Annotated in this window: 56 protein-coding genes and 1 pseudogene (2 of these 57 running past the window's edge); 28 read left to right on the top strand and 29 right to left on the bottom strand. The window is 42.2% G+C overall.

Annotated elements, in window-relative coordinates; translation table 11 throughout:
* The 9 genes and pseudogenes from JWQ34_RS02200 to kbl all read right to left on the bottom strand — a co-directional run.
* Positions 1-1,282, bottom strand: a pseudogene (locus JWQ34_RS02200) (TonB-dependent receptor) (its annotated part extends 105 nt beyond the left edge of the window); the annotation flags it as partial.
* 243 nt (positions 1,283-1,525) lie between these two features.
* On the bottom strand, positions 1,526-2,305 hold the full coding sequence (locus JWQ34_RS02195; RefSeq protein WP_299353261.1) for a hypothetical protein: 780 nt from the start codon (positions 2,303-2,305) through the stop codon (positions 1,526-1,528).
* Positions 2,306-2,646: 341 nt separating this feature from the next.
* Entirely contained in the window at positions 2,647-3,039 is a 393-nt protein-coding gene (locus JWQ34_RS02190; protein WP_299353259.1) for a protease inhibitor I42 family protein, read from the bottom strand.
* 72 nt (positions 3,040-3,111) lie between these two features.
* The gene (locus JWQ34_RS02185) at positions 3,112-3,693 is read right to left on the bottom strand and encodes a TetR/AcrR family transcriptional regulator (RefSeq protein ID WP_299353256.1); all 582 of its coding nucleotides are present in this window, start codon (positions 3,691-3,693) and stop codon (positions 3,112-3,114) included.
* A 3-nt stretch (positions 3,694-3,696) separates the two neighbouring features.
* On the bottom strand, positions 3,697-4,110 hold the full coding sequence (locus JWQ34_RS02180; RefSeq protein WP_299353254.1) for a hypothetical protein: 414 nt from the start codon (positions 4,108-4,110) through the stop codon (positions 3,697-3,699).
* A gap of 4 nt (positions 4,111-4,114) precedes the next feature.
* A complete protein-coding gene (pheS, locus tag JWQ34_RS02175; protein ID WP_299353251.1) occupies positions 4,115-5,149 on the bottom strand; it encodes a phenylalanine--tRNA ligase subunit alpha in 1,035 nt (344 codons plus the stop codon).
* Positions 5,149-5,556: a PIN domain-containing protein gene (locus tag JWQ34_RS02170; protein WP_299353249.1), complete on the bottom strand. Its 408-nt coding sequence runs from the start codon at positions 5,554-5,556 to the stop codon at positions 5,149-5,151. Before JWQ34_RS02170 ends, pheS begins: the two co-directional genes overlap by 1 nt.
* Positions 5,553-5,813 (bottom strand): DUF6364 family protein, encoded by a 261-nt coding sequence (locus tag JWQ34_RS02165; RefSeq protein ID WP_299353246.1) that lies wholly within the window; start codon positions 5,811-5,813, stop codon positions 5,553-5,555. The genes JWQ34_RS02170 and JWQ34_RS02165 overlap by 4 nt, the downstream gene beginning before the upstream one ends.
* Before the next feature lie 43 nt (positions 5,814-5,856).
* The gene (gene kbl, locus JWQ34_RS02160) at positions 5,857-7,047 is read right to left on the bottom strand and encodes a glycine C-acetyltransferase (RefSeq protein WP_299353243.1); all 1,191 of its coding nucleotides are present in this window, start codon (positions 7,045-7,047) and stop codon (positions 5,857-5,859) included.
* Between the two features lie 123 nt (positions 7,048-7,170).
* On the opposite strand from kbl, the gene JWQ34_RS02155 reads away from it, so the two are divergent.
* Together JWQ34_RS02155 and JWQ34_RS02150 are read left to right on the top strand one after the other, a co-directional pair.
* On the top strand, positions 7,171-9,660 hold the full coding sequence (locus JWQ34_RS02155; protein ID WP_299353241.1) for a DUF5686 and carboxypeptidase regulatory-like domain-containing protein: 2,490 nt from the start codon (positions 7,171-7,173) through the stop codon (positions 9,658-9,660).
* A 125-nt stretch (positions 9,661-9,785) separates the two neighbouring features.
* Positions 9,786-10,757, top strand: coding sequence for a rhodanese-related sulfurtransferase (locus JWQ34_RS02150; RefSeq protein ID WP_299353238.1), 972 nt, complete (start codon positions 9,786-9,788; stop codon positions 10,755-10,757).
* Between the two features lie 52 nt (positions 10,758-10,809).
* Here JWQ34_RS02150 and JWQ34_RS02145 read toward each other — a convergent pair whose 3' ends face one another.
* The 6 genes from JWQ34_RS02145 to JWQ34_RS02120 all read right to left on the bottom strand — a co-directional run bounded on the left by JWQ34_RS02145 (position 10,810) and on the right by JWQ34_RS02120 (position 16,862).
* Complete coding sequence (locus JWQ34_RS02145; RefSeq protein ID WP_299353236.1) at positions 10,810-12,573, bottom strand: DUF885 domain-containing protein; 1,764 nt, start codon at positions 12,571-12,573, stop codon at positions 10,810-10,812.
* Positions 12,574-12,731: 158 nt separating this feature from the next.
* Positions 12,732-14,201, bottom strand: a complete 1,470-nt coding sequence (crtD, locus tag JWQ34_RS02140) for a 1-hydroxycarotenoid 3,4-desaturase CrtD (protein ID WP_299353233.1) — start codon at positions 14,199-14,201, stop codon at positions 12,732-12,734.
* Position 14,202: 1 nt separating this feature from the next.
* A complete protein-coding gene (locus JWQ34_RS02135; RefSeq protein ID WP_299353230.1) occupies positions 14,203-14,634 on the bottom strand; it encodes a type II toxin-antitoxin system VapC family toxin in 432 nt (143 codons plus the stop codon).
* Positions 14,631-14,861, bottom strand: a complete 231-nt coding sequence (locus tag JWQ34_RS02130; RefSeq protein ID WP_299353227.1) for a hypothetical protein — start codon at positions 14,859-14,861, stop codon at positions 14,631-14,633. Before JWQ34_RS02130 ends, JWQ34_RS02135 begins: the two co-directional genes overlap by 4 nt.
* A 161-nt stretch (positions 14,862-15,022) precedes the next feature.
* Positions 15,023-15,577 carry a type 1 glutamine amidotransferase domain-containing protein gene (locus JWQ34_RS02125; protein WP_299353224.1) on the bottom strand — a complete coding sequence of 185 codons (555 nt, stop codon included), beginning with the start codon at positions 15,575-15,577 and terminating at the stop codon, positions 15,023-15,025.
* Positions 15,578-15,854: 277 nt separating this feature from the next.
* A complete protein-coding gene (locus JWQ34_RS02120; RefSeq protein ID WP_299353221.1) occupies positions 15,855-16,862 on the bottom strand; it encodes an aspartate-semialdehyde dehydrogenase in 1,008 nt (335 codons plus the stop codon).
* A gap of 584 nt (positions 16,863-17,446) precedes the next feature.
* Between JWQ34_RS02120 and JWQ34_RS02115 the strand changes: the two genes are divergently transcribed.
* From JWQ34_RS02115 to lepB, 7 genes are all read left to right on the top strand, one after another.
* Entirely contained in the window at positions 17,447-18,391 is a 945-nt protein-coding gene (locus tag JWQ34_RS02115; protein ID WP_299353218.1) for an NAD-dependent epimerase/dehydratase family protein, read from the top strand.
* A gap of 69 nt (positions 18,392-18,460) precedes the next feature.
* Positions 18,461-19,186, top strand: coding sequence for a YebC/PmpR family DNA-binding transcriptional regulator (locus tag JWQ34_RS02110; RefSeq protein WP_299353215.1), 726 nt, complete (start codon positions 18,461-18,463; stop codon positions 19,184-19,186).
* A gap of 89 nt (positions 19,187-19,275) precedes the next feature.
* The gene (locus JWQ34_RS02105; protein ID WP_299353212.1) at positions 19,276-19,494 is read left to right on the top strand and encodes a DUF2442 domain-containing protein; all 219 of its coding nucleotides are present in this window, start codon (positions 19,276-19,278) and stop codon (positions 19,492-19,494) included.
* An 80-nt stretch (positions 19,495-19,574) separates the two neighbouring features.
* Positions 19,575-20,216 (top strand): hypothetical protein, encoded by a 642-nt coding sequence (locus JWQ34_RS02100; protein WP_299353209.1) that lies wholly within the window; start codon positions 19,575-19,577, stop codon positions 20,214-20,216.
* Between the two features lie 59 nt (positions 20,217-20,275).
* Complete coding sequence (locus JWQ34_RS02095) at positions 20,276-20,452, top strand: hypothetical protein (RefSeq protein ID WP_299353207.1); 177 nt, start codon at positions 20,276-20,278, stop codon at positions 20,450-20,452.
* A gap of 46 nt (positions 20,453-20,498) precedes the next feature.
* Positions 20,499-21,245, top strand: a complete 747-nt coding sequence (locus tag JWQ34_RS02090) for an AAA family ATPase (protein WP_299353204.1) — start codon at positions 20,499-20,501, stop codon at positions 21,243-21,245.
* A 61-nt stretch (positions 21,246-21,306) separates the two neighbouring features.
* Positions 21,307-22,410 carry a signal peptidase I gene (gene lepB / locus JWQ34_RS02085; RefSeq protein ID WP_299353201.1) on the top strand — a complete coding sequence of 368 codons (1,104 nt, stop codon included), beginning with the start codon at positions 21,307-21,309 and terminating at the stop codon, positions 22,408-22,410.
* A gap of 50 nt (positions 22,411-22,460) precedes the next feature.
* Here lepB and JWQ34_RS02080 read toward each other — a convergent pair whose 3' ends face one another.
* The gene (locus JWQ34_RS02080) at positions 22,461-24,008 is read right to left on the bottom strand and encodes a M20/M25/M40 family metallo-hydrolase (RefSeq protein WP_299353198.1); all 1,548 of its coding nucleotides are present in this window, start codon (positions 24,006-24,008) and stop codon (positions 22,461-22,463) included.
* A 188-nt stretch (positions 24,009-24,196) separates the two neighbouring features.
* On the opposite strand from JWQ34_RS02080, the gene JWQ34_RS02075 reads away from it, so the two are divergent.
* From JWQ34_RS02075 to JWQ34_RS02065, 3 genes are read left to right on the top strand one after another with little or no spacing between them, the layout of a single operon-like run.
* Positions 24,197-24,403 (top strand): hypothetical protein, encoded by a 207-nt coding sequence (locus JWQ34_RS02075; RefSeq protein WP_299353196.1) that lies wholly within the window; start codon positions 24,197-24,199, stop codon positions 24,401-24,403.
* A gap of 1 nt (position 24,404) precedes the next feature.
* A complete protein-coding gene (locus JWQ34_RS02070) occupies positions 24,405-24,863 on the top strand; it encodes a DUF6036 family nucleotidyltransferase (RefSeq protein WP_299353193.1) in 459 nt (152 codons plus the stop codon).
* 1 nt (position 24,864) lies between these two features.
* Positions 24,865-25,218 (top strand): VOC family protein, encoded by a 354-nt coding sequence (locus JWQ34_RS02065; protein WP_299353190.1) that lies wholly within the window; start codon positions 24,865-24,867, stop codon positions 25,216-25,218.
* Here JWQ34_RS02065 and JWQ34_RS02060 read toward each other — a convergent pair.
* The 3 genes from JWQ34_RS02060 to JWQ34_RS02050 all read right to left on the bottom strand — a co-directional run bounded on the left by JWQ34_RS02060 (position 25,215) and on the right by JWQ34_RS02050 (position 28,467).
* Entirely contained in the window at positions 25,215-25,907 is a 693-nt protein-coding gene (locus JWQ34_RS02060) for a response regulator transcription factor (protein WP_299353188.1), read from the bottom strand. The two genes, JWQ34_RS02065 and JWQ34_RS02060, sit on opposite strands and share 4 nt — an antisense overlap.
* 63 nt (positions 25,908-25,970) lie before the next feature.
* Positions 25,971-27,770: a HAMP domain-containing sensor histidine kinase gene (locus JWQ34_RS02055; protein ID WP_299353185.1), complete on the bottom strand. Its 1,800-nt coding sequence runs from the start codon at positions 27,768-27,770 to the stop codon at positions 25,971-25,973.
* Positions 27,771-28,101: 331 nt separating this feature from the next.
* A complete protein-coding gene (locus tag JWQ34_RS02050) occupies positions 28,102-28,467 on the bottom strand; it encodes a DUF3127 domain-containing protein (protein WP_299353182.1) in 366 nt (121 codons plus the stop codon).
* A 208-nt stretch (positions 28,468-28,675) separates the two neighbouring features.
* Here JWQ34_RS02050 and JWQ34_RS02045 point away from each other — a divergent pair, with 208 nt between their 5' ends.
* The 10 genes from JWQ34_RS02045 to JWQ34_RS02000 all read left to right on the top strand — a co-directional run bounded on the left by JWQ34_RS02045 (position 28,676) and on the right by JWQ34_RS02000 (position 37,522).
* Entirely contained in the window at positions 28,676-29,851 is a 1,176-nt protein-coding gene (locus tag JWQ34_RS02045; protein WP_299353179.1) for a class I SAM-dependent RNA methyltransferase, read from the top strand.
* Positions 29,852-29,928: 77 nt separating this feature from the next.
* Positions 29,929-30,426, top strand: a complete 498-nt coding sequence (locus JWQ34_RS02040; RefSeq protein ID WP_299353176.1) for a hypothetical protein — start codon at positions 29,929-29,931, stop codon at positions 30,424-30,426.
* Positions 30,427-30,510: 84 nt separating this feature from the next.
* Positions 30,511-30,777, top strand: a complete 267-nt coding sequence (locus tag JWQ34_RS02035; RefSeq protein WP_299353173.1) for a helix-turn-helix transcriptional regulator — start codon at positions 30,511-30,513, stop codon at positions 30,775-30,777.
* A gap of 33 nt (positions 30,778-30,810) precedes the next feature.
* Positions 30,811-31,455, top strand: coding sequence for an HD domain-containing protein (locus JWQ34_RS02030; RefSeq protein WP_299353170.1), 645 nt, complete (start codon positions 30,811-30,813; stop codon positions 31,453-31,455).
* A 71-nt stretch (positions 31,456-31,526) separates the two neighbouring features.
* Positions 31,527-32,834: a carbohydrate porin gene (locus tag JWQ34_RS02025; protein WP_299353167.1), complete on the top strand. Its 1,308-nt coding sequence runs from the start codon at positions 31,527-31,529 to the stop codon at positions 32,832-32,834.
* 65 nt (positions 32,835-32,899) lie between these two features.
* Positions 32,900-33,433: a YceI family protein gene (locus tag JWQ34_RS02020; RefSeq protein ID WP_299353164.1), complete on the top strand. Its 534-nt coding sequence runs from the start codon at positions 32,900-32,902 to the stop codon at positions 33,431-33,433.
* A gap of 564 nt (positions 33,434-33,997) precedes the next feature.
* Complete coding sequence (locus tag JWQ34_RS02015; protein ID WP_299353161.1) at positions 33,998-35,062, top strand: ATP-binding protein; 1,065 nt, start codon at positions 33,998-34,000, stop codon at positions 35,060-35,062.
* A gap of 47 nt (positions 35,063-35,109) precedes the next feature.
* Positions 35,110-35,760, top strand: coding sequence for a DUF47 domain-containing protein (locus JWQ34_RS02010; protein ID WP_299353159.1), 651 nt, complete (start codon positions 35,110-35,112; stop codon positions 35,758-35,760).
* A gap of 19 nt (positions 35,761-35,779) precedes the next feature.
* Positions 35,780-36,793, top strand: a complete 1,014-nt coding sequence (locus JWQ34_RS02005; RefSeq protein ID WP_299353157.1) for an inorganic phosphate transporter — start codon at positions 35,780-35,782, stop codon at positions 36,791-36,793.
* A gap of 30 nt (positions 36,794-36,823) precedes the next feature.
* A complete protein-coding gene (locus JWQ34_RS02000) occupies positions 36,824-37,522 on the top strand; it encodes a DUF4197 domain-containing protein (RefSeq protein ID WP_299353155.1) in 699 nt (232 codons plus the stop codon).
* A 2-nt stretch (positions 37,523-37,524) separates the two neighbouring features.
* Here the strand turns inward: JWQ34_RS02000 and JWQ34_RS01995 are convergent, their stop codons facing one another.
* The 5 genes from JWQ34_RS01995 to JWQ34_RS01975 form a co-directional block, all read right to left on the bottom strand.
* Positions 37,525-38,097, bottom strand: a complete 573-nt coding sequence (locus tag JWQ34_RS01995) for a pentapeptide repeat-containing protein (protein WP_299353153.1) — start codon at positions 38,095-38,097, stop codon at positions 37,525-37,527.
* Between the two features lie 9 nt (positions 38,098-38,106).
* Positions 38,107-38,931, bottom strand: coding sequence for an indole-3-glycerol phosphate synthase TrpC (gene trpC / locus JWQ34_RS01990; protein WP_299353151.1), 825 nt, complete (start codon positions 38,929-38,931; stop codon positions 38,107-38,109).
* 32 nt (positions 38,932-38,963) lie between these two features.
* Complete coding sequence (locus JWQ34_RS01985; protein ID WP_299353148.1) at positions 38,964-39,611, bottom strand: aminodeoxychorismate/anthranilate synthase component II; 648 nt, start codon at positions 39,609-39,611, stop codon at positions 38,964-38,966.
* A 43-nt stretch (positions 39,612-39,654) separates the two neighbouring features.
* Positions 39,655-41,064 (bottom strand): anthranilate synthase component I family protein, encoded by a 1,410-nt coding sequence (locus JWQ34_RS01980; RefSeq protein ID WP_299353145.1) that lies wholly within the window; start codon positions 41,062-41,064, stop codon positions 39,655-39,657.
* A gap of 224 nt (positions 41,065-41,288) precedes the next feature.
* The gene (locus tag JWQ34_RS01975) at positions 41,289-41,726 is read right to left on the bottom strand and encodes a cytochrome B (RefSeq protein ID WP_299353142.1); all 438 of its coding nucleotides are present in this window, start codon (positions 41,724-41,726) and stop codon (positions 41,289-41,291) included.
* Positions 41,727-41,938: 212 nt separating this feature from the next.
* Between JWQ34_RS01975 and JWQ34_RS01970 the strand changes: the two genes are divergently transcribed.
* Entirely contained in the window at positions 41,939-42,118 is a 180-nt protein-coding gene (locus JWQ34_RS01970) for a hypothetical protein (protein ID WP_299353140.1), read from the top strand.
* Between the two features lie 775 nt (positions 42,119-42,893).
* On the opposite strand, the gene JWQ34_RS01965 is transcribed toward JWQ34_RS01970, so the two are convergent.
* The 3 genes from JWQ34_RS01965 to JWQ34_RS01955 all read right to left on the bottom strand — a co-directional run bounded on the left by JWQ34_RS01965 (position 42,894) and on the right by JWQ34_RS01955 (position 46,740).
* Positions 42,894-43,931, bottom strand: a complete 1,038-nt coding sequence (locus tag JWQ34_RS01965) for a hypothetical protein (RefSeq protein ID WP_299353137.1) — start codon at positions 43,929-43,931, stop codon at positions 42,894-42,896.
* A gap of 414 nt (positions 43,932-44,345) precedes the next feature.
* Positions 44,346-45,536, bottom strand: a complete 1,191-nt coding sequence (locus tag JWQ34_RS01960; RefSeq protein WP_299353133.1) for an anhydro-N-acetylmuramic acid kinase — start codon at positions 45,534-45,536, stop codon at positions 44,346-44,348.
* A gap of 172 nt (positions 45,537-45,708) precedes the next feature.
* Entirely contained in the window at positions 45,709-46,740 is a 1,032-nt protein-coding gene (locus JWQ34_RS01955; protein ID WP_299353130.1) for a glycoside hydrolase family 43 protein, read from the bottom strand.
* Between the two features lie 323 nt (positions 46,741-47,063).
* Between JWQ34_RS01955 and nagB the strand changes: the two genes are divergently transcribed.
* The 5 genes from nagB to JWQ34_RS01930 all read left to right on the top strand — a co-directional run bounded on the left by nagB (position 47,064) and on the right by JWQ34_RS01930 (position 56,132).
* On the top strand, positions 47,064-48,983 hold the full coding sequence (nagB, locus tag JWQ34_RS01950; RefSeq protein WP_299353127.1) for a glucosamine-6-phosphate deaminase: 1,920 nt from the start codon (positions 47,064-47,066) through the stop codon (positions 48,981-48,983).
* A gap of 49 nt (positions 48,984-49,032) precedes the next feature.
* Complete coding sequence (locus JWQ34_RS01945; protein ID WP_299353124.1) at positions 49,033-49,392, top strand: four helix bundle protein; 360 nt, start codon at positions 49,033-49,035, stop codon at positions 49,390-49,392.
* 12 nt (positions 49,393-49,404) lie between these two features.
* Complete coding sequence (locus JWQ34_RS01940) at positions 49,405-50,520, top strand: acyltransferase family protein (protein WP_299353121.1); 1,116 nt, start codon at positions 49,405-49,407, stop codon at positions 50,518-50,520.
* 90 nt (positions 50,521-50,610) lie between these two features.
* Positions 50,611-53,463 carry a pitrilysin family protein gene (locus JWQ34_RS01935; RefSeq protein WP_299353118.1) on the top strand — a complete coding sequence of 951 codons (2,853 nt, stop codon included), beginning with the start codon at positions 50,611-50,613 and terminating at the stop codon, positions 53,461-53,463.
* A 98-nt stretch (positions 53,464-53,561) separates the two neighbouring features.
* A complete protein-coding gene (locus JWQ34_RS01930; protein WP_299353270.1) occupies positions 53,562-56,132 on the top strand; it encodes a ligase-associated DNA damage response DEXH box helicase in 2,571 nt (856 codons plus the stop codon).
* A 75-nt stretch (positions 56,133-56,207) separates the two neighbouring features.
* On the opposite strand, the gene JWQ34_RS01925 is transcribed toward JWQ34_RS01930, so the two are convergent.
* Both JWQ34_RS01925 and JWQ34_RS01920 read right to left on the bottom strand, forming a co-directional pair.
* Positions 56,208-56,774 carry a hypothetical protein gene (locus JWQ34_RS01925; RefSeq protein ID WP_299353115.1) on the bottom strand — a complete coding sequence of 189 codons (567 nt, stop codon included), beginning with the start codon at positions 56,772-56,774 and terminating at the stop codon, positions 56,208-56,210.
* A gap of 62 nt (positions 56,775-56,836) precedes the next feature.
* Positions 56,837-57,671: the 3' portion of an SPFH domain-containing protein gene (locus JWQ34_RS01920; RefSeq protein ID WP_299353112.1), read on the bottom strand. The gene runs 110 nt beyond the window's last position; 835 of the gene's 945 nt are visible here — the last part of the coding sequence; the start codon falls outside the window, past its right edge; its stop codon occupies positions 56,837-56,839.

The following is a 57,671-nucleotide window of genomic DNA, read 5'->3' as shown; positions in this document are numbered from 1 at the left end:
CATCAAGTTTCATCAAGTCATTGCCGCGGATAAAAGCAATACGCTCATTCAGCGGCTCGCCATTATTATTGAAGATGGTAAATTGCGCTATGCCTGTTGGGAATGCTTTCTTATCCAGCCAAACAGATGTAATAGCCTTTTCTATTTTTATAGGCGATGCAAATATGGTTTCGCCGCTGGTATGGGCGACTAAGTTCAGGAATACTTTTTGCAAACCAGCCGAAGCGCCTATCCTCACCAAAACACTGTCATTATTTGGCTGATAAACGCTTAGTACATAACCTTCGCTGGCTGCTTTTGGCAAGACTATGGTTTTTGTTGTACCATCGGCAAAAACGATGTTGGCATTGTAAGTTTTACCTGCCTCGGGTCTTAATAAAAAACTACCCATGCCTGCATGCAGGGTTTCTATTTCGGCTACTTCCTTATTTTCATTATCTGTTATCTTTCCTTTTATGGCGATACCTGCGCCATCTATGCCCACGGCTTTAAAAGCCACCCTTGAGGCTATACCGTTAACTAAACTACCACTCTCGGGGAAAAACTGCACATCGCTTTGCGATAGCGCAGCTTTTATGGGGAAATCGCGGGTTATGGTGTTTTTGTTGCTGCCATCAAGCGTAGTAGTGATGTAGGCGCCGCTCAAATCCACATGGTTTTCATTAGTGATCTTTACCTGTATATTCCCTTGCGTATTTGTTTTTGTGGATGTTGACCAGGCCACTTTTTTATTGATGATGATCTGGTAATGCACATCCTTGCCGGCAAGGGGCTTGCCTTCGTCATTAGTGTAATTCAGGGTGGCGGTCAGAACGGGTTTGCCGTCTATGTCTTTATATTGGTAATCGGCTTTGGTGATGATGTTGTGGCTTACAATGTTGCCCACGGTAAAAGTTCGATCGAAAAAATAATCTTCGCCCGCGTTACGCATCCATTGGGTATAGGCGCGTATGCGGTAGCTGCCCTCTTTAAATTCATCGCCTAAAGTAAAATCGCCTATTACCATGCCGGTAGTTATGGGTAATTTTAAGGCACGGATAACAGAATCTTTCTCGGTTATCAGATCGACATATAACGAGCCGCTTAGTTTGGATAGCTGGTGCCTGCTGCCGATGGTTACATAGCCTTTAAACCAAATGGTATCGCCTAAGGCATAATACGGTTTATCCAGGTGCAGGTACACTTTTTCCTGTGGGATGGTGTCTGTCCAGCGCTGTAGCGAGGCAACAATTTTAACCAGAGGATCTTCATCGCGGGGTATAAAAGCTAATAACAGCAACATCGAACAAAATAGCCCGAATTTAACTGGAAGCCGGGAGAATATCCGCAATAAATGGCTGATATACATTAGATGGGTGATTAGGTATTATTGGTTAGAATAAATATATAGATATTATTCTGACAAAGTATTATCCGTTGACAATAAATGACTTATAAGTATGTGCCAACACATAGCCACGACCTTTAAAAACAAAAAAGCGCCCCGACAAATAGGCGGGGCGCTTATAGCTGAGTATATTATTACTTATTGTTTAACATACGTACCGGTAAGCAGGTTGATGATGTAAACAGTTGTACCTACGGTTAAAGCAGCGCTATTATTGCCGCTAAATACCATGGTACCGGTATAGCTAAAAGTGCCTTTGGCTGATGAGCCTGATATAGTAACGGTAGCCGTACCGCTAACAATATTACGTGCTGGTTTTGATAGTAATACATTGGTGGCGGTAATTTCCACATTGCTGCTGCCGGTTGCTTTGCCACCTACTTTAGAGGTGAAAGCGCCCTTGCGGCTGTATTTGCCATTAACAACAAAGTTGGTAGCATTGGTGGTTAAACCGCCAATAGTAACATTTGCTGTGCCGGCATCAACCGAGGTAATGCGCGGGCCGTCAATGCTGCCTTTAAAGGTAATGGCGTTGGCCACATTATCAGGCTGACTGTTGGCATTACAGTTTAGCGTACGCATAAACTTGTAGAAGTAGCTAAACGTAACATCATTGGTTTTACCCGATGCCGAAATACTATCGGCAACGGTAGTTCCGCAGGTCTGGCGGGTGGTATTGGTTGTAAGCGAGTTAACAGATTGCCCGCCCACACTACCTACCGAAGTAAGTGTTTGCGCATTTACGCCAACATTATCGGCAACGGTAGCAAAGCCGAATGTGTTTGACGATACCGAGCTTGCAGCCATGTCGGCGGCTTCATCGATGGTTACGGCGGTACTGGTGCTGGTGTCTGATTTTTTACACGAAATGGCAAACGCCACTAACACTGCAATTAAAGTGAATTTTAACGCTTTCATAATTTTAAGGGGGTTATAGTTAAAAAATGTATGGTTATGTACGACTTTACTTAATTGTAATAATTTAGTTACAAAGATTGTTTTTATTATTTTAATATACAATACTTTATACGAAGGAGTTGCGTGGTTTGTTATGGGAAAGTTTTCGGTTCTACGTCTCCTGATAGCTATCGGACCACGGCGTGTTTTGTTTCACGAAATAGCCGTCCGAAGTCAGCGGAATTCGTACAGCGCGGTTTGTTGGTGCGGCGCTTCTCTCCACGCGTCATTGCTGTAAGGACGTGGTGGGAAGAAAAGCAATGACGTAGTGGGAGGTGGGACTATTGATGAGCTGGACGCGCTTACTCAACCTTAATTGTACTATTAAACAAAATCTTACTACTTCCGCCGAATCCTGAGTTTCTTAACTTAATTGTTGTTGTACCGGTTGTTAATGTGTTAAACGTCCAGGTATCTGTACCTGCACTTCCAATTAATCCAGCGGGCGGATTTATATGTCCGTGGGTAACTACGTTTAATACACTTGTGTCAAACTCCCAGCTACCCGGTTCATAGTATGGACTGTTACCAAATTCAAGCGTTACGTAAATAACCTTGCCTTTTTGCACGGTAGTAATTTTGGCGGTATCTGCATTAGATAGTTTAACAATATCAGAGTAATCCTTTTTACAGGAAACTAACGCGAAAAGCGCGGCGAAAAATAATAGAGCGAGTGTTATTGAAGTCTTTTTCATGGTTTAGATGATTTGCTTTTTTATGATAATACGCAGATGCATCACCAAACGCTACAATAAAACTAAAAAAACTTAAATAGTAATAGCTGCCTTTACCAAATAAGGCAAAATTTCTTTCTGGAAGGATACAAAGTTTTTTCGCACATCACTATCGCTTACTGATGTAAAGGCAAAACTAAACACAATGCTTTTGCTGCATTTGATCAGGAAACGCATGCGTTGCTGATAGTTATCCGTTTTGCGGATAGCGGTTATACGGGTGAAGGACGCCATGAGCAGGTCCTCCAGCTCATTACTCAGGTTCTTTAAAAAATCCTGCGAGTTCGCGCTTTCACGGATGAAGTCCCAACCGATAAACTCGTTACACACGGTATAGCTCAATCGGCAGGTTTTCATGATCAGGTTGCCCAGGTGAGTTTCCTCGTCCATTTCGGGATGGTTCGACAGGATCAGGTCGTCAACACTTACGCGAATATAATCCATCAGCAAGGTATGCAGCACGTGCTCCTTACTGTCAAAATATTTGTAAATAGTAGCTTTAGCAATCTTGGCCCGTTTGGCAATTTCGTTCACACTGGTTTTGTGGTATCCAAACTTGCGAAACAGATCTTGCGCGGCGCGTTTAATGCTATCTTTTATTTTATCGGCTTCCATGTATCAGTTCTGTACAAATATCTCAAAAGCGCTGACATTTACAGCATACTCCTTCAATGATTTTATAGCCGGGGCCTTAACTGGCGTACCATCCTGTAACAACCACTTGGACGTACTGCACGGGTCTGAGCAGGTTAACGTGGGATTATCAAGCGTTACGGCGCATTTATTTTGCGGCAGATAGGCGCTGCAACGGTCGTAAGCGGCATAGCTCCCATCGGCCCGGCGAAATAATATCAGCCCGGCCACGCCATAACCGTTAATAATTACCGCGCCATTGGTATTGTGCAGGGCATTCAGTCGCGGGTCGGTCAATGCCATCTGGAAATTAACCGAAACATTAGGGACGTAATCGGTTGATTTGCCGCAGGCAAAGCAGCTTAAAATAAACACGGTTAGTATCCCTAATTTCCTCATCCTACTATATAATCTCTGTCTGGAACTGCTTTAAAAAGCGTTCATCATTCTCACTAAATAAACGCAGATCGCGTATAACATATTTTAAGTTGGCAATACGTTCCATACCCATGCCAAAAGCAAAGCCGGTATATTTTTTACTGTCGATACCGCAATTCTCTAACACGTTAGGGTCCACCATGCCGCAGCCCAATATCTCCACCCAGCCGCTGTATTTACACATATTACAGCCCGCACCCTTACAAATGGTGCATGATATATCCATTTCGGCCGAAGGCTCGGTAAACGGAAAATACGATGGACGGAAACGCACCTGCGTACCTTCGCCATACAGTTCCTGCACGAAATGATAAAGAGTTTGTTTCAGATCGGCAAAAGATACATTCTCATCAATATATAACCCTTCAACCTGGTGAAAGAAGCAATGCGCCCGGGCAGATATAGCCTCATTACGGTAAACACGCCCCGGCATAATAGCGCGGAACGGTGGTTTACCATTCTCCATCATCCTAACTTGTACAGACGAGGTATGGGTACGCAAAGCGATATCATCTTTACCGGCATTTTTCTTGATGAAGAAGGTATCCTGCATATCACGCGCCGGGTGTTCCTCCGGGAAATTAAGGGCCGAGAAATTGTGCCAATCGTCCTCGATCTCCGGGCCTTCAGCAACAACGAAACCTAAACGTTTAAATATATCAATGATCTCATTGCGCACCAACGACAACGGATGACGCGAGCCAACCTGGAAACCATCACCGGGCAGAGTAAGATCAATATCCGAGTTTTGAGTTGTGGGTTCTGAGTTATGAGTTTCTTTTAACTCATTGTATTTAGCTTCGGCCAGTTGTTTAAACTGGTTCAATACTTTACCAAACGTGCGTTTCTCCTCAGGGCCAACGTTTTTAAATTGCTCAAAAAGATCTTTTATCAATCCCTTGGTACCTAAAAATTTTATACGAAACGTTTCCAGCTCATCCGCATTAGCGGGTGCGAAGGCGTTGATCTCGGCAGTGTATTGATCTATTTGGTCTTGCATTATAATGTTCTTAAAAATTGTTCAGGAGTTAAAACCGGGATAGTTGATTCTTTATAGTCTTTTATGTTTCTTGTGATGATAACATCTGCTTTCGCATTTTTAGCAGCATAATATTGAACGGCGTCCTCAAAATCATTTATTCCACTTTTTAAAGCCAGGTCTATTATCTCTTCGCTAACGTTTATTATTGATAGAATTGACCTTAGTTCTTTCAATAATGTAAATTTGTTAGACCTGTCATATCTGTCTAAAAAATAATGAACATTCACAAATACGACCGATGAGGTTACTGCCTTGACTTGTCTGTTTTGGATTAAATTTATAATATTCAATGCAGGCAAAATAAATCCGGGTCTTTTTAGTGTTGCATCTAATAAGATATCACTGTCTAAAAATATAACCCTCACGATCCGTATTTTTCTTCAAGGTGCTTATGATATTCGGCCTTATGGTCAAAATCAAGCACCGGATCGCCTGCAATAGTAAAATGTTTAACTATATCTGCCAATTCATCTAAGCTTTTCATCCTGAAAGGCTCGCGTTCCATTTCAACTTCTTTCTTAAAAAAGGTCTCGGCTAATTTTGAAATACTTGTATTTCTTTTTTTAGCAACCCGTTTCATTTGCTCTATTATTCCTGGTTCAATATTTAACGTTAATTTCATAACAATTGAATTTATACGTACAAATATAAAAAATCTATACGTATTATTTTATTACTTCTAATTCCTTACCCACTTTGGTAAACGCGGCAATGGCTTTATCTAAATGCGCCTTATCATGCGCGGCAGAGATCTGTACCCTGATACGTGCTTTACCTTGTGGTACTACCGGGTAATAAAAGCCTATCACATAAATACCTTCTTCTAACATCCTGGCGGCAAACTGCTGCGCTAGTTTAGCATCATACAGCATAACCGGCACTATTGGGTGTACACCAGCTTTTATATCAAACCCCGCATCAGTCATCGCTTTGCGGAAATATTGGGTATTACTTTCCAGCTTATCGCGCAGTTGGGTGGTTTCGCTCAGCATATCCAATACTGCTATTGATGCGCCGGTGATTGCCGGAGCCAAAGTGTTCGAGAACAAGTACGGCCTTGAGCGTTGGCGCAGCATATCAATTATTTCTTTCCTGCCTGATGTAAATCCACCCGATGCCCCACCTAAAGCTTTACCTAGCGTACCGGTAATAATATCTATCTTACCCATTACATTATGATGCTCGTGCGTTCCCCTGCCGGTTTTACCCATAAAGCCCGAGCAATGGCTCTCGTCTATCATCACCAACGCATTATATTTTTCGGCCAGGGCGCAAATTTTATCTAGTTGAGCAATTGTACCATCCATAGAGAACGCGCCATCAGTAACAATAATACGGTGACGCAAGCCAGCGGTTTCCTGCAACTTAGCTTCCAGGTCGGCCATATCATCATGCTTGTAGCGCTGGCGCTGGGCCTTGCATAAGCGCACACCGTCAATAATAGATGCATGGTTCAATTCATCAGATATAATGGCATCCTGGGCATCAAACAAAGGCTCAAACACACCACCGTTAGCATCAAATGCAGCGGCGTAAAGTATGGTATCTTCGGTACCTAAAAACTCGGCTATCTTTTTCTCCAGTTCCTTATGGATATCCTGCGTACCGCAAATAAAACGTACCGATGATAAACCGTAACCATGGGTATCCATCGCTTGCTTGGCAGCTTCAATAACACGCGCATCGCCGCTTAGACCCAGGTAATTATTGGCGCAAAAATTTATTACTTCTTGTCCGCCCTGTACGGTAATATCAGCACCCTGCGCCGATGTTATGATACGTTCTTTTTTATATAAGCCTGCCTCTTCTATTGCTGCAAGTTCCTGTTGCAAAACCGGTTGTAGTGTGTTATACATGATAAAAGTTAATTTTTTCAAAATTAAGCATAAACTGGCATTTAGCTTCAAAACCGCGTGTTTAAAATAATAATAGTTGCCGGCGCAAACAATTAAGCCTTTAAAACCTTAATTGTGTACTGTATGAATAGATTTTTACTATCGTTTTTTATGCTGATGAGTGGTTTAGTTTTTAAAGCATCAGCGCAGCAATTTATTCTATCAGGCCGCATAACCGATACTAAAGGCACACCAATATCCTTTGTTTCTGTCTACATCCGCAATTCTACCTATGGCACTACTACCAATGAGGATGGCATATATAGGTTTAAACTAGAGCCGGGTACTTATGATGTGGTTTACCGCTATGTTGGTTATAAAGAACGAATAGACAAGGTAACCATAACAGATCATAACGAACAGCATAATGTACAAATGGAGACTGATGTATATCAGCTTAAACAAGTATCGATTGCTGCTAAAGGCGGCCGCGATACGGGTGCAATGAGTATAATGCACAAGGTGATTGCTAAAAGAAATTATTATTTAAATGAGATCAACTCCTACTCGTGCGTTATTTATGTAAAAGGGGTGCAAAGACTAACCAGCGCACCAAAATCACTTTTAAGGCAGGGCGTAGCCAAAGTTTTAGACCTGGATACCAATGGCAGGGGAATATTATACCAATCAGAATCACTATCAAATTTTGATTATGAGCGGCCCAATAAAGTAAAAGAAGTTACCATATCTACCCGCATGGCGGGTATTACACCTACATTTAGCTACAACAAGGCATCCGACCTTCAGGGCAATTTTTATAAAAACATTTTCACCATTAATGGTTTAAGCAGCCGTGGATTTATATCGCCGGTAGCTGGTAACGCGTTCCATTACTATAACTATAAACTAGCCGGAATAGCTAATGAAAATGGTAAAACAATTTATAAAATTGAACTTGTTCCGCGCCGAAAATATGACCCGGTATTTAGGGGCAACATTTATATAGTGGAGGGCGATTGGCGCATTTACAGTGTCGACCTGCAATTAACCAGCAAGGATAACGCGCTTAACCTGGTTGATACCATGCAAATAAGCCAGCAATATGTGCCTATAAAAGATAGCACCTGGATGCCGGCATCTATACAATATGCTTACAAAGGCAAAGTATTAGGTTTTAATTTTGAGGGATATTATATTGGCATTTACAATAACTATAAGTTTAATATTACCCATCCGCCCGGCTATTTTACCGGCGAAATACTAAAAATTGACACCGCGTCCAATTCTCAAACGGCAGGCTATTGGGATAAAAACCGGCCGGTGCCGTTGACTGCGCAGGAAACCCGTGACTATCAAAAAAAGGATAGTATAGCTGTGATACAAAAAACAAAACCCTACCTGGATTCTTTACAAAAAAGCAAGAACCGCGTTTTACTTATACCCTATACTGTATTTGGTTTTACAGCTACCAGTCGTGACAATAAGGACTCGCTTTACGTATATCCATTTTTGCAAACGTTGTTTTACAACACGGTTGAAGGTTACGGGCTTAACTTAAAAGTACGGTACTCCAAAACGTCTGATGATTTTAAAACGTTTAGCATTTCGCCGGCTGTGCGATATGGTTTTGCCAACAAAATGTTTAGCGCCAATATACACTCATCTTATACCTATGATCCTTTTCATGCCGGCGAGTTTTTTGTCAACTTTGGCACCGACGTGCTCGATCTGAATAATGTGGGTACGCGCTCATTGTACTTTAACACCTTGAGTACCTTATTGAGCGAAAACAATTATGTTAAATATTACCGTACCGAATTTGGCTCGGTTGGATATAAGCGAGAACTGGCTAATGGGGTATTATGGTCGGCTAGCTTATCTTATGCCAATCGTACCCAATTGTACAACAACTCCTACAATCATATTTTCACCAATTCAAAAACAGATTATACTTCAAATAATCCGTTAGCTCCGGCAGGTACATCGGCTGACGACCGCTCATTCCTGTTTCCGCAAAACCAGGCATTTACTTTTAATACATCCGTTAAGTTTACGTTTAACCAGCAATATATTACCCGGCCAACAGGCATAGTTTACCTGGAACCACGTTACCCTACGGTTACGTTAAATTACCGCAAAGCTATTCCCGGCGTTTTCGCATCAGATGCTGATTATGATTTTGCTTCGGTTGATGTTTCTAAAGATCATATCCGGATAGGTTTATTGGGATATTCTTCTTTCAAATTATCAGCCGGCGATTTTTTTAATCGAAACGCGCTTTATTATATGGATTATAACCACTTTTTAGGTAACCAGGGTACAACGTTCGACCCTACCTATGTAGGCAGTTTCCATTTTTTACCCTTTTATATTTACAGTGCAAATAGCGCCTATGCCGAGGCTCATTACCAACATAATTTCTCGGGATTTATATTAAAACAGGTTCCGTTTTTAAGGAAACTGAAATTGGAAGAAGTAGTAGGTGCCAATTACTTAACCGAAAAGAACAACCCCAATTATTCGGAATTTTATGTGGGCCTGCAACGCCTTATTTTCAGGGTTGATTATGGCGTATCTTATGCCGGCAATAAAAAGTATTTGCAGGGGATAAGGATATTCTATGGAATACGTTAAGCTGAAAGGCAAAAGCTAAAAGCAGAAAGCTTTATCAACTTCTATGCTTTAGCCTTTTAGCTTTCAGCTCAAAACATTATCTTTGCCCTTCATTTAACGCCGTTTGCAGCGGCATCAATGATTTTATGGGAAAATATAATACACTACTTTACTATTGTTATTCGACAATAGCGGATGCGGAGCAATTTGCTGCCGATCATTTAAAATTTTGCAAAGAGCTTAACCTTACCGGGCGTATTATTGTTGCCGAAGAGGGATTAAATGGCACCGTTTCGGGTTCTGCCGAATCATGTAAAACTTACATGGATACCTTGCATGCTGACCCGCGTTTTGCGGCTATAGACTTTAAAGTTGACGAGGTGGATACGCCATCATTTGTAAAAATGCATGTGCGTTATAAATCAGAGATTGTACACTCAGGCCTGCGCGATCCAAACATTATCAATCCGCAGCAAAAAACCGGCAAGCATTTAGAGCCCAAAGAGTTTTTGGAACTGAAGAACAGCGAGGATGTTATTATACTTGACGTACGCTCCAACTACGAGCATAACCTGGGCAAATTTAAAAATGCTATAACGTTGGATATCGAGAATTTTCGTGATTTTCCGGATAAGATCAATGAGCTTGCCCAATACAAGGATAAAAAAATAGTTACCTATTGCACCGGCGGCATAAAATGCGAAAAAGCATCGGCCCTGCTATTACACGAGGGTTTTACTGATGTTTACCAACTACACGGCGGTATTATTAAATACGGCAAAGAAGCAGGCGGCGAGGATTTTGAAGGTAAATGTTATGTGTTTGATAATCGTTTATCGATTGAGGTAAATAGCGTTAACCCGGTGGTGATATCAACCTGCTACAACTGCGGCAAAACCACCGGGAAAATGATAAACTGCGCCAACCCCGAGTGCAACGAACACTTTACCCAATGCGATGACTGCGGCACCACCATGGAAGGCTGCTGCAGCGATACCTGTAAAGAGCACCCGCGCAAACGTATTTATGATGGCACCGGGTATTATGTAAAAGTACCGCAGCCGGTTAATTTGAAGAAACAAGAGTCAAGAGATAAGAATCAAGACTTGGTGGTTTAGTATTGTTAACCAGTTTCTTGATTCTTGTCTCTTGATTCCTGACTCTAAAACCCTATTTCTCTTTCGGTACAAAATCGTTCATTACCGCTTCACGCAATAGCGCCGGTGGCAATATGCCCTGTGCCAATACAAAGTCATGAAATTTTTGCTGATTGAATTTCGCGCCTAACGCGGCCTCTGTATCCTTACGTAGCCTTACCATTTTGGTGTAGCCATAAAAATAACTGTTAGCCTGTCCGGGCGAGTTTAGCGTATAACGCTCCACCTCTTCCTGCGCAAAGGCATGCGACTGTACCACATCGTTCATCAATACGGCATAGGCCTGTTTTTGGGTGGTGATTCCGGCCTGTAGCTCGGGATCCAAAAAGGCGCGGGCGCAACGCAGCAGGCGATAATCCAACGAGATCAGCTTACCTTCAATCGGCATATATGGCAAGGTTATCGACTCAGAATACAATCCCCAGCCCTCAACATTGGTCGAGTTGAAAGCATACAACGCACGTGCTTGCGATACACCTTCTTCAACCATCTTATCAAACTGTAATTCGTGGCCGGGGCGCGCTTCGTGAGCTATCAATGTCCATGAAGCCGCATCGAAGGTAAAGTCGTCATACTTGTCTTCTTTAACACCTGCAGCAGCCGGCATATTTAAAGGCAATACAAAAACGCCGCGCTGGCCGGTGTTATTTAAAAATGGTGGCGGCACCATGTGCGGGGCAGGTTGCTGCGCAGTCTCGGCAGCAGACGCCAGCCTAATAATTGCCGGCCTGTTAGGCAATGTAACCAAATGATGCTCACGGATGATGGCTTCTATATCTGCCAAATGGCGATGATAAAGCGGCATAATAGAGTCGCCTACTATCTGGTCTTTCTTCAGATATTTGATTACATCGCGGTAATCGCTTGAAGGCAGTTTATATTTTTCGGCAATTTTTTTTGCCAAACCACCCATTTGCTTTTGCAGATCGTTAAACATAGCATGGGCCATTTTAGCCAGCTGTGCAGGCGGAATATCTATCCCATAGTTTTCTAAAGCCAGTTTATATTCTTCGGCAGGCAATCTAAAATCTGTGCGCGATTTAGGAAGTATCGTGGTGCGGATCCAGCCATCATAACTGCTTAATTGTTTTTTTATAATGGCGTAAGACTGCTCCCAGCCGGTCAGCTTGTATTTTTTAAATAACTCGCCAATACCATCCAACATGCTTACATCATGCTGTAATGATACTTCAACATCCTGTTTTGAAGGATAGATGACGCCCGGCTTGGCCATTTGTTGTTGGATGCGTTGCTTCATAATATCAACAATAGGCGTGTATCCTTTTTCTAAACCGGCGTATTTGCGCAGGCGTACCAATGCTGCCTGGCGGCGCTCGGGCGCGGTTTGGTCGTCAAGCAGGGTTTGCAGCCCGCCAAACACGCTGCCGGTAGCATTTAAAAACGGCACTCTTTTTTGCAGTCCGTATAACTCACTCCTTATCCCCAGTTCTGATTTAGTTATGAGGATATTCAGGTCCTGCTTAACAAATTCATCGGTTTCGGTTTGGCGGGCCGCTTTTAGTTTGACAATTGCAGCCAGGCGTTCTTTTCGCGCAGCAGTGCCGTTGGCCAGTGTAGGTACAGATATCTGCTCGTCATACACAGCCAGGCCCTGGCGTGAGCCAAACTCGGGCGAATATTTTTTATCAATATCCAGTAAGATCTTTGTATAGTCATTTGATTTGGACACCCAGACTTTGGTCTCGGGTGTTTGGGCGTTTACTGCAAAGGGCAGCAGCGCAAGCGCCATAATAGTTAAGCGATTGATAGTTTTCATACAGGCTAGCGGTTTTATTTTTTGTAAAAAGGGAAGATACGGAGAATGTTGTAAGAAATAAAAAAATCTGTTAAACAGATATGCCGAGGATGTAAACTGCTTACTCAGTGCGTGTAGAAGATCCTTCGCTCTAGCTACCCATGACATGTTGTAACGCGTTATAAACTTTCGCTGACAATCTTAGCTGACAACAAACATAACGGTATACCACCACCCGGATGCACACTACCGCCAACAAAATACAGGTTCTTTATTTTGGATGATTGATTAGCATGGCGCATAAAGGCGGCATATTTACCGTTGGAGCTGGTGCCGTAAATTGACCCTTGGTAGGATAAGGTTTTACTTTCAATACCGCGCGGGTCGAGCACGGTTTCACTAATAATGAGTTTGCTTATGTTTTCGTTTAACAAGCTGGATAGTTTGGCTAATATATTTTTACGGGCATCGGCTATCAGGTTGTCCCAATCCTGCCCTGTATTTGCGGGGACGTTTATCATCACAAACCAATTCTCGCATTCCGGCGGGGCATCTTTTGGTTTGAGCTTTGAAGTGATATTGAGGTAGACTGTTGGGTCGTGATAAATTGTTTTTTGCTGCCAGATATGGTCGAACTCGGCCTTATAATCGGCGCTAAAAAATATGTTATGCAGATCAAGTTTGGCAAATTTTTTATTTATCCCCCAATAAAACACCAATGCCGAACTGCTGCGCTCCTGCGCTAATATTTTTTCAGGCTGAAGTTTTGGATAACCGCTTAACAGCTTGTTATAAGTAAACCAAATATCCATGTTAGATACCACCACATCGGCATTAATAACCTCGCCTTTAACTTTTATCCCGGTCGCGGTCTTGCCCTTTAAAACAATCTCATCAACCGGCGAATTATAATTGAAATTAACGCCCAGCATCACCGCCAAATTAACCAGGCTGGTAATAATGCTATACATACCCTCTTTAGGAAAATACGCCCCAAATTCCTGCTCCAAATGCGGAATCACATTTAACGTTGCCGGTGCGGTGTACGGGTTTGAGCCATTGTAGGTAGCATACCTATCATAATACTGCACCATACGCTCATCCTTAAAAAAGCTTTGATTAGCCTGGTGCATGGTGCGGCCGGTATCTAGTTTTTTTAAGTTGAGCAGCGCCTTAAAACCCTCTTTAGTAAAGAAACTTTTTAAGCCCAGGAAAGCTCGCTGTAAAAACACGGGATTAGTTAGCTCATAGATCTGCGCGCTATTGGCCATTTGCTTTTCCAGGGCTTCGGCTGGCTCGCCAATATGAGTAGTTATTTCTTTCTCAAACTTATCCCTATCGGCATAGGCTGTTAATTTGGTACCGTCCTCATAAAAATATTTGCACGTAACGTCCAGCTTTTGGTATTGGAAATAAGCCGATGCCTCTTTACCGGCCAGTTCAAAAAGCTCGTCAATATATTGTGGCAGCGTAAGCAGGCTGGGCCCGGCATCAAACCTAAAATTATCTTTCTTAATTTCGGCCAGTTTACCGCCGGGGGTGGCGCTAGCTTCAAATACATCAACCGTATAGCCTTTAACAGCTAAACGGATAGCGGTTGCAATTCCGGCTATACCTGCACCGATTATGATGGCTTTTTTTGAAGACATACTAAACAGAAGTCTTAATATTTTCAGAAACCAAAAAAAGGTTTAGTAATTTATCATTTGTTAAAGCTATATCGATAGATTGGCTAACAATACAAGCAGTAGCAAGTTGTATTGCGTCTAGCGTTCGTAGACCTTCAATACCATGTTTTTCGATTAGGCTTTTTGCTAAATTTATAATTTCTGCTTCTATCGGTATAAAAGTATATTTTTCTTCATCAGCAATAAATGCATCTAAAATATCATGTACGTTTTGGAGTGTTAAGCTTCCTGTTCGTGCTTTTTTATAAATCGCTGAAAAGAATTCAACTTTTGAAACTTCGGAAAGGAAAATCTTAGTTATCGTATAATTGGCTAATACTTTATCCAACTCGATTGTACCTTCTTCCTTAAAATACAATTTAATTAACGTGGACGTATCTAAGAAAAGTTTCACAATGCGCTTCTTCTTTCCTCAATAACTGCATCAGAAAGACTTCCTTTAACATCTTTTAGTAATTCCCTCGATTTGGCGAACGAGAAATCATTAAATGTTAAACGCTTTTCTTTTGGATCGGCATCGATATCCATAAAAGTAACAATCACTTTAACCGACTTGTCAATATTTATAGGCTCATCCAATGTGATGTTCCCATTACGATATGTTCCGCTTAATTGTACCATAATCAAATTTACTAAAATCTGATCAAACAAAAAAATTGACCTTCATTTCAAACGGAGAAAGAAATCTTAAGACTGCCAGGTAGCTCGTATAAGATTTCTTACTCGTTCCTCGTTTCGAAATGAAAATAGCGCAATTTGTTCCCCCTTCAGGGGGTTAGGGGCTACACCTCATGATGCACACCTTCCGCAATCTCCTCGATCATCTTTTTATTAAATGCGGGCAGATCGGCAGGGCGGCGGCTGGTTATCAGTCCGTTGTCTACCACAACCTCTTCGTCAACCCATTTGGCACCGGCGTTTTTCAGGTCGGTTTGCAGGGATGGGTATGAGGTGAGTTTACGGCCCTTTAACATGCCGGTTTCTATGAGTACTTGCGGGCCATGACAGATGGCAGCCACAGGTTTACCATCTTCTAAAAAAGCAGATACAAAGGCGACCGCATCTTTATTCTGCCGCAATTTATCGGGGTTCATAACACCACCGGGCAATACCAGCGCATCATAATCATCGGGGCTAACCTCGCTTAGCTCCTTATCTACATCAACCGTAATACCCCAGTCGGTTTTATCCCATGCTTTTATTCGCCCACTTTGCGGGGATATTATATGTACCGTTGCTCCGGCATACCTTAATGCCTCTATCGGACTGGTTAACTCCACCTGCTCAAATCCTTCCTCGGTTAGAACAGCTACTATTTTATTACTTAAGACTGCCATAATAGTATAGATTTTAAATTTATCTCTATAAATATTACAGGTGGGTTGATGGATGGTTTTGGGAAAGTTGAGAAAAACACATCTGTCATTTCGAAGCGCAGCGAGAAATCTTATACGAGCGACTATACTGCCAAGCAGGGTGTTTAAGATTTCTCACTCGTTCCTCGTTTCGAAATGACAGATGTGGTGAAAGGATGATATAACAAAAAAGGGATAACCAACCGGCTATCCCTTTTTAATATTAGTTCCCCCTTCAGGGGGTTAGGGGGTTAGGGGGTTACGCTTCTACCGCCTGCCCTACCAAATGTTTAGCTACCAAATACTCGGCAATTTGTACAGCGTTGGTTGCCGCGCCTTTGCGCAGGTTGTCGCTCACTATCCAGCAATTTAAAGTGTTTGCCTGGCTCTCATCACGGCGGATACGGCCTACAAAAACCTCGTCTTTATCATGGGCGTCAAGCGGCGTTGGGTATTTTAAATTGGCTACGTCATCGGTAACAACAATGCCCGGCGCTTTGCTTAGTATATCTCTTACTTCGGCCAGGTCAAAATCGTTAGCAAACTCAATGTTTACCGACTCTGAGTGCCCACCCATAACCGGGATCCGTACCGTAGTAGCCGTAACACGGATACTGTCATCGCCCATGATCTTGTTGGTTTCTTTAACCATTTTCATTTCCTCTTTGGTGTAGCCATTCTCGGTAAATACATCAATATGAGGTAAAACGTTCAAGTCAATTTTGTATGGGTATGCCATTGGGCCGTCAATACCGGCACGCTCATTCATTAACTGGTCTACCGCCTTAACGCCGGTACCGGTTACTGATTGATAGGTTGATACAACCACACGTTTAATTTTATATCTATCGTGCAATGGTTTTAAAGCCACTACCATTTGTATGGTCGAGCAATTTGGATTGGCAAATATCTTATCTTCGGGAGTTAACACAGCGGCATTAACTTCGGGCACAACCAGTTTTTTGGTTGGGTCCATACGCCAGGCTGATGAATTATCAATAACCGTAGTACCTGCTGCTGCGAAAAGCGGAGCCTGCGCCAATGATGTGCTGCCACCTGCCGAAAATAAGGCGATGTCAGGCCTCTGTTTTATCGCATCCTCAACAGATATTACCTTTATAGCCTTACCCTTGAAAGTGATCTCTTTACCTACACTTTTTTCTGATGCGACTAATAATAGTTCTGTAATGGGGAAGTTGCGTTCTGCTAGAACCTGCAACATTTTAGTGCCAACTAATCCTGTGGCACCTACAACTGCGATTTTCATTGTGTTAAATTGTTTGTTAATTGTAATGAAGCTTCCTGCGGAGGTTTCATTGTGTTAAATTGTTTGTTAATGTTATGAAGTTGCCTCACGGCGGTTTCATTTTGTTTAAAACGTTAATTAATAATTATTTATTGAAAGGCAAATATCGGACTTTTTTTTATTGACTATGTATTATTTATGTAAATGATGCAAGAACCCTTTTAACGCCACCATTAAATTCCCCAAATTTTCGTATATTGTTAGGAGTTCTATTAAATCCGGCTCCATCGGCCATCACAAAAAAATGCACATTTGATTTGTCTCAAAATCAACCATTCGTTCTTTGATTTTAATTTAATTCATTTATTTTCAATATGTTATATAAGAAAATAACTGTCAGTATAAGCGTTCATACCCGATAAATAGTAAAAATTACTACCGGCAAAACACCTGATACCCGAAAAACGCTTAAAATTACTACCGGCATAGCCCCCGATGCCCGAAAAATGCCTGTTTTAACTACCGGTAATAATTAAGATACAGGTGTGAAATCCACGCAAATCATTTCATGCAAATTTTTACCTTTGCTGCAACTGATACTCAATATGAATGAAAAGATAATAGTGCTTGGCTCTAACGGCCAAATAGGCACTGAATTGGTTATGAACCTACGCGCTAAATATGGTAATGACCAGGTTATAGCATCCGATATCCGCAATACTGATAACCCCGTTATAAACGCCGGGCCATTCGAGCTGGCTAATGTGCTGGATAAGGACAATCTGCATAAACTGTTCGAGAAACATCGCCCTACACAGGTTTATTTACTGGCTGCCATACTATCTGCCGTAGGCGAACAAAAACCAAAACTAGCCTGGGATTTGAACATGAATGGACTCATTCATATACTGGATCTTGCGGTCGAGTTTAAAACTGCCAAGGTTTTTTGGCCAAGCTCTATCGCCGTTTTCGGGCCGCATTCGCCGAGAGAAAATACGCCGCAGTTTTGCGTGATGGATCCAAACTCGGTTTATGGATTTAGTAAACTGGCAGGCGAGCGCTGGTGCGAGTATTATTATACTAAATATGGGGTTGATGTGCGCAGTATCCGTTACCCCGGCCTGATAGGCTGGCGATCTGAACCCGGAGGCGGCACAACAGATTATGCAGTTGATATTTTTCACCAGGCTTTGGCTAATGGCAAGTATGAAAATTTTCTTTCTGCCGATACTGCTTTGCCAATGATGTATATGGAAGATGCCATTCGCGCTACTATGGAGTTGATGGAAGCACCCGCTGAAAAATTGACCATCCGTTCATCGTACAACTTAGGGGGCATTAGTTTTACACCTGCGCAATTATCCGCAGAAATAAAAAAACACCTGCCTGATTTCGAGATAAGCTACGCCGATTTTGACCCCCGCCAGGCCATTGCCGATAGCTGGCCAAAAAGCATAGACGACACTTACGCCCAAAACGATTGGGGCTGGAAACAAAAATTTGACTTGGGCAGCATGACTGCGGATATGTTGGAAAACCTGAAAAAGTAAAAGAAACCTCTTATCTTTAACCCCACATTCTATGGACTATCGACCATGGACTATTGACTAAATATTACAATGGGAAGAGCATTCGAATTCCGTAAAGAAAGAAAATTTAAGCGTTGGGCCAAAATGGCCGTACAGTTTACCCGTTTGGGTAAAGAGATAGTGATGGCTGTTAAAGCCGGTGGCGGCGATGTGAATACCAACTCGCGTTTACGTACCGCGGTACAAAACTCGAAGGCGGTTAATATGCCTAAAGATCGCGTTGAGGCTGCTATTAAAAGAGCGACCAGTCGTGATGAAAAAGATTACGAAGAACTGGTTTACGAAGGCTATGCCGCCCACGGTGTTGCCATACTAGTTGAAACCGCTACCGATAACATTAACCGTACCGTAGCTAACGTACGCAGTTATTTTACCAAATACAATGGCGCGCTGGGTAAAACCGGGTCGCTTGATTTTATATTTACACGTAAATCTGTTTTTACGTTTGTACCCGGCGACCGCGACCTGGAAGAACTGGAGTTTGAACTGATAGATGCCGGTTTAGAGGACCTTTTTGTTGAGGCTGATGAAGAAGGAAATGATATAGCTGTACTACATACCGCTTTTGAAGATTTTGGCAAAATGCAAAAAACTTTAGAGGAGATGGGTATTGAAGTACGATCGGCAAAATTGGAGCGTGTAGGGCAATCATTTAAAGATGTAACCGAAGAACAGGCTGTTGATGTATTAAAGCTGATTGACCGTTTAGAGGAAGATGATGACGTGCAAGCGGTTTATCATAATATGGCGGAGTAAAGCCCCACCCAACCCTCCCCGGTAGGGAGGGTTTTTAAAAACATAAATTAAAAAGTCTCCCCTACCGGGGGAGATTTAGAGGGGGCCACATGCCACTACTATACTCACGTAAGCAGGAAAAAAAAGTTAAAGTTATCTTTAACAATGGACTGCTTTTTGTTGAAAAGGAAGATGGCAAACAACAGGCTTTTCCGTTAGAATGGTTCCCAAAATTATTGAACGCTACTGACGAAGAGCGCGAGGATTGGGTACAAACGGATAAGGGCATACATTTTAATAAATTGGACATTGATATTGCTACGCAATAGAGTCAGGAAGTAAGAATCAAGAACCAAGACCTGTTTTTCTTGACTCTTGATTCTTACTTCTTGACTCTTAAATTAAAAACATGACTTTCGAAGAGTTTTTTAAAAAGAAGCGGATTGACCTGGCAGCCTTACAACAAGGCGAGCCGGCGCTATTTTCTGAATTTAAATTGCACTACGAGCAAATGGGCGAGAAAAGCTTTGACCATACTAAGAAGTATTGGTTCAATAAAGTCAGGCGGCAGTATAACCTGCCACCCGAGGTTAAAACCGAAAAACCAAAAATAGAAAACCAACTGGCCGAACAAACGGTAAACGAAGAATTAAGCGAAATGGCTGCGCCATCGCCAAAGGTTGGCTTTACACCCCGGTTTAAAGCCCCCGCTCCGCCCAAACCTGCCGAAGATACGCCGGAAGAAAAGAAGGAAGAAGCACCACCGGCTACTCCGCCTAAAGTTGGGTTTACACCAAGATTTAAAGCAGGGGTTACTAAACCTGTTGAAGTCCCATCCGAAGAAAAGAAAGCAGAAGAAGCTCCTGTTGAAGATAAACCTAAAGTTGGTTTTACGCCGAGGTTTAAAGCGGGCATTACTAAACCTGCTGAAACTCCATCCGAAGAAAAAAACGAAGAAGCACCTATTGAGGACAAACCTAAAATTGGTTTCATCCCGAGATTTAAAGCCGGAGTTACTAAACCTGCGCCACCAACACCGCCCGAAGAATAGGTTTACGCTGTAACAATTTTTCTGTTTGCGTATCAAATTTTATATCAAAACCTAACGGTATGAATTGGAAGTTCAATTTCAAAAAAAACACTACTGCTGTAAAGCCTAAATCTAAAGCCCGCGAGTGGCTTGATGCTATCGGTTACGCGGTGCTCTTTAGCCCGAAATTTAGAGTGGCCCCGAAATTTAAACCAGGAATTACAAAACCCGCGTCACCAACGCCTACCGAAGAATAAATTTGTTTATTCTGGCCGAACGTTTATCTTGTATCACTTTTAAAAAATGATCTCGAAGGGCCAACTAATAGATGTTTATTTCAATAAAACCGTTGCCGATCCCAACGCTTACCCATTCTCGTTACCATTTTTTAAAGAGAGGGATGGTTTTAAAATCCACCCAAAGGTCACTTATTTTGTTGGCGAGAACGGCACCGGGAAATCGACACTATTAGAAGCTATCGCCATAGCATCCGGATTTAATCCGGAGGGCGGCTCGTTTAATTTCAATTTTAATACCAGGGAAACTCATTCTGTTTTGCACAGGTATTTACGTACTTCAAGAGGCACCAATCGGCATAGCGATGGCTATTTTTTACGGAGCGAAAGCTTTTTTAATGTTGCTACAGAAATAGATAACCTCGATGCCGAACCCGGCCCGAGCCCTTCTTTATTGAAGGCATACGGCGGCAAGTCGTTACATGAGCAATCACACGGCGAGGCTTTTTGGTCATTATTCATGAACCGTTTCAAAGGTAATGGCTTTTATGTTTTGGATGAGCCCGAAGCTGCATTATCACCTACCCGACAAATGGCCATGTTAGTGCGAATGGACGAGCTCATAAAAGACGATTCGCAGTTTATTATCGCCTCGCATTCGCCCATACTTATTGCATACCCCGACTCGCTGATCTACGAGTTTAGCGATATAGGGGTGACAGTTCGCACATACGACCAAACCAATATTTTTCAAACCTATGCTAACTTTATTAAGGATCCAGCAAGGATGGTGGACCATTTGTTAAGAACTTAATTATTTTACCTTGTAACAATTTCTTGTTTTAGCTATCTAAGTTTTGAAAAAACTTAAGTTCATGAATTGGAAGTTCAATTTTAAAAAAGACCCTAAAGCGGTAAAGGTTAAAAAATCTAAAACCCGCGAGTGGGTTGATGCTATAGTTTTCGCGGTAATAGTTTCTACTGTGGTAAAGGGCTTATTGTTTTCGGCTTATGCTATTCCATCCGGATCAATGGAAGGCACGCAGCTAACCGGCGATTACCTGTTTGTAAGCAAAATAAGCTACGGCCCGCGTATAGCTAATACCCCTTTAGCCATACCGTTTACCGAGCCAACCCTATACGGCGTTAAAACCTATTGGGATATATTGCAACTGCCTTATTTAAGACTACCCGGTTTTACCAAAATAAAGAACCGCGATATTGTTGTTTTTAACAAACCTGATGAAGCAGGCCCCGTATATAATCTACCTGTTGATGAGCGCACCTGCTTAATTAAACGCTGCCAGGCTATCCCCGGCGATGTATTGAGTATTGTTAATGCGCAAGTTTATATTAATGGCAAACCCGCGCCAAATGCGCCAAAGCAGCAAACATCGTATGATGTGGTAACTAATGGGGTGACTATTAATCCAGATATTTTGCAGGAACAACGTATCACTATACAAAACCAACCATCAGCAAATACTTATGAAATGGTGATGTCAAAGTCGGCAGCGGAGATGCTTAGAACGCTTTCTAATGTAAAAAGCGTTACCCCGGTAATTGCCACGGCGGGTATGTATGATGCCGAGATATTTCCGCATAACCCAAAGTTTAAATGGAACCTGGATAACTTTGGCCCGATAAGGCTACCTAAAAAGGGCTGGACAACCCCATTGAACGATTCTACGCTTACTTTATACCGCCGCGCGATAGAAGTGTATGAAAACAACAAAGTGACCGTAAACGGCAAAGACATACTAATAAACGGCAAGAAAGCCGATACCTACACCTTTAAAATGGATTACTACTGGATGATGGGCGATAACCGCCATGACTCTTTAGACTCGCGCTTTTGGGGATATGTGCCAGAGGACCATGTGATAGGCAAAGCTGTACTTACCTGGTTCAGTACAGATTCAACCCAGAATATATTTAACCGGGTTAGGTGGAACAGGGTGTTGAGGCCGATAAACTAATTAATAAATCAGGCAAAAAGAAAGGCTCCATTTTAGTGGAGCCTTTTACATTAATTTTTCGGTGCGGCGGGTAACGCCTTGCGTGGTATCATCTCATCGCGTTGCGATGTATTGTACACAAAAGATGCTGTAATTACAGCCGCTTGTTTCAAATCAGCCTCGCTTAATTTATCGTAGGTATCCTGGTTACTGTGGTGGGTACGGGTACCATAATCCATTGTATCCTGTATAAACTGGAAGCCAGGAATACCAACCGCATCAAATGATAAGTGATCTGTACCACCGGTATTATTTATGGTGATGGCGCTTGCACCCATATCTTTAAACGGCGTTAACCATTGCTGAAATATTGACCCTGCTGCTTGGTTGCCTTGTAAATACACACCGCGTATTTTACCGGTACCATTATCTAAATTATAATAGGCCGATACTTTTGCCTGCTCAGTTTTAAGCTCCATGGTTTTAGGATCGCCGAAATGATTTAGCACGTAAAAGCGCGAACCAAACAGACCCTGCTCTTCCGAACTCCATAAAACAATACGTATGGTGCGGCGCGGTTTAAAACCTACTCGTTTTAAAATACGCATAACCTCCAGCATTACCGCGCTGCCAGCGGCATTATCGGTAGCGCCGGTTGCTGCATGCCATGAATCAAGGTGACCGCCGATGATAACCAATTGATCTTTTAATTTCGGATCTGTACCGGGTATCTCGCCAACTACATCATATCCTTGAAGGTCCTTGTCAAAAAATTCGGTTTTAATATCAGCATCCATCTGTACTTTAACTCCGGCTTTGGTTAAACGTAAAATACGCTGATAATCCTCGCCACTGGTTTCCAGCTCGGGGGCAACAGCTTTAGCAGTATCCGCGTATGATGCGCCATTAGTGGTAAATACGGTACCGTCGGTACCACGTGCCTGGCTCAGCACCAACGCAACACCTTCGCTTACATAAAACTTGCTTACAGCACTCCGTAAGGCAAGCATCGCTACTAATGATCCTCTGCCCAATCCTGCACCACGGCGTGGCGTAGTTTGATCTGTAGGGGTTGCATTAGCCATTGCTGTTAATGCAGAATCTGTAACACGGCTCGCATCAGCTTTAAAGGTGCTTTCTATATTACCTTTAACATCCATCATTACAATTTTGCCTTTTAAAGTGCCTTTGTATTTGGCAAGATCAGATACGCTGTCTGCTTTAATAACTACAACATCGCCATGTATAGGGCCATTGGTGCCTGGTGTCCATGCTTTTGGTATAGCGATTATAGCATGGTAGTAAGGTACGGTTATAGCCGCATAATTTTTTTGAATTTCCCAGCCTTTACCAAATTTACCCCAGGCTTCGCGCTTGGCATTTACCATGCCCCAGGTTTTTAATGAGTTTACAGCCCAATCCTGCGCGCGTTTTAATCCCGGCGAACCGGCTAAGCGGGGGCCCGAAACATCTGTTAGATAGAAGGCGGTTTCCATTACTTTGGATCTATCCATTCCTTCATCCTTAATTCTGTCTAACATTTGCTGGTCGGTTTGGGCAAATGCCGACCCAATTGATGCCGCCAAAAGCAGGCAAGCGTAAAGTAATTTTCTTTTCATGATGTGAGTGAGTCAGTTAAGTATCAAATTTATCTATTTACAGCTGTAAAACAAATAGCTGTTTAGACAAAGTTGTGGGATGTATCAGCAATGTCACGGGGGGTAGGTGGGCCACTCTGGCCAGTTAACTAATTATGCCTATTGTTAGTAAAATTTAGATAATATGACGAAAGTAATTATATTTGAGTATGAGTTCATACCGATTAGATAGAACCGTATTTAAAGCCCAAACTGCTGATGAGGCAACTGCCAGCCAAGCCGCTTATTACAGGAGCTTAACTTGGCAGGAACGCTTGCGTATAGCTAACTATTTAAATAGCATTGCTTACAACTATCCCGAAAATGAGCCTCCACGTATGGATAAAACCGTTTTTAGTATGAGGTCGCGAAAATAAAATGGGGAATATCTTTAATGACGATTTCAGAGATTTTATTCATCAGTTTAACATCAACAATGTAAGATATATTTTGGTTGGCGGCTATTCTGTTATTCTTCATGGACATTCGCGTACAACCGGCGATATAGATATTTGGGTAGACAGGACAGCCGAAAACTATAGCAAAATAATACAGGCTTTTTTTGATTTCGGTATGCCGGTTTTTGACATGACGGAAGATGCTTTTTTGAATGATGAAAATTTAGATGTTTTCTCTTTTGGCAGACCGCCTACCTCAATTGATATTATGATAAAGGTAAAGGGGCTTGATTTTAATGAGTGTTTTGATAATTCTGTTTTTTTTGATGAGGATGGCTTACAGATCAGAACAATACATATTAACAATTTGATCAATGCGAAAAAAGCAGCGGGGCGTTCAAAAGACCTAAATGACCTTGAAAATTTAAAACCAGAATAACGTGCTACAATCAGCCGCACCCATATTAGCATCTTTAAACGCAGACGAAACTATAGCTTTCTACACAAACAAACTTGGCTTTACGCTCGATGCCAACTGGGACGGCTATATCATTTTTAGTCGCGATAACATTGGCATACACCTTTGGCCTTGCGACAATAAAGAGATAGCCGAAAATACGGCGTGTTATATTTATGTAACCGAAATTGAAAAACTTTATGCCGAGCTTGAGCCCCGCTGCATCATTCATACCAACGGCCTCTTAAAGGAAATGCCCTGGAACATGAAACAATTTAGCGTACTGGACAATAATGGCAACCTTATCAATTTCGGCCAACGGATTAGCGAGGACTAATTAACCAGCAGCTTATACCCTTTACCATGTACATTAATGATCTCGATAGACGAATCATCTTTTAGGTACTTGCGAATCTTGCTTAAAAAAACATCCATACTGCGGCCGTTAAAGTAATTATCATCATGCCATATATGCAGCAGGGCTTCTTCGCGGGTAAGTACTTCGTTCTTTTTTATGCAGAGCAGGCGTAACAATTCGGCCTCTTTGGTTGATAGCTTTTGCTGGTTGCCGTTTACAGTTATAATTTGCGTGGTATAATCAAAATCACTATTGCCTATCTCAAATTTTGATGGCTGCAATTCTTCTTTCTTTTCGGCACTATCGGTCCTTTTAAGCAAGGCGTTAATGCGTAGTAATAGTTCTTCTATCCTAAAAGGTTTGGTAATATAGTCATCGCCGCCCAGGGTAAAGGCTTCGGTTTTATCTTCGATCATGCCTTTCGCGGTTGCAAAAATTATAGGCACATGCGGATTTATCTTACGTACATCTTTGCCTAAAGTAAAACCATCCTTTTTAGGCATCATTACATCCAGTATTAACAGATCATAGCTTTGCTTGGTAAAAGCGTGTAGCCCCGCCTCGCCATCGGTACACAAAACCACATCAAACTTTCCTTTTAATTGCAGGTAATCCTGGAGTAACAGGCCCAGGTTAGGGTCATCTTCAACCAGTAATATTTTTTTCATAATAGGAAGTTAGGTTTATGTGGTAAAATGTTTTGTTATAACGGTCAATACGGCATTATAATATTATGCACCCTGAAATTTCAATTCAAACTCTGATCCCTTATCTTTTTCTGAACGTACATTAATGGTACCATTAAGCCTTTTCACTATCGTATTTACATAACTCAACCCCAAACCAAACCCTTTCACATTATGCACATTCCCTGTAGGGATACGATAAAACTGCTCAAATATTTTTGCCTGCTGATCGCGGCTCATGCCAATGCCCTTATCGGCCACTTTAATAATTACATGCCCGTTTTTATTAGAGCTGCTGATAGATATTTGCGGATTTTCTTCGCTGTATTTTATAGCGTTGTCTATCAGGTTATATAACACGTTCGAAAAATGCAGTTCATCGGCATTAATTACAGCATTCTCTGCATCCAGTTCCATCACTACATCAGCATTACATTTTTGCAGTTTAAGCGCCATGCTATCAACTACAATGCTTATCATTTCATTAACATCAAGCGGTTTTTTATCCAGCTTGAAATCGTTTTTGTCAATCCTGGCAATATTTAACACCCGCTCAATATGGCTGCCTAAACGCTCGTTTTCTTCGTAGATGATATTAGCTAATCGGGCTATGCGGCTCTTGTCGTTTACAATTTCACTATCCTTTAAGGCTTCGCTGGCTATCATGATGGTTGATACCGGAGTTTTAAACTCGTGGGTCATGTTGTTAATGAAATCGGTTTTCATTTCGGAGATCTTTTTTTGCCTGATGATGGAGAAAAGCGTATATCCAAAGCAAAGTACCAACACAAATAACAAACCGCCGGTAATAGCCAGATTAGCCGTCATCTTGCCTAATATCTCAGAGTTTTTTTGCGGGAACGCCAGGCGGATCAACCCCGGGTCATTCATCACCTCTTGTTTAAATATCTGGGTTTGATACGTATTGGCAGCTGTAAATGTAGGCTCGGCATCGGTTTTACCCATAGCGGTCGAATATATTACCGAATCGTTTTTAGCTTGCGATACTTCATAATCAAACGGTAAATAAATACCCTGATTACGCAATTCCATTCGCAATAAAGTGTCTACCCAACGCGGGTCGCTTATCCGTTTTTTTAACGGCTCGGCAGATCGTTGATATTCGTCAAATACATTTTGTATAACGTTGGCTTTGTTATTGGCTTGTAAACTCTGCAATGAATCTGCAGCAAGCATGTGTTTTACACGGTTAAGCTTGGCCTCTTTTTGCAAACGATCTTGCTCCTGTAGCCATAGCGGGTTGATCTCTCTTTTGACTATCAATTGTACACCAAACTGAGGATCGGCATAGGTTAAACGGTGTATAATATATTTTTCAGGCTTTTGGTGTGCTTTTTTTGCCGATACCGCTGGATCTTCGATTACCGGTATTAAACGGCCATAAGGCACGCCAAACTCATCTGTAAAAGTTTCCAGGTGTAGTTGGATATTGCTTTCCAATTCATCCAGTTTTTGGCGCATCAACATGCGTTTTAAACTATCGCGCAGCGAAGCCAGCTTGCGTTGGCGATGTGCCTGTTTGTTAACAGAGTCCTCGTTAAAGGTTTTACTGCTTCTTGTATTGTCTGATATTTCAATAACCGGCTTTTCGGTAGTAACCTTGGTGGGAGCATTAGTCCGTTGCGCTTTATCCATTAAGAAGTTATACGCGTCCTTCTTGCTTAGTTTAGCTACAACATTGTTTAAAGCCTCGTTAACCGAACGGTCAAAAAGTTTAGATTGCATGTTGTACGATTCGCTTAAAAAGTACAATTGCATAGCAACTACACCCAATAGTGCAAAACTCATTAAACCAATAATAATACGGATGCTGCTTTTTTTCAACGGGGTTATCCTTTATAACTAACAAAAATATTTTAAATAAGCCTATTAGCGTGGCTTTTAACAATTTTTAACATATGTGCGAATATCCGCGATTACTCACCCGATCATCGCTTCGCTTGATCACCCTCTCTTCCGCAAGCGGGAAAGAGGGTTGGACCTAATTTAGATTTGACAACTTTTAAATAGCCCTCTTTCCGCGCAGCGAAGAGAGGGTCGACCAGCGAAGCGTAGTCGGGGTGAGTCCTCGCCGACCAGCCAACCCTAAACAGTAAAACCCCGCCAAAGCGAGGTTTTACTGTTACTAAAGACTTGTGACAGGCCTTATGAGTTATTAAAATGGAAGATCGTCATCCTCCGGCGCCGAGCTGATATCAGCTGGAGCGGCGTAAGCCGGAGCCGCAGCAGCACTGCCTGCACCACTTAATACGTTTATCTTCCATAATTGCATAGAGTTAAAATAACTCTTTTTTCCGGTCTTGTCAGTCCACGGGCGGCCTCTTAGATTAAAGAAAACCTCAACATCATCGCCAACTTTTACATTGTCTAATAAGTTGCAGCGGTCTTGTATAGCTTCAAATTTCAAGTACTCCGGGTATTGTGGATTCTCTACATATTCAACTATAACTTCTCTTTTTTTCAGTGCCTCAGTAACCTGCGCAGTCGGGAACACTTCGTGTATCTTACCCTTAATTTCCATAATTTATAAAACTTAAAAATGTAAAGTTAACAGATATGTAATAAAATTGGTATGTACCTGCTTGCTAAATACAAACAAGTTTTCCACAATAAAAGCGCTGCGCTACACCACGGTGCAGGTGGTGTAGTTGATGGTGCAGCAATATTTGATAGCTGCGCTTAAAGCCATAACAATTGATGGTTGCTTTTTTATCCGTACTTTTGCGGCAATGTCAGTTTTCACCACCGAAAGTAAAATAATCATAACCTGCAACAAAAGGCTGTCGCCTTACCTGCAGCAGGAAGTAGAAGAATTAGGGTATACCCCAACACGCGTATTCCAAACCGGCGTTGAGCTGGTGGGCACCGTTACCGATACGATAGCTTTAAATTTAAACCTGCGCTGTGCCAGCCAGATACTATATTTAATAAAAGGCTTTACCGCCGCTGATCCGCAGGAGTTATATGATGGATTGGTACAAATTGAATGGGAAAACCTGATTGATTTTTCGGGTTATTTCTCGGTAACATCAAATGTTAATAATGAGCATATATTAACACCGTTGTTTGCCAACGTAAAGGTTAAAGATGCTATTGTTGATAGGATAAAATCAATAAAAGGCATACGCCCAAACTCTGGTGCCGAAGGCAATAAAACCGTAGTGCACTTGTACTGGCAGGATGATAGCGCCGAGATTTTCTTAGATACATCAGGCGAAACTTTAGCTAAACACAGCTACCGTAAAATACCGGGCAAAGCGCCTATGCTGGAGGCTTTGGCTACATCAACCATAATGGCTACCCATTGGGACAGGAACAGCACATTTATTAACCCTATGTGTGGTTCGGGCACGCTGGCTATTGAGGCGGCTTTATTAGCTACCGATAAACATCCGGGCTTGTTCCGCATGAATTATGGGTTTATGCATATAATGGGGTATGATGAGCAGGTATTCTTTGTTGAACGCCGTGCGTTAAAGGACAAATCGAAGAAAGATATCGGCTTTAAAATCATCGCTACTGATATATCACAGGACGCGGTTGACATCTCGCAAAAAAATGCTAAAACCGCAGGTGTAGACCATTTAATAGAATTTAGCGTTTGTGATTTTGAAGAAACCGAAGTACCGGAAGCTCCGGGTATTGTAATGTTTAATCCCGAATATGGCGAACGCCTGGGTATACATAGCAAGCTGGAAGCAACCTACAAACGCATTGGTGATTTCATGAAGAAAAAGTGCCTGGGTTATAATGGATACATTTTTACCGGCAACCCCGATTTGGCCAAAAAAATAGGCCTGCGCGCTTCAAGAAAAGTAGAATTTTATAATGGCAAACTGGACTGCCGCCTATTAGAGTACGAATTGTATGAAGGCAGCAAGCGCGAGCCAAAAGAAGATATATAACAACAATATCGACAACTTAATGTTTGAAGAATGAAGTTAGATTACTTCTATATTCAAAATTAGATATTAATTATTAAATGAAAAAAGTATTAATAGTAACCGTAGCATTATTTTTAGCTTTTAACTGTTTCGCGCAGGATCAATTGGCTTTCCCTTTCCAAGGAGGCAAAGAAGTAATGGCGAAGTTTTTTAAGGATAGCCTTATTGTTTCATCGCAACTGATATCGCAAAAAGCTACCGGCACCGCTGTTTTTAAATTTACTGCCGATGAAAAAGGCACCATCAGGAAAATAATTATTTATTATGCCGATGATATAAGGCTTACACAACCCATTATTGAAGCATTAAAAAAATCAAATCATAAGTGGGTAATACCTGATCATGAAAAATTTCATGATTTTATAATTCCTTTTAATATCAGTTTTAATGCGCCGGCTGTGCCTAATACGGCTTTACAAAAGGCTGTTTATAACTTTTCTACCCACCGCAAACCCGTAGTTACAACCGACCAGGTACCTTTGGATATGGCAACTTTATTGCCTACAGTTACTATAAATTACGATCTAACTCAATAAAAAAACAGTCTCTTTAATTTAAACGGAATTTAATAAATCCAAGCGCGTCTTAACTTCGTTAGTAGGACTACAACCCTACTAAACATGAGCAATAAAATTAATTTAAAAATTAAAGCCGTCGCGGCTGTCATCAGAAAAAAAAGAGGGCAAAAAAATTACACACAAGAATACCTGGCCTATAAGCTAAACATTTCTCAAAACGCGTACAGCAAAATCGAACTAGGTTACACTAAAATAACTGTCGAAAGGCTTTTCCAGATTGCCGAAGTTTTAGAAATAAGCGCCGGCGAATTATTGGATGTCGATAGCGATGAAGTTGGGTTGAAACTTTCGCATGCCGGGACAGACTGATAGAATTTTATATTTGCACCATAATTTGCAAATATGGATCACGAAGCTACCATCGCCCAAACAATACTTTTTGTACAAGATACCCTCAAGAATGCCGAAGGCGGCCATGACTGGTGGCATATACACCGGGTTTGGACCAACGCTAAACTAATAGCAAAAACAGAAGAGGCAGATTTACTTATTATTGAGCTTGCCGCTTTATTACATGACATTGCCGACAGTAAATTCCATAACGGCGATGAAGAAATTGGCCCGGCTACCGCCGGCACATACCTGCACAGCATAGGTATTGACGAAGATATTATACAACATGTACAAAATATCATCAGGTATATGTCTTTTAAATCGGGGTTTGATAAACCTGCATTTCACACCATCGAATTAGCTATAGTACAAGATGCCGACAGGTTGGATGCCATTGGTGCCATTGGTATTGCCCGTGCCTTTAATTACGGTGGTTTTAAAGGCCGTGAGATCTATAATCCCGAAATAAAGCCCGATCTGAATATGAGCAAAGAGGCTTATAAAAACTCGACAGCACCTACCATTAACCATTTTTACGAAAAACTATTGCTACTTAAAGATAAAATGAATACCCAAACCGGTAAGCAACTGGCACAACAACGCCACAATTTTATGGAAGATTATTTAAGGCAATTTTATATCGAGTGTAATTAATTCAATATTTTTAGATAAGTCTAAAAATATTATTAGTTTTGTCTAATATTAATTACGCCTACAAACAAATTATGAAAAGAAACATACCCCTACTGGTACTACTATCCACGGCAAACCTTGCCTTTGCGCAAGACACCCTGAAGAAAGAACGTTTTAACTTCCATTTCCAGCAAACTATAATAACGCAGTATAAACCTGCATTTAGCGCCAAATATACCGGCGACAATAGTTTACAAACAGGTACAGAAACAGAAAGCTCTATCACTACTACGTTTTATGGTGCTGCCCGTTTATGGAAAGGTGCCGAAGTGTTTTTTAATCCCGAAATGTCGGGCGGTGCAGGTATAAGTAAAACTTTGGGCGTGGCGGGTTTTCCTAATGGTGAAACATTTAGGGTAGGCAGCTCATCGCCGGCTATTTATATTGCCCGTTTATATTTCAGGCAGAATTTTGAATGGGGTAAAGATAAAGACACTATCGAAGCAGGCCCTAATCAATTAGCCGGGTTAAAAAGCAAACGCTATTTATCGTTCACAGCGGGCAAATTTGGCATGGCCGATTTTTTCGATGGTAATGAATTTAGCCATGACCCACGTTCGCAGTTTATGAACTGGGCGCTAATGGATAACGCCGCCTGGGATTATCCGGCAAACACCCGTGGTTATGCTTTAGGTTTTAATGCAGAATTGGGTCAGCCCGATTGGACATTGCGTTTTGCCTTCACGCTATCAACCACCGAAGCTAACGGATCTATATGGGACCAAAAGATAGGCAAAGCCAACACCCAATCCCTGGAGTTTGAAAAACGCTATAAATTAAATGGCAAACCCGGAACCATACGTATTTTAGGATTTATGAATAATGGCAAAATGGGGGATTACCAGCAGTCGTTAGCACTGAGCCCGGTTGCGCCAAATGTTGATACCACACAAGCCTATGGCCGCCATAAGTATGGCTTTGGCATAAGTGCCGACCAATATTTGACTAATGATTTTGGTGTATTTGCTAAACTAAGTTATAATGATGGCCATACCCAAACCTGGTATTTTACAGAGGTAGACCGCTCATTAAGTTTTGGCGCGCAACTAAAAGGCACTTCATGGAAACGTAAGAACGATGAACTGGCGCTGGCTTTTATCGGTAATGGCATATCGGCCCAGCATCGCAACTATTTAGCGGCAGGTGGCTATGGTTTTATTATTGGCGATGGCAAATTAAACTACAGCACAGAAATGATAGCCGAGCTTTATTACAAACTAAACGCCTATCAAAACAAACTCTTTATAACTCCCGATTACCAGTTTATAGTTAACCCGGCTTACAACAAAGATCGTGGCCCGGTGCAAGTTTTATCTATAAGGGCGCATGTCGAGTTTTAATACCCCGAATGTAAAAAAACCAACACATAATACTTTACCGTTAATAAACATCGTTACTTCGCAGTATGAAACGTATTGTTGCCCTAATTATACCCTTGCTAATTTTAGTCAATATTGCCACTGCGCAAAAAGTTGTTATTCTAAAAAACACCATTAAATTTCAATTAAAAAATCTGGGTATAAATACCGGCGGCACGATAAACGGCTTGCAGGCAACCATGGTTTTTAGTCCCGACAAATTAGACAGTAGCACCATAGAAGCCGCGCTTGATGTAAGCAGCATCAATACCGATAACGACCTGCGCGATAGCCATCTGCGCAGCGATGAGTTTTTTGATATGGCTAAATATCCAAAGATCATTATGAAATCTGTATCCTTTAAACATAAAAGCGGCGATAATTATATTGGGCAGTTTAACCTCACCATCAAGGATAAAACCAAAATATTTGATGTGCCCTTCACCTATACAACTATAGAAAATACTGCCACTTTTAAAGGCGGCCTCAAACTTAACCGACTTGATTTTAATGTAGGCGGTAAAAGCTTGGTAATGAGCAATGAGGTGTCGGTTAGTATCGAGGTGCAGATAGCGAGGTAATAGTTATTTCTTAGTACTATCAGTGTCGTGTCGCTCTTGGCCGCTGGGCCTAGTTACTTTTCCTTGATGAAAAGTAACCAAAAATCAAGTCATACGGGATGCTTCTTTGCCGCACTTGGCCTTTGCGCTGCAAATCAGTTAAAACCACGGTCTGCATAATTTTGCGCCATACCGCTCTTGGCCATTGCCCTGGCAAAAAGACGCTATCCCCTTCCCTCCGCATATCCCAACTTGTTTTACCTGCTTTCGCCCGAAGCTGCCCGTCTGACACTTTTCCGTTAGAACCAACATTCTATTATTAATGAGCAATGAAAAGAGGGCAAAGGCCTGTCAGCGCACGCGGCCGGGAGTATGGCCCGTGAAGTGGCAGCGATTGGGCTGACTTGATCTTTTGGTTACTTTTGTATCAAGACAAAAGTAATAGCCCTAGCGGCAATTGAGCGCTACGACGCGTTCTAATGAACATGCTATTAAAAATTAACGGCGTCTTGTACTATTTTAATTATTAACGTAACCTTAATATCACACCCAAAAAACCAACTATCAAAATCGTAACTTTACTTTATGAAATTACGTGTACTGGTTTTTATAAACGCGTTGGCTGTTGCTATTACCATATCAGCGGTAAACTATTATTTTCAGCACAAGTTTTATGATATGGCTATAACGTTTGTAGCTACCATTATAAGCAGCTTCCTGGTTTTTTATTACCTGATAGAGAAGTACGTTTACTCTAAGATCAAGCTGATCTATAAGCTCATCCACAACCTAAAACTGGGCCGCGATTTGCGCGATGCCCTTGGCGAACACATGAGTTCTGACCCTATAAACGATGTAGAACACGAAGTGCAAGAATGGGCAAAAGAAAAGAAAATAGAAATTGATGCCTTGCGCACCCAGGAAAAATTCAGGCGTGATTTTTTATCCAATATATCGCACGAGTTTAAGACCCCGTTGTTTGCCATACAGGGTTATATAGAGGCCCTGCAGGACGATGATTTTGACGATCGCGAAATGGCACGACAGTTTTTGGATAAAGCATCTAAAAACGTTGATCGACTAAGTTATCTGATCCAGGACCTGGACGAAATTTCTAAACTGGAGTCGGGCGAGTTGCCCATAAACTACACTAAATTTAAAATTAATGATCTGATAAAAGAGGTCGTAGAATCGTCAGACTTAAAAGCCAAACAGCACAATATTAAATTAATATTTAAACAAAAATATGATGAGCCTATTCAGGTTACTGCTGATCGTCAGAAAATAACACAAGTGCTGGTAAACCTTATTGACAACTCTTTTAAATACGGCAAAGAAGGCGGTAGTACCTGGATAACTTTATTCGACCTGCACGACCAGGTATTGATTGAAGTTACAGATGACGGAATGGGCATTGAAGAGAAGAATCTGCCAAGGTTGTTTGAGCGCTTTTTCCGTACAGATACCAGCCGTTCAAGGCAGATAGGCGGCTCGGGATTAGGGCTGGCAATAGTTAAACATATTGTAGAGGCGCACCAGCAAACTATTAACGTGCGCAGTACCGAAGGAGTAGGTTCAACATTTGGGTTTACGCTGCAAAAAGTGAAGCAAAATTTGCCGTTCGCGCACATACCAATTTTAAAAAGTTAACATTAAATTAACATAGCAAACTTACCTTTACCAAATAATCATTAAGTATGTCATTAAATAGCATCTTCCAGTATTTTGTCCCTAAGGATAAAAAGATATTTTTCCCATTGTTTGAGCAGGCATCAAATAATGTTGTTGCCATGGCTACCATTATGGTAGAGGTTGTTAATACTAATAACCCTGCAACCCGTGAAGAACTATTTAAACAAATTGACAAGTTAGAAAACAAAGGTGACGAGATTACCCACCAGGTTTACCTGGAGCTGGGCAAAAACTTTATTACCCCTTTTGATCGTGAAGATATCCATTCGTTAGCAAGTGCTATTGATGATGTTGCCGATTATATACAAGGCGCGGCAAACCGCATGAATCTTTACCGTATAGACGATTATAATGAGCATATACGCAAACTATCTGAACTGGTGTTACAATGCAGCATAGATCTGGAAAAAGCGGTTCGCGAATTAAAAGACCTTAAAAACGTACGCGCCATTGCCGATTCATGCATCCGCATAAACAGCGTAGAGAACCAGGCTGATTATGTGTTTGACCGTGGCGTTGCCGATCTTTTCCTGTATGAGAAAGATGCTATCCGCTTAATTAAATACAAAGAAATATATGCTGCTTTAGAGACGGCTACCGATATGTGCGAAGACGCGGCAGACGTTATGGAATCTATCTTAGTTAAAAACGCCTAATCAAACTATATATAAATAAATGGTTACTACCCTTTTAGTTTTTGTAGTTGCACTGGCGCTGATTTTTGATTACACTAATGGTTTTCATGACGCGGCAAACTCCATTGCCACTATTGTGTCAACTAAGGTGTTAACACCTTTCCAGGCGGTATTAATGGCCGCCGTATTTAATTTTGCCGCTTACTTTTTTATAAAAGATCATAAAGTAGCCAATACCGTTGCAAAAATTGTAAACGAAAACTTTATTACCCTGCATGTAATACTAGCCGGTTTAATTGCCGCCATTACCTGGAATTTAACCACCTGGTGGTTTGGTATTCCGTCAAGTTCATCGCACACGCTTATTGGCGGCTTTGCAGGTGCGGGCATAACCAATGCTTTATATATGGGCGCGCACGGGCTGGATGCGGTTAATATGAAGTATATATTGACTATCATAGCCTATATCGTATTAGCTCCTTTTATAGGTTTAATTATAGCGTACTTCATCACCATAATGATATTACACATTTGTAAACGGGCCAAACCGGCTGCTGCCGACAGGTGGTTCAAAAGATTACAATTAGTATCAGCAGCGGCTTTAAGTTTTGCACACGGCACCAATGATGCGCAAAAAGTTATGGGTATATTATATGTCGCTTTAATTGCTTCTAAAATTATCCCAAGCGGCGCGGCTATGCCAGAGTGGATCCCATTGGCATGTTATACAGCAATTTCATTAGGTACCATGTCCGGCGGTTGGAAGATCGTTAAAACAATGGGTTCAAAAATAACCAAGATAACCCCGCTTGAGGGTGTAGCTGCCGAAACAGCGGGCGCCATTACTTTATTTATAACAGAACGCTTAGCCATACCAGTATCAACCACACATACCATTACCGGTTCTATAATTGGCGTGGGTTTAACCAAACGTGTATCGGCAGTGCGTTGGGGGGTTACCATTAACCTTATTTGGGCCTGGATAATAACAATACCTGTTTCGGCATTAATAGCGGCATTGGTATTTACATTACTGCGTGTAACCGGCTATTAAAATCAACATGATTTTTTGTTAATTTGCAGCATGAAAAAATTCTTGCTATTACTCCCGTTATTGCTGGTTGGTGTAAGTTTATCCAACTTCGCTCAAAGTATTCCTTCTTCGCTTGAAATTGGTACTGCTTTAAAACAGGCGCTTGAACAAGGCACTATAAAAAGCGCAGATCAGCTTTCGGTAGTTAATGGCTTTTTCGGGAACGCGGCTGTTAAAATATTACTTCCACCCGAAGCTCAAAAGGCCGAAAAAACATTACGCAGCATGGGCATGGGCAAGGTTTGCGATGATGCCATCCTGTCGCTTAACCGTGCAGCCGAAGACGCCGTTGTACAAGCTAAACCCATATTTATTGGCGCTATCAAAAAAATGACCTTGCAGGATGTTACCAATATTTTATTAGGCCAGCCAGACGCAGCTACACAATACTTTAAGCTGGCTACTACCGCCGATCTTGCTGCTAAATTTCAGCCATCTATACAGGTTAGTTTAGATAAAGTTAATGCTACCCGGTACTACACAACTTTGGCAACTACTTATAACAGGATACCATTCGTCCGCAAGATCAATCCGGATATTGCCAACTATGCTACCCAAAAAGCTATCGAAGGTTTGTTTGTTGAAATTGCGGTACAGGAGTTGAGCATTCGCCAAAATATTGGTATGTCACGCACTACGCCGTTGCTAAAAAAGGTTTTCGCTTTCGCGGATAAGGCTATTAAGCATTAGGACTACACCACCTTAATATTATACTTTAACAAAAGCCCCTCCAAACCGCCAATATCAAAAATCGCGCGGTCCATGGTATTCAGTTCGGGGTCGATAATATAGTTTTGCGCGCTGGTAAAATTTACCGCGGTTAGGTTGGTATTGCTAAAAACAGCACCCGACAGGTCACTATCATCAAACACAGATCCATTAAGATTAGCCTCTGTAAAGGTTACTTCTTTTAATGATGATTTGATAAACAAGGTCTTAAACATCTTCTTGCTCATAAACGAAGAATAATCCAGCATGCAAGATTCAAACCGCACCTGGAACAGAAAATCCTCGCATAAGCTAAAATTCACGCCCAGCAATTTACACTTCTTAAACACCACATTGTTTACTGTCGACCGTCCCCAATTTATCATGGATAGGTTACAATCTTCAAAAACACAATCGATAAATTTACATAAGGCAAACTCACTGCCTGTGAGATCGCAGCTTTTAAAAATACAGTTATTGAACTCAGTATTACGGGTTACCTTTTGGGCGTAGGTTATGTCGTTAAAGGTTTTATCATCGTGTATTGGTGAGCTCATGTAAGTAGTTTATTTTAATCCCTCAACAAACTCACGCATAGCCAACCCGGGGTCAGCTTGCTTCATAAAATTCTCGCCTATTAAAAAGCCGTTAAAGCCGGCTTTCTTTAATCCTTTTATAGTTTCAGTATCGCTTATTGCGCTTTCGGATATTTTCATAAACTCGGCGGGGATATGTTCAGCCAATTGATATGATGTTTCAACTGATACCGTAAAATCGGCCAGGTTGCGGTTATTTACGCCAATGGCATCCAGGTTAGGATTAATGCTGCGCTGTAATTCTTCCAGGTTATGCACTTCCAACAGTACATTAAGGCCCAGGCTTTTTGCCAGCGATGCTAGTTTATCTATTTCTTTAGGCGTAAGTATAGCGGCTATCAGCAAAATAATATCGGCACCTAACGATTTTGCCTCGATCACCTGGAACTCATCAATCATAAAGTCCTTACGTAAAACAGGGATGATATTAGCCTGGCGGGCTTTGAACAAGTCCATTTTGGTGCCCATAAAAAAGTCAACATCTGTTAGTACAGACAATGCCGAGGCACCTGCCGCCGCGTAAGCGGTTGTAACGGCCTCAACACCGGCTTTATCATTAATAATACCTTTTGATGGCGAACGGCGTTTAAACTCGGCTATAATGCCCGTGCGTGCAGGGTCAAGCAAAAACTCCTTGAAAGAGTAGGTTGGCCTGTTAAACAATGCTGATGCTTCTAACTCTTTAGTGGTGGTATCTTTTTTTGCCAATTCTACCTCGGCTTTTTTATTAAGAACAATTTTATCAAGTATATTAAGCCCCCTAGCCCCCTTAAGGGAGAACGTTTGTTTGTTCATTATTATCGTTTATGTTTAATATGCAAAGCTAACTAATTTATTAATTGCCCCTCTCCAGCGGGCATAGGGGTTAACCAATTTTGCAGCATCTCTTTTCCATACTCGGTAAGGATAGATTCCGGGTGAAACTGTACGCCTCTTACATCGTATTGCTTATGGCGTATAGCCATGGCCGAGTTATCTACCTCATCAACCGCGGTTACGGTTAATACTTCGGGGATTGATTTTTCATCAACCACCCATGAATGATAACGACCTACTTTAAATTGGTGCGGCAACCCGGCAAAAAGCTTTTCGCTATCGTCAGTAACGGTTATTGGGGTAGCTATGCCATGCATGGGTTGTTTAAGATTATATAACTTGCCGCCAAATACTTCGGCAATGGCTTGCTGGCCAAGGCATACACCAAATATGCTTTTGGAAGGTGCATATTTAGCAATTACGTCCAGCAATAAACCAGCTTCTGACGGGATACCCGGACCGGGCGACAGAATGATCTTATCAAAAGCGTCAACATCATCAATGTTAAACTTGTCATTTCTCCAAACCTCGCATTGCAGGCCAATTTCATTTACAAGGTGTACCAGGTTGTACGTAAATGAATCGTAGTTATCAATAATTAAAATTTTACCCCCCGGCGCCCTAAAGGAGGAGGAAGAGTTTTCTTTATTAGGTTTCATATCACTTTATACTTTCTATTTATTCATTGTTCCCCTTTAGGGGCTATAACTCTTCTGCCAGTTCAATTGCTTTGCGCAGGGCGGCTATTTTATTATTTACTTCGTTCAGTTCACTCTCCGCAACCGAGCCGGCTACTATGCCTGCCCCCGCCTGGTAATGCAGCGTATTATTCTTGCTTAAAAATGAACGTATCATAATAGCATGGTTAAAATCGCCATTAAAGCCTAAGTAGCCTATGGCGCCGCTATAAAAGCTGCGCTTAATGTTTTCGTTAGCATCAATGATCTCCATGGCACGGTATTTTGGCGCGCCACTTAGCGTACCTGCCGGAAAGGTATCTGCCACCACTTTAAACGTTGGCACATCAGGCAACAGGTTACCGCCCACCATAGATACCAGGTGTATCAGGTGCGAATAGTACTGCACCTCTTTAAATGCCTTAACCTCTACATGCTCGCAATGACGGCTCAGGTCGTTACGGGCAAGGTCAACAAGCATTACATGTTCGGCAGATTCTTTGGGGTCGTTCTTTAAGTTTTGAGCAATAACCGCATCCTTTTCATCATCACCACTACGTTTAAAGGTGCCTGCTATTGGATAGATGGTAGCCTTACGATGTTTAATAGTGATCTGCGCCTCGGGCGATGACCCGAATATCCTGAAATCACCATAATCAAAATAAAACAAATAGGGCGATGGATTAATGGAGCGCAACGCACGGTATACATTAAACTCATCCCCGGTAAATTGTTTAGAGAACGCTCTTGACGGTACTATCTGGAAAACATCGCCCCGATAGATATGCTGCTTCATTTTCTCTACGATGGCAATAAAATCTTCGTTTGTTAGGTTTGACTGCTCATCGGCTTTGCTTTGGAAAGTGTACTCGGGGAAGTTTTTATTTTTTATTAGGTCCTGTATCTTATTGATACCGCCATTCTCGTCCTCACCTTCGGGTTGGTTATGGAATATATAAAGCTCGTTTTTAAAATGGTCTATAGCGATAATATAGCGGTAAATATTGTACTGCATTACCGGTATCTTACGGGTAGTATCATCGCTCTTTTTTAGGCGGATGGTCTCGAAATGCTCAACAGCCTCGTGAGTAAAGTAACCAAACAGGCCATTAGCCGTAATTTTTAGCGGGATATCGGTAGCCTCAAAACTATTCAGGAAATCGCTGATCTGGCTAATCAGTTCGAACTGGCCCTCGGCAAGGGTTTCTTCGGTGCCGTTAGGGTAACGTTTGTTTAGCTGGCCATCGTTTAAGGTAAGGCCGCCAATTGGGTCGCAGCAAACGTAGCTGGTACTGTTTTCGCGGCTATGGTAGTCAGAGCTTTCCAGCAGCAACGAATTTGGGAAAACATCGCGTAAGCGCAAGTATATGCTTACCGGCGTAGTAGTATCAGCAAGCAGTTTTTTATAAGTGGTATTAATTTTATATTTTTTCATTATGTTATTTTAAAAATAGTTGTAAAACAAAAAACCCAGCGAATGAGGTTCGCCGGGTTTTTGTATTAGGTTTACAATTGGTTAGTTTCCTATGGTCAAAAAGTCATCCGGCTGCCAAATTTAATTGGTGCCACCAGCTTTTTATATTAACGTTTTTGATCATTGTGGACGCAAATTTATAAAGAAAATTGAATTACCAAACTTTTTCTCAATTTTTTTTCAACTTATTTAAAGATAGATATTTTGCCAACAGCCAATGTGCCGATAATTATAAGCAGTCCAACCGTATAAAACAGCGCAATTGTTTTGTGCTTGCGCTCCGGTAATACCACCTTTTTGCTCTTGCTATGGCCTATGGTTATTAGTACTAAGGCTATTACCATCATTACCCAATGCTCCACCGTAAAATAACGGGTTACGGGGTCTTTCATAGTGGTGCTGTTAAACGCCACCAGCGGACTTAAAAAGTATAATACTATCCCTATCAGCAATTGCGTATGTGCCGATATCAGAGCGAACAAATTACTTAACCTGTTGCCGTTAGTATAGGGCCTTTTACCCAACCAGCCTAAAAATGCCATTAAAATGGTATAAATAAACAATACCAATACAATATATCTGAAACCCGAGTGCAGTTGCTGTACAAAACTATATGCGTTCATGATGTTAAAGTTTTTTGCTAAGATAAAGATTGGTTGTTAAAGATTGAAGATTAGTTATTAAAGATTAGGCTTAGCAAATTAATAAAGCGACCGGGCCAATCTTTAATCTTCAATCACTAATCTTTAACAACAAGCCAGTAGGTTAATTAACAACAAGGTAACACTATCGTCAAACCATTTGATTAACTTTATACATACCTAAGTTTACTGACATGGATATTGTAATAAATTACTGGTGGGCCTTTGTTGGCCTGGGACTTTTGGCTGCATTGGTAATATGGCTAATAGTACGCAATGTAAAAGACGAGAAACGTTTTGAAAAAGACCTCATGCAATCAGAAATAAAACCCGAGAAGCATGACGATGAAGAAGATAAAGCGGTTAACCCTTAACCTGCAAACTTCAACAATTGGCTTGCCGGGCAGCTTTTTTGTTGGTCGGCGGCACCAAATTATAAACCCGGGGCGAGGGTTTTTAAGGTGTATGCAGTAATTAACTTAACACGGGTATAAAACCTTTTGCCGGTAGTAAAAAACACTATTTTTCTGGTATCAACCCTTTTGCCGGTAGTAAAAAAGGCCTTTTTTCGGGTATCAGGCGTTATGCCGGTAGTAATAAGTGGCGTTTATCGGGTATCAGGTGTTATACCGGTAGTGATTTTTTAATTTAAACTATTGATAATCAATAGCATAAATAAAACCCTTCAAAGAACGAAGCAAAAAATGTATTTGAAATATTTGTGTTGATTACGGGCAAACCGCAAGCGGGGAGTTTACTCAAAGATACGAAAATTTGGGGAGAGGGGCAAGTGAAGGGTGCAAATCAAATTGCCGCTAAGGGTTTTGGCTAAAGCCCTTATTTTCATATTTACTCTTACCGTTCCTTAAAAGGAACGGCAATAAATTACCTGTTTCTTATCAATTCATTGCCGTTGGCTTCAGCCAACGGGTAAAAGAATCATTAAAAAAACTGGGCTTTAGCCAAAATAGCGACAATTTGATTTGCGCCCCAAGTGAAGGCACCGCCGGTTAGAATAAAGATAGACCAAATCATTGAAATTGATTGCTTGTTTTTTGGTCAGGTAGTCTAAAGACTACGAGTATAGTCGTCCGAAGTTTACAAACTTCGGACAGCAGGTGACTTCGAACAACGGGGGTAACTAAGCCTCTACTTCCACATTCGTTTTTCAATAGATTTCACAAAATCTTCACCTAAATTTATCGCCACAAGATTTTCTGTTGGAAACTGAAATTGCATACTTGTGTCTCGTTTAATTTTTTCAGTCGATTGCAAATCTTGAGTTGATCTATGAACGATGACGTTATCGTGCGTATTAGATACATTCAATTGAAAATAAGGGGCCGGAAGGCAAGTAAAATCGTGGGTTGAATTGAAGTTTAATATGTGACCCGGTATAGAAACCTGGAACATGAAATGGCCAATAAATAAGCAAAAAATATGATCACTGCTTTCGGGCGAATTAACACCAATTTTTTTCTTAAAAATTATAGTAAAAGGCCGAGCTAAAACAATCGCTGTTTCTACAATAACAGCTTTTTTAAATTTATTCAGCTCAGGATATTGCTCCGGAGACAGCAAAAACTTAAAAGCCAAGTCGTAACTGGGAATATCATTCGCTGGAAGCATGGCTAAAGCCATTTTCAGCAAGGATCGGTAAAGAGATTCTGGGCGGTAAGGTTGCGTAGTCATGTTAATACCAAGTTTTCCAGTTAAGAAATCCACTTGAATATCTTCTGAACTCCCACTTTTGGTATTAAGAATTACATTTCCGTTAGGTAGTTTCTTGATGCGCACCTTGCCGTTACCTGATTCAAAACCTGGCGCTTTGCGTTCCGAAATTATGTGATCAAACGTTCGATGGGTGCCTAGTGAAGCGCCAAGTTCAGTTTCGAAAGTGCCGAATAACTTGTTGCAAGTGTCGCATTCATCGTGTGAATAAACCCCATTGTTCCCCAGTAGTCGCGAGATCAAATGTGTGTGTTGGGTAAACGTAGTTTCGCTTCGTGTTTTTTTACAAAAGCGACATTGCTCCGTTTTCTTTTTTAGCCCTTTAGATTCCGATAAATTACCCTCGAATGTGCCTTGACAGCCGTATGGCTCGTAAACTCTTAAAAAAGCTTCCGCTACTAGGCGATCTTCCTCAGAAATATATACTTTTAAATGTTGCAAAATTTCAGTAATCACTTTTCCGAATATAAGAAATAAAAACGAAAATCTGATCTCAATCGCGCTGTCCGAAGTTTTATAACTTAGGATATTATGTAGTCTGCGACTAGCTAACGTGATGTTTGAATACAATAGTCTAAAGACTATTTGCATAGTTCCAAAACTGGCGCAAGTATGTTGAGCGGGGTTGCGGGTAAAGGCTACTTGTGCGAAACAACACATCGTTAATTGATTAGCTTACGTAGAGATTGCTTCGTTCCTCGCAATGACGTGATGGTGAGGTCGTGTGGTGACACAACCCGTCCACTTGTTTTTACTGCCCTGCTCCCCTTTCGGGCAGATACCCGCCGCACATTGGTTGGTGATAACACGCAACAAAGGCTGGCGCACAATTAAAATCATGGTAATCCTCAAATCCTAAAAATCCTAGTCCTACCCCGCAAAACTAAACTTACCCATCAACACGCTCGGATTAGTACCAATAATTAACGGCTCACCAGCCAATGCTTCGTTACCCAGCAAGGCAAAAAGTATGGCTTCTTTAGCATCGGGGTTAATGCCCAGGGCGGCGGTGTCGGCAATGGTGGTGCGGTATAATCTTTTCTCCAGGTATTGCATCACGAACGGATTTTTGGCCCCGCCACCGCTTACAAACATTTTGGCGCCTTTGGGTAGGTAGGCACGGGTAAAGTCGGCAATAGCTTTGGCGGTAAAAGCGCTGAGGGTGGTTATCACATCCTTAGGGTCTATATGGCTGGTGCCTGATCGTTCCTGCGCCTTGCGTACGTATTCCTCGTTAAACAGTTCGGGACCGGTAGTTTTAGGCGGAGTTTCGGTAAAGAACGGATGCTTTAATAACGAGCTTAACAAACCCTCATTAACCTCGCCAGAGAAAGCAATTTCAGAATCCTCATCAAACGGACGGTTAAAATAGTTACGGCAAAAAGTATCTATCAGGGTATTGCCTGGACCGATGTCTGAGCATAAAACTTTAGCCATATCGCCATCCGCAGGTAAAAAAGTAAGGTTTGAGATCCCGCCAATGTTTACCAATATGCGGTCTTCACCGGGTTTGCTGCCCAGCAATACATCGCCATATAAAGCAAGCGGAGCGCCCTCGCCCCCGGCTGCCATTTGTTTCTGGCGGAAATCGCTAATGGTTAAAATACCTGTCTTAACGGCAATATGGTCGCCATCCCCAATTTGCAGGGAAGCATTAGGGTAGCCCTCCTGCTTATGCAAACGCTTTGGCGCATGATAAATGGTTTGGCCGTGGCTGGCAATAAAGTCTACGTCAGCAGGATTAATCTGCCAGCTATCTAAAGCCTGCAATATTAGTTCGGCATGATAGGTGCCTATAAAATCATTCAACAAACAAACCTTTTCCAGATCAACCTGCCGGCGCGAAAAGATGGAACGCACTTCGCTTTTAAAAAAATCAAGGTAAGGTGTCGTAATAAACTGCAATAACTCGCATTTGGTTTGCAGGCCGGTACCGGTAAACCTGCACAAGGCAATATCCAACCCGTCTAGTGATGTACCCGACATCAGCCCAATACCCATACGAGCCGGTTTTTGAGCGATGGTAAAAAGGTGTTGCAAATTGCTGTTGAGATGTGCCATATCTGTTTAAGCCCCTAAAGCCCCCTCTAAATCTCCCCCGGTAGGGGAGACTTTTAAATTTGTTTGTGAATATTTTTTAAAACCCTCCCTTCCGGGAGGGTTGGGTGGGGCTGCCCCACGCCTTTAAGTTAGGCAATTATAGATGGATGAGCAAAATTATATCACCTTTATTTTATCCTGCCGGGACAGCCAGCTCGGTACCGGCTTTAACGGGTATTCCAAAATCAGGCGAGCCATCTTTTTTCCAGGTAAACTTTTGCATCCGTGGCGACCGTTGCCCGCCGCAGCCACAACCGGGTGTCGGGTTGGCGTGGTAAATTATCCAATCCTCTTTACCATTAGGCGATTTAAAAAAGCTGTTATGGCCGGGGGCATATACGCTATTCTCTATATTGGTTTGCAATACTGGCTCGGGCGATTTTGTCCATGATTTAGGGTCCATCAAATTTGCCGAAGCTTTTGCAGTAAGCATGCCTAAAGCATAATGGTCTGTCCAACATCCACTGGCCGAAAAGATCAGGAACAACTTGTTACCATGCGCCAATATTTCGGGGCCTTCGTTAACGCTAACATGTGGCGGGGCTTGCGAGCCAAATTTTTCCCATTCAAATTCGGGGCTTGATATTTTAGCCCGCTCACCTTTTATAGTGTATGGGTTTTCCATTTTTGCGATGTAAATGCTTTGCTGGCTGTTTGTATCGCCCTCCCAGCCTGACCATAGCATATATAGCTGGCCCTTATTCTCGAACACCGACACATCAATTGCCCATTTATTGGTTGGGTCGCCTACCTGGCCTTTAAAGGTCCACTCGCCTATAGTTGGGTCGGCTGATGGATTTTCAAGCACATATACGCGGTGATGGTCATTACTACCATCATCGGCAGCAAAATACATATACCATTTGCCTTGTAAAAAGTGCAGCTCGGGCGCCCAGATCTCTTTAGAATAGTTGGTACCGACAGGCGGTTTCCATATAACCGTGCGCGTTGCAGCGGCAAGCCCCTGCATGGTCTTGGTCTTGATGATCATGAGCCTGGTACCTGTAGAATTGGTATAATAGTAAAACCCATCATGATAAATCACCCACGGGTCGGCCCCCGAAGGCAGCAATGGGTTGGTAAATGTAGCCGGGGCGGTATCCTGCGCAAAAACATTGGTTGTAATTGCAGCGAACAGGCAAAACGTTAGCAGTAGGTATTTCATGATGTTTTTGTTTGAAGTGTAATTTTAGTTAAAAATTGGGGAAATCTAAAACAACCCTCTTTCCGCCGAAGGCGAAGAGAGGGTGATCGAGCGTAGCGATGATCGGTGAGTCCTGATGAAGCGACATTACCGCCAATGCATTTCGGCGATTACTCACCCCGACTACGCTACGCTGGTCGGCCCTCTCTTTGCTGCGCATAAAGAGGGCGGACAAGGGTTTTATATTTTTAATGCGTCTGCCTCACCCAACCCATCTCCTTTGGAGAGGGCAGGCTGAGGCAATTTTATTATATTTGCCCCAGCCCATCCAACCTACAACATTTATGGCCAGATTAAATTTATTAGAAGAAACACGGTACGAAAAACTACCTGTAACCGTATATCCAAACCCGGCAGCAGGCGCTATAGCCGTAGCGCAACGAATAGCAGCCCTTATCCGCAGTAAACAAGCAAATAATGAAAAAACGGTCATCGGCCTTGCAACCGGCGTAACCCCAATTGCGGTTTATACCGAGTTGATACGCCTGCACAAACAGGAAGATTTGAGTTTTAAAAATGTAATCACCTTTAACCTGGACGAATACTATCCCATGCAACCCACAGCTATACAAAGCTACGTGCGTTTCATGAATGAGAATTTATTTGACCATATTGATATTGACCGCGCCAACATCCACATACCTGACGGCACACTAGCCGAGGATGCCATTGCCGCCTTTTGCCTTAATTACGAAAAAAAGATTGAAGACCTGGGTGGACTAGATTTGCAGATTCTAGGTATAGGCCGAACCGGTCACATCGGTTTTAATGAGCCGGGGTCGGCACCAAACTCGGGGACGCGTTTGGTTACCTTAGATGACCTTACCCGTACCGATGCTTCGCGTGATTTTGGCGGCAAGCAGGGTGTACCGACAAAAGCTATCACTATGGGGGTAGGCACCATATTTAAGGCGCGCGAAATAATATTGATGGCCTGGAGTAAAAAGAAGGCCACTATTATTAAAAAAGCGGTAGAGGGTGAATTATCAAGCGAGGTACCGGCTACCTACCTGCAACTATCAGAGCATGTAGAGTTTGTATTGGATGAGCCCGCCGCATCTGAATTAACGCGCTTTGATACCCCATGGCTGGTTAAAGATTGTGTTTGGGATAATGAGATTAAAAAGAAGGCCGTAATATGGTTATCGCGCAAGGTTAACAAGCCCATATTAAAGCTGATAGACGAAGATTACAACAACAACGGTATGGCGCAATTAGCTACCGAGCAAGGCCCCGTGTACGAAATAAACATTGACATATTTAACCAGATACAACATACCATAACCGGCTGGCCGGGTGGCAAGCCTGATGCGGACGACAGCCAGCGGCCGGAGCGTGCGCAGCCTGCTAAAAAGCGTTCGGTTATATTTTCGCCACACCCGGATGATGATGTGATATCAATGGGTGGTACGTTTATCAGATTGGTTGACCAGGGACATGATGTACATGTAGCCTACCAAACATCGGGCAATACGGCCGTTTGGGATGATGATGTGTTGCGTTACATGGAATTTGCTATCGACTTTAACAAAAGCCGTGGCGATGATATTGCTAAGCTGAAACGCATTCATAATGATATGCGCACGTTCTTCGCTAAAAAACAGCCTAACCAGATTGATACGCCCGAGGTTAGGGATGTAAAAGGTTTTATCCGTAAAAGCGAGGCTATTGCAGGTGCGCGTTACGCAGGCTTGCATGACGACCATATTCACTTTATGGCATTACCTTTTTATGAAACGGGCAAGGTCACCAAAAACTCGGTTAGCCAGGTTGATGTACAAATGACTGTCGACCTATTACAAAAAATTAAACCGCATCAAATTTTCGCCGCAGGCGATTTTGCCGATCCGCATGGTACGCATATTGTATGTTTTAATATCATTTTAGCTGCCCTAAATCAGCTTAAAAAAACCGAAGATTGGGTAAAAGATTGTTGGCTATGGATGTACCGCGGTGCCTGGTTTGAATTTGCCACGCACGAAATTGAAATGTCTGTACCCCTATCGCCCGATGAAGTGATGCGCAAACGCATGGCGATATTTAAGCACCAATCGCAAAAGGACCCGGCAGTTTTCCCCGGCGAAGATGCAAGAGAGTTTTGGGTTAGAGCAGAAGATCGTAACAGAGAAACTGCCGAAAGCTATGACCAATTAGGCTTTGCGGAATATGCGGCTATGGAAGCGTTTAAGCGGTATTATTTTTGAGTTTTGAGTAGTGAGTTATGAGTGTTGAGTTTTTTGTTTAAATTTATTCATGCAAGATTTTAAAAAGTTATTGGTTTGGCAAAAATCAATTCAACTGGTAATTAATACTTACAAAGCAACTTCAACATTTCCATCCGAAGAAAGGTTTGGCTTAACTAACCAAATAAGAAGGGCAGTCATATCTATTTCAAATAATATTGCTGAAGGATGCGGAAGATTTTCTCAAAAAGATTTAGTTCATTTCCTCCAGGTGTCACTTGGGTCAACTAACGAAATTGAAAATTGTTTAATTATAAGCCAGGCTTTAGACTTTATGGCAGAAGAAGTGTTCAATAACCTAAATTCACAAAACACTGAAGTTAGAAAAATGCTGATTTCTCTAATTGAAAAAATCAGAAAAGAGAAATAACATTCTATCGAAATGGCAAAAAACTCAAAACCCACAACTCAAAACTCAAGGCTATTATCGCTCGATGTTTTTAGAGGCATTACTGTCGCCGCCATGATCCTGGTTAACAATCCCGGCGATTGGGGACATATCTATACGCCTATTGAACATTCTAAATGGAACGGCTGTACATTGGCCGATCTGATATTTCCGGCGTTTCTGTTCATTGTTGGGGTATCTATAGTTTACTCGATGGAGCGTAAGGTGGCTAGTCCGTCCAACCATGGTAAAATGTTGTGGGGTGCTTTAAGGCGCGGGGTGATTTTAATTGCGATAAGTTTAATTATACAACTGATCCTTCATCCAAGTTTTGAGCATTTACGTTTCCCAGGCGTATTGCAGCGCATTGGGGTTGTGTTTTTTATCTGTGCATTGTTGTATATCAAGGCCTCGCAACGGGTACGCGACTGGCTATTTGTTATCCTATTAATCGGTTATTACTTGTTAATGAATTTTGTACCGGTGCCTGATACCGGCATCGCCAGCCTTAACCCCGAAACTAATATGGGTGCATGGTTAGATAGAATTATTTTTACCCCTAACCACCTATGGGTCGAATCGCATACCTGGGACCCGGAAGGTTTATTGGGCACTTTGCCGGCTATTGCAACCGGGTTATTCGGCATACGTGTAGGTACCTGGCTAAAACGTAGGGACCGCGATGACAGCGTGAAAGTAAGCTGGATGTTTACCTATGGTGTAGCGGCAGTTGTTTTGGGTTTGATATGGGATTTGTTTTTCCCTATCAACAAAGCATTATGGACAAGCTCGTTTGTGTTATACGCAGGCGGATGGTCGACCATCGCGTTAGCATTTTCTTATTGGCTGATAGATGTGCAGGGATATAAGGGGTTCACATCCTTCTTTTTGCCGTTTGGTGCAAATGCAATTACGGCTTATGTGCTATCAGATTTTGTTCCGCATTATATTAATAAGATCCGCATTGGTGGTTCGTCTATTTACCAGATACTTTTCGAGCCGCATTTTTCGGCTTATAATGCCTCGCTTTTCTGCGCTATTGTGATGATGCTGCTAATTTGGATTTTAATGTGGATACTGTATATTAGGAAGATATATATTAAAGTATAGTGCCCCTAAATCATAAAACAGCATTAAAATACTTTTTAACTATCCTTTGCGTTTTTGCATCTTAGCAGAAATATTTTTTCAATACTAAACATGAATTTTAGAAAGACTATTCTTTTATGGGCTGTAGCCTTGCTTGTTACAGCAGGCGGCGCGTTTGCCCAGGTTAAAAAGAAGCCAACAACTCCACATAAAGCTACTACTGCTGTCAAACCATCGGTATCAACAGTGTTACCGGTTGATCCTAATGTGCTTACCGGTAAATTACCTAATGGCTTAACTTATTACATCCGTGCAAACAGCCAGCCTAAAGGCAAGGCACAATTGCTGCTGGTAAGCAAAGCCGGCTCTGTAATTGAAACAGACGCGCAGCGCGGCATGGCTAACTTTGTACAGCACATGGCCTTTAAAGGCACGCGCGATTTCTCTAAAGCGCAGCTTAACAATTATCTTACCAAACTGGGCAATAAATATGGCCCCGATACCAGTGCATTTACATCGTATGATGAAACTGTTTACCAGTTAGCCTTACCAACCGACACCCCAAAGGTATTGGCAAGCGGGTTTAGCTTATTGGCTAATTGGGCCTCTCGAATAACTTTTAATGAGGCAGATGTCAACACCGAAAAAACATTATTAGCTGCAAAAGTTGCCCTGGGCGGTAAAACTACCGAAGATAGGTTACAGCAACAAACCCTGCCTGTGGTATTAAACAATTCGCGCTATGCGCAACGTTTGCCAATAGGTACTGAGGCTACCATTAATACATTTACCGCGGCCTCGCTAAAAAGTTTTTATGCCGATTGGTACCGCCCCGATATGCAGGCAGTAATAGCCGTTGGCGATTTTGACCCTAAACAAATACTGGAGCTAATAAAATTTAATTTTTCACCATTAAGAAACCCTGTGCCAGAGAAACCACAACCTCAATTTGGCGCGCCGCCGACACCCGGCACCGTTGTAAAACTGGCTACAGATAAAGCTTACCCGTATACCCTGTTTCAAATAATAGTTAAGCATCCGCAGATGATAATTAAAACACCTGCCGATGTTTTACAAAATATGCGGATAAACCTGTTTAACCAGTTGTTAAACATCCGCGTATCTGATTTGACAAAAATACCTTCGCCACCTATAGTGTACGGTCAATCGGCCTATGCTGATTTTATAGGTAAGCAGGATGCATTCTCGACCATCGCGGCAGTAAACAATCCGCTAAAGTTAGAGGCCGCTGTTAAGGCTGTAGTGGGCGAAACCGAGCGTGTGCGCAAATTTGGATTTACCTTAACCGAGTTAGAACGCGCTAAACAAAATGCATTGGCGCAGGTTACTGCCAGTTATTCGGCAAAAGACAATACGCCATCGGCAAATTTTGCAGGTGAGTATGAACGCAGCTTTTTAAACAAACAAGCCACACCTGGTATTGATTATGAATACAGTTACTACATTAGTAATATCGGTAAAATAAGCGTTGAAGAAATGAACGCTTTGGCGGCTAAATTTATAACCGACCAAAATCGTGTTATCTTAATTGAAGCTAACGATGCACAAAAAGACAAACTGCCTACCGAGCAAACATTATTAAAATGGATAACCGAAGCCGGCAGCGAGCTTACACCATATATTGATGATAGCGCTACGCCTTTAATGGAGCAGCAGCCAACACCAGGCAAAGTTGCAGATATGAAGATTGACAGTGTGCTGTCAATTGTAAGAGTTACCTTAACCAATGGTGTAAAAGTTATATTAAAACCAACAGCATTTGCAGCCAATCAAATACTGATCAGCGCGAATAGTCTTGGCGGTACATCATTGGCTTCTGACCAGGACTTTACATCAGCAAATATGGCAGCACAAGTAATTGGTATTAGTGGCATCGCCGGTTTTAATCAAACACAATTAACCAAAATGCTGCGCGATAAGAGCCTTAGCCTTACGCCTTATATTGGTGATATTTCGCAAGGCATATCTGGGTATACGGCTGCTAATAACTTCGATTCGGCTATGCAGTTATTGTATTTGTATTTTACCAGCCCGCGTAAGGATACAGAGGTGTGGAAAACCTATATAGACCAAGCCAAATCTGCATTAGTTAAAAATGCAAATGACCCGGGTACTGCCTACCAGGATACCATGTTATCTGTTTTAGGCAGCTACAACCCAAGGGCTATACCGGTTACCGCGGAAAAACTAGACGCGGCCAGTTTGGATAAAGCTTATACCTTTTATAAAGCTCGCTTTGCGGATGCCAGTAACTTTACCTTCACCTTTACCGGCGATTTTACGGTGAATGATATGATACCGTATTTGGCAACCTACTTAGGTAGCCTGCCATCAACCAACAGTAAAGAAACCTTTAAAAACCTGGGTATCCATCCACCTGCAGGGCAGATAACCAAAAACGTATATAAAGGCACAAGCGATAAATCAACCGTACAACTGGTTTTTAATGGCGATTATGAGTATAACGATGGCAACAATATACAGATGGACGCTTTGGAAGAGATCTTAAACATCAGGTTGGTTGATTCACTTAAAGATGGCAATAGCATATATTCGCCCAGCATCAGGATAAGCTATGTTAAAAACCCCGAAGGCAGGTATAAAGTTACGCTGGCATTTTTAGCGGACGCTAGCAATACCGACAAGGCCATAGCTTATATGCTTAGCCAAATAGATAAATTAAAACAAAGCGGCCCTACCGCCGATGATGTTAACCTGTTTGTAACACGCGAAGCCCGCACCATACAAGCGCAGTTTAAACAAAACACCTTTTGGCAGGCAGCACTTAGCTCGGCAGCGCAAAACCAACAGAACCCACACAAGATAATTAGTCACGTGCAGGACCTGGAACAAGTAACAATCCAAAGCGTAAAATATGCGGCCGGTCGTTATTTAAATACCGGTAATTTAATTAAGATCATATTGTTGCCCGAAAAGAAATAATCCGGAAATAAACAACACTAAAATTAAGTCCTGCTGATACATCGGCAGGACTTTTTTATTACCTATCACAAAATATTTACTATTTTGTTAGTTGATTGATGATTACCCCCGGGCAAAAAATTATACAGCAATGGTATCAGCAAAAAAACTGGCACCAGTTTCCGTTTCAGAAAGAGATGGAGGCTGCTTATTTGGGTGGTTATTCGGGTTTGTTGAACGCACCTACGGGTAGTGGTAAAACATTTGCTTTGTTTTTGCCTTTCCTGGCCGATTTTATTAACCACCATCCCGACTATAAAACGCGCCAAAACAACGGCCTGCAAATGTTGTGGATCACGCCTTTACGGGCACTAACCAACGACATTAAGAAAGCTATGCAAGAGGTTTGTGATGACCTACAGATCCCCTGGAAAATTGCTACCCGCACCGGCGACACACCCGCTGCTGAAAAAGCCGCGCTAAAGAAAAAACTACCCGAGGTACTACTTACCACCCCCGAAAGCCTGCACCTGATGTTGGCCCAAAAAGAATATCCCAAAATATTTCAAAGCCTGCAGGTTTTGGTTGTTGACGAATGGCATGAGTTGCTGGGTACTAAGCGGGGAGTGCAGGTAGAGCTAGGGTTGTCCAAGCTAAAAACTTTGAGCCGAGAGGCGGAAGCCGGAAGCAAAGACTCATCACCCAAAACTCAATACTCACCACTTAGAATCTGGGGCATTTCAGCAACCATCGGCAATTTAGAACAAGCCGCGGATGTATTGCTGGGTAATGATTTCCCACGGGATAAGGTAAAAATGATACGGGCCAATCTAGCTAAGAAACTGGTTATACAATCCATCATCCCAGACAATATTGAGAATTACTCGTGGGCCGGGCATATTGGTTTAAAACTGCTGCCACAGGTGATGGAGATAGTGGGCAAAAGCAAAACCACGCTGATATTTACCAATACTCGGTCACAGTCCGAGATCTGGTACCATGCCATATTAGATAATTACCCCGAGTATGCCGGTATTATGGCTATGCACCACGGCTCGTTGGACAATGAGTTGCGTAATTGGGTAGAGGCTGCTTTGCATGCCGAAGCGTTAAAGGTGGTGGTATGCACTTCAAGTCTTGATCTTGGGGTCGATTTTAGGCCGGTTGATACCGTTATACAGGTAGGTAGCCCTAAAGGTGTTTCCCGTTTTATGCAGCGCGCCGGGCGAAGCGGGCACCATCCCGGGGCTGTATCAAAAGCTTATTTTGTGCCCACGCACTCGTTAGAATTATTAGAGGGTGCCGCGTTAAAGCAAGGCATCAAACAAGGCATATTTGAAAGCCGCGACCCAATGCTGCTTACCATGGATGTGTTGATACAGTATATGGTAACATTGGCTGTATCGGACGGATTCAGGGCCGAGGAGTTGTTTAAAGAAGTAAAAACCACCTATGCTTTTGCCGATCTGAGCCGGGGCGAATTTAACCAGCTGCTTGATTTCATCACCAATGGCGGCAAAACACTGGCGCAGTATGATGAGTTTTTAAAGGTGGAGATTGAGAATGGCGTTTATAAAGTATTTAACCGCCGGGTAGCCATGCGCCACAGGCTTAGCATCGGCACCATAACCAGTGATATGAATATCCGGGTTAAATGGTTAAGCGGCGGCAGTTTAGGCACGGTTGAAGAGTCGTTTATCTCCAAATTAAAACCTGGCAATACCTTTTGGTTTGCAGGGCGAAGTTTAGAGTTTGTGCGGATAAAAGAAATGAGTGCATACGTTAGAAAATCGACAGCAAAAAAAGGGATGATACCTAGCTGGAACGGCGGGCGTATGCCGTTATCGTCACAGTTATCCGCAGTGTTTAGGGATAAACTGGACGAGGTGGCACATGGCATTGAAAAGGATGAAGAGGTAATAGCCTTAAAACCGTTGTTTAATTTACAGCAAGAATTATCGCACTTGCCGCAAAGCAATGAGTTTTTAATTGAATCGTTTAAATCGCGCGAGGGGCACCACTTACTATTTTATCCGTTCGAGGGGCGATTAGTGCATGAGGGTATGGCATCTTTGCTGGCTTACCGCATATCGCGCATAAGGCCCGCCAGTTTCTCCATAGCGATGAATGATTATGGGTTTGAGCTATTAACCGATGAAGATGTGCCTATTGAGCAGGTACTGGAAGATGCCGACTTTTTCTCAATTAATAATTTACTGGAAGATATACAGCATAGCCTAAATGCAAATGAAATGGCCCGGCGCCGTTTTAGAGATATAGCCAGTATTGGCGGATTAGTATTTAACGGCTTTCCCGGGCAAATGGTTAAGAACAAACATTTGCAAGCATCCTCATCGTTATTGTTTGACGTATTTAGTGAGTACGAGCCGGATAACTTGTTAGTACGCCAGGCTTATAATGAGGCTTTAGCTTTCCAACTGGAAGAATTTAGGTTACGCGCAGCTTTGCAGCGTATCGTCACTCAAAACATCATCCTTAAAACCATTGAGCAACCAACACCATTTGCCTTCCCCATAATGGTTGACAGCCTGGGCCGCGAACGCCTAACCACCGAAAGCCTGGAAGACCGCATAGCCAAAATGGCCCGCCAATATGGTGCCGATGGCTTTGCTGTTAATGAAAATAAAAAGGTGCGTAAACCGGGAGTTACCAGGAAGAAGGGTTTTTAGTTGGCAGTGGGCGGTTTGCAGTTTTTAGTTTCTAAGTTATTCTCTGCGCACTGCAAACTACCCACTGCAAACTGATTAATACCCCACCTTCGCTATCGGCGGCATATACTCTACGCGTTTTTGAAAATACACGTCCCAGCTATGCTGTTGGATTTTATCGCGCATATTTTGGGTGTCAAGATCGTAGTTAGCGTTTAGCTGCTGGTATTTGGCGTGGATGCGGCTAAACAGGTCGCTTGCTTGCGATCTGTAATAATTTTCATCAAACCGTGTGCGGTTAATCATACGCATCAGTTCTTGCTGCTCCATATAGGATATGGTATAGTGTCCCTGCTCGTGGCTAAGTATACGGGCAAGTTGTTTATTGTCTGTTACCCGTTTCCTATCAATCCATGAGCGGTCGCGGTCAACCGTTAGGCGCACATCAAAGTTCAATTTAAAGTTATCGCCCTGTCCCGCCCCTTCATAATGGAAATTAATAGAGCATTTAGTGTGTGCTATAGCGTTATTATCACCTGGGCGCGGGGAGCCTCTAAAATCCTCAACCGTTAATTGATGGTAGCCATCCTGGGCCGAAGCCAAATTATTTATGCTTAGCCATAAGCCCGCTGCGCAAAGCACCCGCACAAATCTCAATCTCATTAATTAATAGTTTAAAACTTTGCCTTTAAGACTGAATCCAAAGGTAAAGGTTTATCCTATTATTATTTTGTTTTCTTTATTTTATCAGATTGTAAAATGTTGAGGCTCATCATTTCTTTCATGGTTTGATGCATAGCATCGGTTGAGCCATCAAGGAATATTACGTTGCCTTGAGAGTTTTCGGCAAAGTGTTTAATAGACTCTGTCCACATGGTGAATAAAATTACAGAGGTGTCCATGTGTGCGGTTTCCATTTCTTTAGCAGCTACGGTCATACCCTTGGCCACTTCCTGGCGAAACAGCGCCACACCCTGTCCACGTAGTTGCGATGCCTGGCGTTCGGCCTCGGCTGATATTTTGATGGCATTACCTTCCGCTTCGGCAGCTTTTGTTTTGGTGATCAATAAAGCCTGGCCCTCGTTTTCGGCAGCGGCTTTTAAGTTGTTTGATGCTACCACCTGGCTCATTGATTTCATAATCACTTCATCAAACGTAATATCATTTAATTGCAGATCCTGTAAATGGTATCCCCACGTTTCTAATATCTGGTCTAATTGCTCTTTTACATGGTCTACAATATCGCGTCTTAATATCAATACTTCTGATTGGCGCTTGGTAGCCACAAAAGCCCGGATAGAGCCTTCTACCGTACGTATCAACGCTTGCATGAGGTTACGCTCATCAACAAATTTAAAAGCGACATTTTTTATAGTTTCTTCCTGCTGATCCAGTACAGAATAAAGTAACATAGCTTTAAAATACACATTAGCCTGGTCAAACGTTACTGCCTGAAACTCCAGTTCGACAGAACGGTTTTGAATAGATATTTTAGAGTATATGGCCTCAACCAACGGTATTTTAAAGTTTAATCCGGGGGTTAATATTCGCCGGAATTTG

The organism is Mucilaginibacter sp. (assembly GCF_028288185.1).
Lineage (GTDB): Bacteria > Bacteroidota > Bacteroidia > Sphingobacteriales > Sphingobacteriaceae > Mucilaginibacter.
This window is presented reverse-complemented; position numbering and strand designations above follow the sequence as displayed.

Excerpts from the sequence above, each read along its gene's own strand:
- JWQ34_RS02195 (WP_299353261.1), bottom strand. The coding sequence starts at position 2,305 with ATGAAAGCGTTAAAATTCACTTTAATTGCAGTGTTAGTGGCGTTTGCC.
- JWQ34_RS02190 (WP_299353259.1), bottom strand. The coding sequence starts at position 3,039 with ATGAAAAAGACTTCAATAACACTCGCTCTATTATTTTTCGCCGCGCTT.
- JWQ34_RS02185 (WP_299353256.1), bottom strand. The coding sequence starts at position 3,693 with ATGGAAGCCGATAAAATAAAAGATAGCATTAAACGCGCCGCGCAAGAT.
- JWQ34_RS02180 (WP_299353254.1), bottom strand. The coding sequence starts at position 4,110 with ATGAGGAAATTAGGGATACTAACCGTGTTTATTTTAAGCTGCTTTGCC.
- pheS (WP_299353251.1), bottom strand. The coding sequence starts at position 5,149 with ATGCAAGACCAAATAGATCAATACACTGCCGAGATCAACGCCTTCGCA.
- JWQ34_RS02165 (WP_299353246.1), bottom strand. The coding sequence starts at position 5,813 with ATGAAATTAACGTTAAATATTGAACCAGGAATAATAGAGCAAATGAAA.
- kbl (WP_299353243.1), bottom strand. The coding sequence starts at position 7,047 with ATGTATAACACACTACAACCGGTTTTGCAACAGGAACTTGCAGCAATA.
- JWQ34_RS02155 (WP_299353241.1), top strand. The coding sequence starts at position 7,171 with ATGAATAGATTTTTACTATCGTTTTTTATGCTGATGAGTGGTTTAGTT.
- JWQ34_RS02150 (WP_299353238.1), top strand. The coding sequence starts at position 9,786 with ATGGGAAAATATAATACACTACTTTACTATTGTTATTCGACAATAGCG.
- JWQ34_RS02145 (WP_299353236.1), bottom strand. The coding sequence starts at position 12,573 with ATGAAAACTATCAATCGCTTAACTATTATGGCGCTTGCGCTGCTGCCC.
- crtD (WP_299353233.1), bottom strand. The coding sequence starts at position 14,201 with ATGTCTTCAAAAAAAGCCATCATAATCGGTGCAGGTATAGCCGGAATT.
- JWQ34_RS02130 (WP_299353227.1), bottom strand. The coding sequence starts at position 14,861 with ATGGTACAATTAAGCGGAACATATCGTAATGGGAACATCACATTGGAT.
- JWQ34_RS02125 (WP_299353224.1), bottom strand. The coding sequence starts at position 15,577 with ATGGCAGTCTTAAGTAATAAAATAGTAGCTGTTCTAACCGAGGAAGGA.
- JWQ34_RS02120 (WP_299353221.1), bottom strand. The coding sequence starts at position 16,862 with ATGAAAATCGCAGTTGTAGGTGCCACAGGATTAGTTGGCACTAAAATG.
- JWQ34_RS02115 (WP_299353218.1), top strand. The coding sequence starts at position 17,447 with ATGAATGAAAAGATAATAGTGCTTGGCTCTAACGGCCAAATAGGCACT.
- JWQ34_RS02110 (WP_299353215.1), top strand. The coding sequence starts at position 18,461 with ATGGGAAGAGCATTCGAATTCCGTAAAGAAAGAAAATTTAAGCGTTGG.
- JWQ34_RS02105 (WP_299353212.1), top strand. The coding sequence starts at position 19,276 with ATGCCACTACTATACTCACGTAAGCAGGAAAAAAAAGTTAAAGTTATC.
- JWQ34_RS02100 (WP_299353209.1), top strand. The coding sequence starts at position 19,575 with ATGACTTTCGAAGAGTTTTTTAAAAAGAAGCGGATTGACCTGGCAGCC.
- JWQ34_RS02095 (WP_299353207.1), top strand. The coding sequence starts at position 20,276 with ATGAATTGGAAGTTCAATTTCAAAAAAAACACTACTGCTGTAAAGCCT.
- JWQ34_RS02090 (WP_299353204.1), top strand. The coding sequence starts at position 20,499 with ATGATCTCGAAGGGCCAACTAATAGATGTTTATTTCAATAAAACCGTT.
- lepB (WP_299353201.1), top strand. The coding sequence starts at position 21,307 with ATGAATTGGAAGTTCAATTTTAAAAAAGACCCTAAAGCGGTAAAGGTT.
- JWQ34_RS02080 (WP_299353198.1), bottom strand. The coding sequence starts at position 24,008 with ATGAAAAGAAAATTACTTTACGCTTGCCTGCTTTTGGCGGCATCAATT.
- JWQ34_RS02075 (WP_299353196.1), top strand. The coding sequence starts at position 24,197 with ATGAGTTCATACCGATTAGATAGAACCGTATTTAAAGCCCAAACTGCT.
- JWQ34_RS02070 (WP_299353193.1), top strand. The coding sequence starts at position 24,405 with ATGGGGAATATCTTTAATGACGATTTCAGAGATTTTATTCATCAGTTT.
- JWQ34_RS02060 (WP_299353188.1), bottom strand. The coding sequence starts at position 25,907 with ATGAAAAAAATATTACTGGTTGAAGATGACCCTAACCTGGGCCTGTTA.
- JWQ34_RS02050 (WP_299353182.1), bottom strand. The coding sequence starts at position 28,467 with ATGGAAATTAAGGGTAAGATACACGAAGTGTTCCCGACTGCGCAGGTT.
- JWQ34_RS02045 (WP_299353179.1), top strand. The coding sequence starts at position 28,676 with ATGTCAGTTTTCACCACCGAAAGTAAAATAATCATAACCTGCAACAAA.
- JWQ34_RS02040 (WP_299353176.1), top strand. The coding sequence starts at position 29,929 with ATGAAAAAAGTATTAATAGTAACCGTAGCATTATTTTTAGCTTTTAAC.
- JWQ34_RS02035 (WP_299353173.1), top strand. The coding sequence starts at position 30,511 with ATGAGCAATAAAATTAATTTAAAAATTAAAGCCGTCGCGGCTGTCATC.
- JWQ34_RS02030 (WP_299353170.1), top strand. The coding sequence starts at position 30,811 with ATGGATCACGAAGCTACCATCGCCCAAACAATACTTTTTGTACAAGAT.
- JWQ34_RS02025 (WP_299353167.1), top strand. The coding sequence starts at position 31,527 with ATGAAAAGAAACATACCCCTACTGGTACTACTATCCACGGCAAACCTT.
- JWQ34_RS02020 (WP_299353164.1), top strand. The coding sequence starts at position 32,900 with ATGAAACGTATTGTTGCCCTAATTATACCCTTGCTAATTTTAGTCAAT.
- JWQ34_RS02015 (WP_299353161.1), top strand. The coding sequence starts at position 33,998 with ATGAAATTACGTGTACTGGTTTTTATAAACGCGTTGGCTGTTGCTATT.
- JWQ34_RS02010 (WP_299353159.1), top strand. The coding sequence starts at position 35,110 with ATGTCATTAAATAGCATCTTCCAGTATTTTGTCCCTAAGGATAAAAAG.
- JWQ34_RS02005 (WP_299353157.1), top strand. The coding sequence starts at position 35,780 with ATGGTTACTACCCTTTTAGTTTTTGTAGTTGCACTGGCGCTGATTTTT.
- JWQ34_RS02000 (WP_299353155.1), top strand. The coding sequence starts at position 36,824 with ATGAAAAAATTCTTGCTATTACTCCCGTTATTGCTGGTTGGTGTAAGT.
- JWQ34_RS01995 (WP_299353153.1), bottom strand. The coding sequence starts at position 38,097 with ATGAGCTCACCAATACACGATGATAAAACCTTTAACGACATAACCTAC.
- trpC (WP_299353151.1), bottom strand. The coding sequence starts at position 38,931 with ATGAACAAACAAACGTTCTCCCTTAAGGGGGCTAGGGGGCTTAATATA.
- JWQ34_RS01985 (WP_299353148.1), bottom strand. The coding sequence starts at position 39,611 with ATGAAACCTAATAAAGAAAACTCTTCCTCCTCCTTTAGGGCGCCGGGG.
- JWQ34_RS01980 (WP_299353145.1), bottom strand. The coding sequence starts at position 41,064 with ATGAAAAAATATAAAATTAATACCACTTATAAAAAACTGCTTGCTGAT.
- JWQ34_RS01975 (WP_299353142.1), bottom strand. The coding sequence starts at position 41,726 with ATGAACGCATATAGTTTTGTACAGCAACTGCACTCGGGTTTCAGATAT.
- JWQ34_RS01970 (WP_299353140.1), top strand. The coding sequence starts at position 41,939 with ATGGATATTGTAATAAATTACTGGTGGGCCTTTGTTGGCCTGGGACTT.
- JWQ34_RS01960 (WP_299353133.1), bottom strand. The coding sequence starts at position 45,536 with ATGGCACATCTCAACAGCAATTTGCAACACCTTTTTACCATCGCTCAA.
- JWQ34_RS01955 (WP_299353130.1), bottom strand. The coding sequence starts at position 46,740 with ATGAAATACCTACTGCTAACGTTTTGCCTGTTCGCTGCAATTACAACC.
- nagB (WP_299353127.1), top strand. The coding sequence starts at position 47,064 with ATGGCCAGATTAAATTTATTAGAAGAAACACGGTACGAAAAACTACCT.
- JWQ34_RS01945 (WP_299353124.1), top strand. The coding sequence starts at position 49,033 with ATGCAAGATTTTAAAAAGTTATTGGTTTGGCAAAAATCAATTCAACTG.
- JWQ34_RS01940 (WP_299353121.1), top strand. The coding sequence starts at position 49,405 with ATGGCAAAAAACTCAAAACCCACAACTCAAAACTCAAGGCTATTATCG.
- JWQ34_RS01935 (WP_299353118.1), top strand. The coding sequence starts at position 50,611 with ATGAATTTTAGAAAGACTATTCTTTTATGGGCTGTAGCCTTGCTTGTT.
- JWQ34_RS01930 (WP_299353270.1), top strand. The coding sequence starts at position 53,562 with ATGATTACCCCCGGGCAAAAAATTATACAGCAATGGTATCAGCAAAAA.
- JWQ34_RS01925 (WP_299353115.1), bottom strand. The coding sequence starts at position 56,774 with ATGAGATTGAGATTTGTGCGGGTGCTTTGCGCAGCGGGCTTATGGCTA.